At 72.8% G+C, this 55236-nt stretch carries 56 protein-coding genes (1 of these 56 only partly in view); 38 read left to right on the top strand and 18 right to left on the bottom strand.

Annotation, left to right across the window (positions count from 1 at the left end; translation table 11 throughout):
- Together ACZ60J_RS28785 and ACZ60J_RS28780 are read left to right on the top strand one after the other, a co-directional pair.
- A protein-coding gene (locus ACZ60J_RS28785) for an FMN-dependent NADH-azoreductase (RefSeq protein ID WP_469686277.1) crosses the window boundary here: on the top strand, nt 1-16 show its end. The gene continues 638 nt to the left of window position 1, outside the view; only the last 16 of its 654 coding nucleotides appear in the window; its start codon lies beyond the left edge, outside the window; its stop codon occupies nt 14-16.
- A 48-nt stretch (nt 17-64) separates the two neighbouring features.
- Nucleotides 65-1333 carry a DUF418 domain-containing protein gene (locus tag ACZ60J_RS28780; RefSeq protein ID WP_469686275.1) on the top strand — a complete coding sequence of 423 codons (1269 nt, stop codon included), beginning with the start codon at nt 65-67 and terminating at the stop codon, nt 1331-1333.
- A 12-nt stretch (nt 1334-1345) separates the two neighbouring features.
- On the opposite strand, the gene ACZ60J_RS28775 is transcribed toward ACZ60J_RS28780, so the two are convergent.
- Together ACZ60J_RS28775 and ACZ60J_RS28770 are read right to left on the bottom strand one after the other, a co-directional pair.
- Nucleotides 1346-1930 (bottom strand): GNAT family N-acetyltransferase, encoded by a 585-nt coding sequence (locus tag ACZ60J_RS28775; RefSeq protein ID WP_469686273.1) that lies wholly within the window; start codon nt 1928-1930, stop codon nt 1346-1348.
- The gene (locus ACZ60J_RS28770; protein WP_469686271.1) at nt 1930-3156 is read right to left on the bottom strand and encodes a DUF1266 domain-containing protein; all 1227 of its coding nucleotides are present in this window, start codon (nt 3154-3156) and stop codon (nt 1930-1932) included. The genes ACZ60J_RS28775 and ACZ60J_RS28770 overlap by 1 nt, the downstream gene beginning before the upstream one ends.
- A 99-nt stretch (nt 3157-3255) precedes the next feature.
- On the opposite strand from ACZ60J_RS28770, the gene ACZ60J_RS28765 reads away from it, so the two are divergent.
- From ACZ60J_RS28765 to ACZ60J_RS28735, 7 genes are all read left to right on the top strand, one after another.
- Nucleotides 3256-3813 (top strand): GNAT family N-acetyltransferase, encoded by a 558-nt coding sequence (locus ACZ60J_RS28765; RefSeq protein WP_469686269.1) that lies wholly within the window; start codon nt 3256-3258, stop codon nt 3811-3813.
- 223 nt (nt 3814-4036) lie between these two features.
- Nucleotides 4037-5053, top strand: a complete 1017-nt coding sequence (locus ACZ60J_RS28760; RefSeq protein WP_469686268.1) for a hypothetical protein — start codon at nt 4037-4039, stop codon at nt 5051-5053.
- Nucleotides 5054-5182: 129 nt separating this feature from the next.
- Nucleotides 5183-5470 (top strand): HEAT repeat domain-containing protein, encoded by a 288-nt coding sequence (locus ACZ60J_RS28755; RefSeq protein WP_469686266.1) that lies wholly within the window; start codon nt 5183-5185, stop codon nt 5468-5470.
- A gap of 517 nt (nt 5471-5987) precedes the next feature.
- The gene (locus ACZ60J_RS28750) at nt 5988-7907 is read left to right on the top strand and encodes a C1 family peptidase (protein WP_469686264.1); all 1920 of its coding nucleotides are present in this window, start codon (nt 5988-5990) and stop codon (nt 7905-7907) included.
- Nucleotides 7908-7926: 19 nt separating this feature from the next.
- Nucleotides 7927-8229, top strand: coding sequence for a protease inhibitor I42 family protein (locus tag ACZ60J_RS28745; RefSeq protein WP_469686262.1), 303 nt, complete (start codon nt 7927-7929; stop codon nt 8227-8229).
- 61 nt (nt 8230-8290) lie between these two features.
- Nucleotides 8291-8950, top strand: coding sequence for a GntR family transcriptional regulator (locus ACZ60J_RS28740; protein WP_469686260.1), 660 nt, complete (start codon nt 8291-8293; stop codon nt 8948-8950).
- On the top strand, nt 8947-10473 hold the full coding sequence (locus ACZ60J_RS28735; protein WP_469686259.1) for an MFS transporter: 1527 nt from the start codon (nt 8947-8949) through the stop codon (nt 10471-10473). The genes ACZ60J_RS28740 and ACZ60J_RS28735 overlap by 4 nt, the downstream gene beginning before the upstream one ends.
- 214 nt (nt 10474-10687) lie before the next feature.
- On the opposite strand, the gene ACZ60J_RS28730 is transcribed toward ACZ60J_RS28735, so the two are convergent.
- Together ACZ60J_RS28730 and ACZ60J_RS28725 are read right to left on the bottom strand one after the other, a co-directional pair.
- Complete coding sequence (locus ACZ60J_RS28730) at nt 10688-11239, bottom strand: helix-turn-helix domain-containing protein (protein ID WP_469686258.1); 552 nt, start codon at nt 11237-11239, stop codon at nt 10688-10690.
- Nucleotides 11240-11256: 17 nt separating this feature from the next.
- The gene (locus ACZ60J_RS28725) at nt 11257-12087 is read right to left on the bottom strand and encodes a maleylpyruvate isomerase family mycothiol-dependent enzyme (protein ID WP_469686256.1); all 831 of its coding nucleotides are present in this window, start codon (nt 12085-12087) and stop codon (nt 11257-11259) included.
- 172 nt (nt 12088-12259) lie between these two features.
- Between ACZ60J_RS28725 and ACZ60J_RS28720 the strand changes: the two genes are divergently transcribed.
- Entirely contained in the window at nt 12260-13039 is a 780-nt protein-coding gene (locus ACZ60J_RS28720; RefSeq protein ID WP_469686255.1) for a carbon-nitrogen family hydrolase, read from the top strand.
- An 82-nt stretch (nt 13040-13121) separates the two neighbouring features.
- On the top strand, nt 13122-13880 hold the full coding sequence (locus ACZ60J_RS28715) for a hypothetical protein (protein WP_469686253.1): 759 nt from the start codon (nt 13122-13124) through the stop codon (nt 13878-13880).
- 14 nt (nt 13881-13894) lie between these two features.
- Here the strand turns inward: ACZ60J_RS28715 and ACZ60J_RS28710 are convergent, their stop codons facing one another.
- A complete protein-coding gene (locus ACZ60J_RS28710; RefSeq protein ID WP_469686252.1) occupies nt 13895-14398 on the bottom strand; it encodes an LURP-one-related/scramblase family protein in 504 nt (167 codons plus the stop codon).
- A gap of 32 nt (nt 14399-14430) precedes the next feature.
- Here ACZ60J_RS28710 and ACZ60J_RS28705 point away from each other — a divergent pair, with 32 nt between their 5' ends.
- The 3 genes from ACZ60J_RS28705 (at nt 14431) to ACZ60J_RS28695 (ending at nt 16586) form a co-directional block, all read left to right on the top strand.
- Nucleotides 14431-15231 (top strand): hypothetical protein, encoded by an 801-nt coding sequence (locus ACZ60J_RS28705; RefSeq protein WP_469686250.1) that lies wholly within the window; start codon nt 14431-14433, stop codon nt 15229-15231.
- A 69-nt stretch (nt 15232-15300) separates the two neighbouring features.
- On the top strand, nt 15301-16122 hold the full coding sequence (locus ACZ60J_RS28700; protein WP_469686248.1) for a hypothetical protein: 822 nt from the start codon (nt 15301-15303) through the stop codon (nt 16120-16122).
- A complete protein-coding gene (locus ACZ60J_RS28695; RefSeq protein ID WP_469686247.1) occupies nt 16122-16586 on the top strand; it encodes a hypothetical protein in 465 nt (154 codons plus the stop codon). Before ACZ60J_RS28700 ends, ACZ60J_RS28695 begins: the two co-directional genes overlap by 1 nt.
- 28 nt (nt 16587-16614) lie before the next feature.
- Here ACZ60J_RS28695 and ACZ60J_RS28690 read toward each other — a convergent pair whose 3' ends face one another.
- Nucleotides 16615-17061 (bottom strand): SCO4225 family membrane protein, encoded by a 447-nt coding sequence (locus ACZ60J_RS28690; RefSeq protein WP_469686246.1) that lies wholly within the window; start codon nt 17059-17061, stop codon nt 16615-16617.
- Between the two features lie 259 nt (nt 17062-17320).
- Here ACZ60J_RS28690 and ACZ60J_RS28685 point away from each other — a divergent pair, with 259 nt between their 5' ends.
- The 4 genes from ACZ60J_RS28685 to ACZ60J_RS28670 all read left to right on the top strand — a co-directional run bounded on the left by ACZ60J_RS28685 (nt 17321) and on the right by ACZ60J_RS28670 (nt 21813).
- Nucleotides 17321-17842: a SigE family RNA polymerase sigma factor gene (locus ACZ60J_RS28685; protein WP_469686244.1), complete on the top strand. Its 522-nt coding sequence runs from the start codon at nt 17321-17323 to the stop codon at nt 17840-17842.
- Nucleotides 17839-18723, top strand: coding sequence for a hypothetical protein (locus ACZ60J_RS28680; protein ID WP_469686242.1), 885 nt, complete (start codon nt 17839-17841; stop codon nt 18721-18723). Before ACZ60J_RS28685 ends, ACZ60J_RS28680 begins: the two co-directional genes overlap by 4 nt.
- Nucleotides 18724-18989: 266 nt before the next feature.
- The gene (locus ACZ60J_RS28675) at nt 18990-19910 is read left to right on the top strand and encodes a serine hydrolase (protein WP_469686241.1); all 921 of its coding nucleotides are present in this window, start codon (nt 18990-18992) and stop codon (nt 19908-19910) included.
- Nucleotides 19911-19974: 64 nt separating this feature from the next.
- Nucleotides 19975-21813 carry an NHL domain-containing thioredoxin family protein gene (locus ACZ60J_RS28670; RefSeq protein ID WP_469686239.1) on the top strand — a complete coding sequence of 613 codons (1839 nt, stop codon included), beginning with the start codon at nt 19975-19977 and terminating at the stop codon, nt 21811-21813.
- A gap of 51 nt (nt 21814-21864) precedes the next feature.
- Here ACZ60J_RS28670 and ACZ60J_RS28665 read toward each other — a convergent pair whose 3' ends face one another.
- The 4 genes from ACZ60J_RS28665 to ACZ60J_RS28650 form a co-directional block, all read right to left on the bottom strand.
- On the bottom strand, nt 21865-23163 hold the full coding sequence (locus tag ACZ60J_RS28665) for a M18 family aminopeptidase (RefSeq protein ID WP_469686238.1): 1299 nt from the start codon (nt 23161-23163) through the stop codon (nt 21865-21867).
- A 97-nt stretch (nt 23164-23260) separates the two neighbouring features.
- A complete protein-coding gene (locus ACZ60J_RS28660) occupies nt 23261-24001 on the bottom strand; it encodes a hypothetical protein (protein ID WP_469686237.1) in 741 nt (246 codons plus the stop codon).
- A gap of 171 nt (nt 24002-24172) precedes the next feature.
- The gene (locus ACZ60J_RS28655; RefSeq protein WP_469686235.1) at nt 24173-25999 is read right to left on the bottom strand and encodes an acyl-CoA dehydrogenase; all 1827 of its coding nucleotides are present in this window, start codon (nt 25997-25999) and stop codon (nt 24173-24175) included.
- Between the two features lie 198 nt (nt 26000-26197).
- Nucleotides 26198-26848 (bottom strand): NADPH-dependent F420 reductase, encoded by a 651-nt coding sequence (locus ACZ60J_RS28650; protein WP_469686233.1) that lies wholly within the window; start codon nt 26846-26848, stop codon nt 26198-26200.
- A 105-nt stretch (nt 26849-26953) separates the two neighbouring features.
- On the opposite strand from ACZ60J_RS28650, the gene ACZ60J_RS28645 reads away from it, so the two are divergent.
- Nucleotides 26954-27409, top strand: coding sequence for a winged helix-turn-helix transcriptional regulator (locus ACZ60J_RS28645; RefSeq protein WP_469686232.1), 456 nt, complete (start codon nt 26954-26956; stop codon nt 27407-27409).
- Here the strand turns inward: ACZ60J_RS28645 and ACZ60J_RS28640 are convergent.
- Entirely contained in the window at nt 27320-27682 is a 363-nt protein-coding gene (locus ACZ60J_RS28640) for an ATP-binding protein (protein ID WP_469686230.1), read from the bottom strand. The two genes, ACZ60J_RS28645 and ACZ60J_RS28640, sit on opposite strands and share 90 nt — an antisense overlap.
- On the bottom strand, nt 27679-27879 hold the full coding sequence (locus ACZ60J_RS28635) for a hypothetical protein (RefSeq protein WP_469686229.1): 201 nt from the start codon (nt 27877-27879) through the stop codon (nt 27679-27681). The genes ACZ60J_RS28640 and ACZ60J_RS28635 overlap by 4 nt, the downstream gene beginning before the upstream one ends.
- Before the next feature lie 111 nt (nt 27880-27990).
- Here ACZ60J_RS28635 and ACZ60J_RS28630 point away from each other — a divergent pair, with 111 nt between their 5' ends.
- Genes ACZ60J_RS28630 through ACZ60J_RS28615 form a run of 4 tightly spaced genes read left to right on the top strand, consistent with a single transcriptional unit; the run spans nt 27991 to nt 30527 of the window.
- Complete coding sequence (locus tag ACZ60J_RS28630) at nt 27991-28842, top strand: helix-turn-helix domain-containing protein (RefSeq protein WP_469686227.1); 852 nt, start codon at nt 27991-27993, stop codon at nt 28840-28842.
- Nucleotides 28823-29026: a DUF397 domain-containing protein gene (locus ACZ60J_RS28625; protein WP_469686225.1), complete on the top strand. Its 204-nt coding sequence runs from the start codon at nt 28823-28825 to the stop codon at nt 29024-29026. Before ACZ60J_RS28630 ends, ACZ60J_RS28625 begins: the two co-directional genes overlap by 20 nt.
- Nucleotides 29027-29074: 48 nt before the next feature.
- The gene (locus ACZ60J_RS28620) at nt 29075-29533 is read left to right on the top strand and encodes an SseB family protein (RefSeq protein WP_469686223.1); all 459 of its coding nucleotides are present in this window, start codon (nt 29075-29077) and stop codon (nt 29531-29533) included.
- Nucleotides 29534-29567: 34 nt separating this feature from the next.
- Entirely contained in the window at nt 29568-30527 is a 960-nt protein-coding gene (locus tag ACZ60J_RS28615) for an ArsR/SmtB family transcription factor (RefSeq protein WP_469686221.1), read from the top strand.
- 4 nt (nt 30528-30531) lie between these two features.
- Here the strand turns inward: ACZ60J_RS28615 and ACZ60J_RS28610 are convergent, their stop codons facing one another.
- The gene (locus ACZ60J_RS28610) at nt 30532-30975 is read right to left on the bottom strand and encodes a hypothetical protein (RefSeq protein WP_469686219.1); all 444 of its coding nucleotides are present in this window, start codon (nt 30973-30975) and stop codon (nt 30532-30534) included.
- 255 nt (nt 30976-31230) lie between these two features.
- Between ACZ60J_RS28610 and ACZ60J_RS28605 the strand changes: the two genes are divergently transcribed.
- The 7 genes from ACZ60J_RS28605 to ACZ60J_RS28575 all read left to right on the top strand — a co-directional run bounded on the left by ACZ60J_RS28605 (nt 31231) and on the right by ACZ60J_RS28575 (nt 37342).
- Nucleotides 31231-31548 carry a peptidase inhibitor family I36 protein gene (locus ACZ60J_RS28605; protein ID WP_469686217.1) on the top strand — a complete coding sequence of 106 codons (318 nt, stop codon included), beginning with the start codon at nt 31231-31233 and terminating at the stop codon, nt 31546-31548.
- Nucleotides 31549-31603: 55 nt separating this feature from the next.
- Nucleotides 31604-31759 (top strand): hypothetical protein, encoded by a 156-nt coding sequence (locus ACZ60J_RS28600; protein WP_469686216.1) that lies wholly within the window; start codon nt 31604-31606, stop codon nt 31757-31759.
- A 120-nt stretch (nt 31760-31879) separates the two neighbouring features.
- Nucleotides 31880-32878, top strand: a complete 999-nt coding sequence (locus ACZ60J_RS28595) for a pirin family protein (RefSeq protein ID WP_469686214.1) — start codon at nt 31880-31882, stop codon at nt 32876-32878.
- 252 nt (nt 32879-33130) lie between these two features.
- Nucleotides 33131-33688 carry a hypothetical protein gene (locus ACZ60J_RS28590; RefSeq protein ID WP_469686212.1) on the top strand — a complete coding sequence of 186 codons (558 nt, stop codon included), beginning with the start codon at nt 33131-33133 and terminating at the stop codon, nt 33686-33688.
- Between the two features lie 59 nt (nt 33689-33747).
- The gene (locus ACZ60J_RS28585) at nt 33748-35322 is read left to right on the top strand and encodes a peptidoglycan-binding protein (protein ID WP_469686211.1); all 1575 of its coding nucleotides are present in this window, start codon (nt 33748-33750) and stop codon (nt 35320-35322) included.
- Nucleotides 35319-36089: an ABC transporter ATP-binding protein gene (locus tag ACZ60J_RS28580; protein WP_469686209.1), complete on the top strand. Its 771-nt coding sequence runs from the start codon at nt 35319-35321 to the stop codon at nt 36087-36089. Before ACZ60J_RS28585 ends, ACZ60J_RS28580 begins: the two co-directional genes overlap by 4 nt.
- A 5-nt stretch (nt 36090-36094) precedes the next feature.
- Complete coding sequence (locus ACZ60J_RS28575) at nt 36095-37342, top strand: ABC transporter permease (protein ID WP_469686757.1); 1248 nt, start codon at nt 36095-36097, stop codon at nt 37340-37342.
- Nucleotides 37343-37390: 48 nt separating this feature from the next.
- Here the strand turns inward: ACZ60J_RS28575 and ACZ60J_RS28570 are convergent, their stop codons facing one another.
- Nucleotides 37391-38305, bottom strand: a complete 915-nt coding sequence (locus ACZ60J_RS28570) for an NAD(P)-dependent oxidoreductase (RefSeq protein WP_469686207.1) — start codon at nt 38303-38305, stop codon at nt 37391-37393.
- 123 nt (nt 38306-38428) lie between these two features.
- Between ACZ60J_RS28570 and ACZ60J_RS28565 the strand changes: the two genes are divergently transcribed.
- Nucleotides 38429-39058, top strand: coding sequence for a TetR/AcrR family transcriptional regulator (locus ACZ60J_RS28565; protein WP_469686205.1), 630 nt, complete (start codon nt 38429-38431; stop codon nt 39056-39058).
- Between the two features lie 2 nt (nt 39059-39060).
- On the opposite strand, the gene ACZ60J_RS28560 is transcribed toward ACZ60J_RS28565, so the two are convergent.
- Together ACZ60J_RS28560 and ACZ60J_RS28555 are read right to left on the bottom strand one after the other, a co-directional pair.
- Nucleotides 39061-40104: an AI-2E family transporter gene (locus ACZ60J_RS28560; protein ID WP_469686203.1), complete on the bottom strand. Its 1044-nt coding sequence runs from the start codon at nt 40102-40104 to the stop codon at nt 39061-39063.
- A gap of 38 nt (nt 40105-40142) precedes the next feature.
- The gene (locus ACZ60J_RS28555) at nt 40143-42353 is read right to left on the bottom strand and encodes a SpoIIE family protein phosphatase (RefSeq protein WP_469686202.1); all 2211 of its coding nucleotides are present in this window, start codon (nt 42351-42353) and stop codon (nt 40143-40145) included.
- A 148-nt stretch (nt 42354-42501) separates the two neighbouring features.
- Between ACZ60J_RS28555 and aspS the strand changes: the two genes are divergently transcribed.
- The gene (aspS, locus tag ACZ60J_RS28550; RefSeq protein ID WP_469686200.1) at nt 42502-44307 is read left to right on the top strand and encodes an aspartate--tRNA ligase; all 1806 of its coding nucleotides are present in this window, start codon (nt 42502-42504) and stop codon (nt 44305-44307) included.
- 110 nt (nt 44308-44417) lie between these two features.
- Here the strand turns inward: aspS and ACZ60J_RS28545 are convergent, their stop codons facing one another.
- Nucleotides 44418-45407 carry a LuxR C-terminal-related transcriptional regulator gene (locus ACZ60J_RS28545; RefSeq protein ID WP_469686198.1) on the bottom strand — a complete coding sequence of 330 codons (990 nt, stop codon included), beginning with the start codon at nt 45405-45407 and terminating at the stop codon, nt 44418-44420.
- Nucleotides 45408-45701: 294 nt separating this feature from the next.
- On the opposite strand from ACZ60J_RS28545, the gene ACZ60J_RS28540 reads away from it, so the two are divergent.
- The 5 genes from ACZ60J_RS28540 to ACZ60J_RS28520 all read left to right on the top strand — a co-directional run bounded on the left by ACZ60J_RS28540 (nt 45702) and on the right by ACZ60J_RS28520 (nt 51080).
- Nucleotides 45702-45920, top strand: a complete 219-nt coding sequence (locus tag ACZ60J_RS28540; protein ID WP_469686196.1) for a hypothetical protein — start codon at nt 45702-45704, stop codon at nt 45918-45920.
- A 57-nt stretch (nt 45921-45977) separates the two neighbouring features.
- Complete coding sequence (locus tag ACZ60J_RS28535; protein WP_469686195.1) at nt 45978-46196, top strand: hypothetical protein; 219 nt, start codon at nt 45978-45980, stop codon at nt 46194-46196.
- A gap of 329 nt (nt 46197-46525) precedes the next feature.
- Nucleotides 46526-47878, top strand: coding sequence for a C40 family peptidase (locus tag ACZ60J_RS28530; RefSeq protein WP_469686193.1), 1353 nt, complete (start codon nt 46526-46528; stop codon nt 47876-47878).
- A gap of 179 nt (nt 47879-48057) precedes the next feature.
- Complete coding sequence (locus ACZ60J_RS28525) at nt 48058-49215, top strand: transglycosylase family protein (protein WP_469686191.1); 1158 nt, start codon at nt 48058-48060, stop codon at nt 49213-49215.
- Nucleotides 49216-49421: 206 nt separating this feature from the next.
- Nucleotides 49422-51080, top strand: a complete 1659-nt coding sequence (locus tag ACZ60J_RS28520) for an FG-GAP-like repeat-containing protein (protein ID WP_469686190.1) — start codon at nt 49422-49424, stop codon at nt 51078-51080.
- A gap of 49 nt (nt 51081-51129) precedes the next feature.
- Here ACZ60J_RS28520 and ACZ60J_RS28515 read toward each other — a convergent pair whose 3' ends face one another.
- Nucleotides 51130-52677, bottom strand: a complete 1548-nt coding sequence (locus ACZ60J_RS28515) for a VWA domain-containing protein (protein WP_469686189.1) — start codon at nt 52675-52677, stop codon at nt 51130-51132.
- A gap of 292 nt (nt 52678-52969) precedes the next feature.
- On the opposite strand from ACZ60J_RS28515, the gene ACZ60J_RS28510 reads away from it, so the two are divergent.
- A complete protein-coding gene (locus ACZ60J_RS28510; RefSeq protein WP_469686187.1) occupies nt 52970-55072 on the top strand; it encodes a PhoX family protein in 2103 nt (700 codons plus the stop codon).
- Nucleotides 55073-55236: the final 164 nt, after the last annotated feature.

Genomic DNA, 55236 nt, shown 5'->3' with positions numbered 1-55236 from the left:
CGGTTCGGCCGCCTGAGGCCCGCCGGGCTAACGTCGCCCCAGGACGACCACCTGGGGGGAAGCCGTGGACGCGACGGCAGAGCACGCCGAGAATCCGGAACACGCCGCGAGGCCCCGGCACACCGAAGGGCCGGGGCACGCCGAAGGGCCGGGCCGCGTACGAGGCGGCCGGCCCGCCCGGATACCCGAGGTCGACGCCCTGCGCGGCTTCGCCCTCCTCGGCATCCTGCTGGTCAACGCGCTGATGATGGCCGGTCCGTACGGCACCGGGGGCGTCGTCGACCAGGACGCCTCGGCCCTCGACCGGGGCGTCGACGGGGTCGTACAGGCCCTGGCCGTCGGCAAGTTCTACCTGATGTTCTCGTTCCTCTTCGGCTACAGCTTCACCCTCCAGCAGGCCTCCGCCGCCCACGACGGCGCGAACCCCGCCCCGCGGATGCTCCGCAGGTCGCTCGGCCTGCTCGTCCTGGGCCTCCTGCACGCCGTCCTGCTGTACACCGGCGACATCCTCATGACCTACGCACTGCTCGGTCTGATCCTGATCGCCGCCCGGGACTGCGCGCCCGGGACGGCCCTGCGCGCGGCCCGGATCGTCTACGGATGCACGAGCGGCTTCCTGCTGCTCCTCGGGCTCGGTTCCGTGTTCGTGCCGGACACCGAGACGGCCCGGGCGGACGAGGAGCTCGCCGCGGGCTTCGCCGCGATGGTCGCCGACTACCGGGGCGACGCCGCCTCCGTCGTACGGGCCAACCTCGAGCAGCTGCCCGACGCGCTGCTCGCCGTACCGCTCATGGGCGGCTTCGTGCTGGCGGCCTTCCTGACCGGCATGTACTGCGGCAAGCGGCGGCTCCTCGCCGACACCGGACGGCACGTGGCGCGGATGCGCCGCATCTGCGTGCTCGGCACCGCCGTCGGCCTGCCCGGCAGCCTCTTCATGGCCCTGGCCGCCGACGGCGCACTCGGTGCCCGGTGGGAGCTCCTCGGCCAGGTCGTCGGCATGGTCACGGCCCCCGCGCTGACCGCCGCGTACGTCTGCGGCCTGCTCCTCTTCATGAAGACGGCCCGGGGCGAGCGCGCCGCGCTCCTCCTCGCCCCCGCCGGCCGGATGGCCCTGACCAACTACCTGAGCCAGTCCCTCGTCATGGCCCTCGTCTTCACCGCCTACGGCCTCGCCCTGTACGACCGCCTCGGCGCCGCCGCCGTCACGGCCGGCGCGCTCGGCCTGTACGGAGCCCAGCTCGTCCTCAGCAGGCACCTGATGGCACGGCACCGGTACGGCCCGGTGGAATGGCTGCTCCGCGCGGTCACGCTCGCCCGCCTCCCGCGGCGCTGAGCCCCGGCGCCCTCAGCCCCGCAGGTCGAGATGCATCACGTCACGGAGGTACGCGCCCGTGCCCTGGTCCGCGTCCGCGTCGGCGATCGGGGGCCGGGCCTCGCCGATCTTGCGGTATCCCCACGCCCGGTAGGCGGCCGCGGCCGGTCCGGCCTCCTGGTGGACCTTCAACAGCACCCGCTCGGCCGTGATGCCTTCGAGCAGCGCCGCGTGCAGCCGCCGCGCCACACCCCGTCCGCGCCACGGCCCGCGCACGGCGAGCTCGATGAGCCCGAAGGTGCGGCGGCCGTCCTCCCGCCGCACGGCGTCGGGCACGGGCTCGGTGAGCTCGTCCCACCACACCGCGTCGGGCTGGAGCATCCAGCCGTAGGCCATGCCGGCCGGTTCGCCCTCCGGGGTACGGGCCAGGGCCGCGCGGAAGGCGGGCCTGCGCGTCTGTGCGGGGAAGCCGCGGAGGGCGGCGGCGACCTCCTCCGGAGTCTCGTGGTGCGGAGCCTCCGCGAAGGCCTCGGCGTAGACCAGCCCGAACGCGTCCGCGGCCCGGAGCGCGGCCGGGCCCTCCATGAGCTCCGCCGTGAGGCTTCCCCGCTGCGTCATCAGGCTCCTTCGGGATTCCGCCAGGGGATGTTCAGCCAGGGGCTCGCCGGGTCGGTGGTCAGGGTGAGGTGGGTGGCCAGCACGCCCGTGTACCACTCGCCGAACTCCTCCTCGTCGAAGTGCAGGCAGCGCCCCAGGGCGTACCCGGCGGAGAACTCCTCCCACGAGCGGTACGCGCCCCTCGCCGCCTGCCCGGCCTGCCGTACGCCGTGTTCCGCGTCGGCCAGCGTTCCGTAGCGGGTCCCGAGGCCCCAGCGGGCCATCTGCGAGGCCCGGCCCTGGTCCCAGCCCTCCACGGAGCGGACCCAGCCGCCCTCGGGCAGCAGCCCGTCGGCGCGGAAGCGCTGCTCGTAGCGGGCGATCCGGCCGATCAGCCGCTGTATGCCCGCGACCTCGCCCTCCACCTCGGCGGTGGGCCGGGGCGCGGCGACGGTGACCCCCTCGGGGGTGAGCTGCGGTTCGGTGGCCCGTTCGGCGTTGCGGCGCAGGGCGCCGGCGGCGGCGTGGCGCCAGTGCTCCACGTCGACGGGGCCGGCGAAGTCGGAGGCGAGGAGGCGGCGCACACGGAGGGCGAACTCCCAGACGGGACTGACCATGTCGGTGGCGAGCAGGCGGCGCAGCGTGTCGTGCCACTCGGCGGCGGTGGTGATTCCCCAGCCCCTGCGCAGCCGTTCGCGTTCACGGGTGTAGCCGTTGCCGTGGTAGGCCAGTGCGTTCCAGAACTCCCCGTTGGACACGGCGAGATGGGCTCCGACGGCCAGCCCGTGCGCGACGGTCCCGTGCAGCGGTCCGCCGACGTGCAGGGAGTGCACCGCTCCGGGGGCGAGCCCCCAGACCGGGCCGGCGGCGTCCCAGTGGGCGCGCCAGCGGGCGAGGTCGGCGGGGGTGGTGGTGAGGTAGGCCTCCGCGGGGGTGCCGGGGTTCACGGCGAGGTGCGGCGGGTCGCCGGAGTCCCAGGCGTTCGCGAACCAGGCGAGGGACCGGGGCAGGTACACGGTGTGCGGATCGGGGACCGGCAGCATCCCGCGGGTGTGGACGACGATGCAGCGCCGGTCGGGGGTGGGGTGGAAGCGCGCCTGCGTGGGCTCGGCGTCGACCTGCGCCCGGGACTGCGCGAGGAACAGCTCGCTCCGGGCGAGGGCGTCGAGGTACCCGGCCCAGTCCCCGCGCGCCTTGGCCCCGTACAACTCGCGCTCGATGGAACTCGGCGCCGTCCACCCATCCATGCGATCAGCCTAACGGCCCCGGTCCGCTGCCCGGTTTCCGCAGGCGGGCGGGGACGGAAGGGGGCGTGCACCGTCTCGCCCGTGGGCGAGTATGGGTGCGTGAAGTCCAGTGACAGCAGCGACCGGGCCGGTGCGGAGCACGCCGCGGCCACCGACACGATCCGGACCGGGCGGCTGACCCTGCTGCCGCTGGAGGTCGCGCACGCCGAGGAGATGGCGGCCGTGCTGGGCGACCCGGAACTGCACGCCTTCATCGGCGGGAGCCCGCTCACCGAGCCGGAGCTGCGCACCCGCTACGTGCGGCTCGTCGCCGGGTCGCCGGACCCCGCCGTCGCCTGGCGCAACTGGGTGGTCCGGCTCGACGCCGAGGACCGCCTGACCGGCACGGTCCAGGCGACGGTCACCGCTGCCGGCCACGGCCGCGCCGGCCACGCCGAGATCGCCTGGGTCGTCGGCACGCCCTGGCAGCGCCGCGGCATCGCCGTCGAGGCGACCCGCGCGATGGTGGAGTGGCTCGGGAAGGAGGCCGGGGTGCGCACCGTCATCGCGCACGTGCACCCCGACCACACCGCGTCCGCCGCCGTCGCCGCGCGGGTCGGACTCACCGCCACGGACCGGGTCGAGGACGGCGAGATCCGGTGGGAGGGTCCCGCCTGACGGGGCATCGCCCGAGGGTGACGGTGTACGCGCAGGTCACGGGCGTACGTAGGCCGGTTGCGCGGCGTGTCCTCGCGGGCGGTGCGGCGGCTCGGGTTGCGGGGTCCGACGGTGTGTTCGTGAGTGGACCGGGACACGTCCCACGTCCCATGGGACGCCTCACGTCCCGGCACGTCCCGCCCCGGCACGTCCCCCGCCGAGGCTCCCCGACAGGAGAGATCCGTTGCGTCGCATCACGCGCTACACCGTCCCCGCCGCCCTCTGCCTGACCCTGCTGACCGCGTCCCCCGGTCTGGCGTCGGCGTCGGCTTCCGCACAGCCCCGGTCCGCCGCCACCACCGTCTTCGCCGCCGCACCGGCCGGGAAGTCCATCCCGGGCACCGAGGCCCTGCTCGCGCAGGTGCAGTCGCTGGGCGGCGTCGGCGGACTGCTGAAACCCGTCACCGATCTGCTGGCCGCGGTGCTGAAGTCCCCCGACGGCAAGCTCCCGGAGGCGGACCTGGCCGCGTTCAAGGAGAAGATCGACGCGGCGATCGCGGACCTGAAGAAGAGCCTCCCCGCCACCCCGTCCCTCCCCGCCCCCCTCCCGCCGGTAGACGCCCCCGCCCTCCCGGTGGACCCGCCCAAACTCCCGGTAGAGGCCCCGAAGCTCCCGGTGGAAGCCCCCAAGCTCCCGGTCGAGGCTCCTGCCCTGCCGGTGGAGGCCCCCAAGCTCCCGGTCGAGGCTCCGAAGCTCCCGGTCGAGGCCCCTGCCCTGCCGGTGGAGGCCCCGAAGCTCCCGGCGGAGGCTCCTGCCCTGCCCGTGGAGGCCCCCAAGCTCCCGGTGGAAGCCCCGAAGCTCCCGGTGGAAGCCCCCAAGCTCCCGGTCGAGGCTCCGAAGCTCCCGGTCGCGGCTCCTGCTCTGCCGGTCGCGGCCCCGGCGGTCCCCGCCGAGGCTCCGAAGCTGCCGGTGGCTGCTCCGGCGGTGCCCGTGGCGCTCCCCGTCGCCGCCCACAGGGCGGCCATCGGCCCGCTCGACCTGGCCACCGGTGCCATCGACAAGCTCAAGGGCTCCGTCGACGGGCTCACCAAGGCCGCCGGTCCCTGCGGCTGCTCCACCGACGCCAAGGCCAAGGCCACGGACGTGGTGACCGACCTGGTCGCCGCCCTCCTCGCCCTCCTGACCGGCCTCAGCCTCCCGGGCCTCCCCCCGCTCCCGATCCCGGCCCCGCCCCTCCCGGCCCCGCTCCCCGTCCAGTAATCCCGCACCTGCCACATCCCGGCCCCGGCGCTGCCAACTACCGGCGGCAGCGCCGCCGGGCCGGTCGCGGTCGACACGACGGCAGCACCCCCCTCGTGCCTGCTTCGCGGGGCATGAGACCGTCTGGCTGTGAGGGAGACGACGGGTGGGCTGGGGTCGGCTTTGGAGGCGTCGTCGTCTCCTTCGTGGGCGCGACGTGCACGCGCCGGGCGCGACCTCTCAGCGTTCGCGGATGTTCCCGAAGCCGCTGCAGCGCTGGTGAGGCTGCTGCTGGATGCCGAGGACACCGCGGTGACGCGACAGACGGCGGAATCCCTCGCCCGCACGGGGACGACGGCCGCGGTGAGGCTCCTCGCCCTCGCGGTCGTCGAGGCCGACGCCGACCGGGCCGACTGGCTGTGGACCGGGGGTGCGTGACGCACACGCGGGGCCGGACGGGGTGCCGGACACGACCATCGCCGAGGCCTGCCGAAGGCTCGATCAGGACCCGGCGGAACCGGTCCGGCGGGGTGCGGCGGAGATCTCGGCGTGGACAGCGGGGACAGGCCGCTGACCGGCTCTGCCGACCCACCGGCGGCAGCGCCCCCGGCGAACGCCTAGCGCCGCCAGCGCCCCTCAGGCGGGCGGCCCGCCGGCCCGGGCCTGCCCCTCGGCCCGGCCCCATGCCCCGGCCGGCCCCCGCAGCCCGGGTCCAGGCCCAGGCCTGTTCCCTCGGCCCGGGGCCGAGGTGCCCGGGCCGCCGGGCCCCGGGCTCCGGAAGTTGCCGGGCTCCGGAGGCACCGGGCTCCGGGAGTCCCCGGCTTCGTTCGGGAAGCGGCCGGCGCCACCGCGCCCCCGTGTGCCGCCGCGCGACCGTACGGACCCCCTTGACGGGCCCTCCGCGCAGGTGGACGCTCCCGGGGCTCGGATCCGTACGGTGCGTTGGGGGGCCGGAATGCCGGAGCAGTCGGAGGGGCGTGTCCAGACGGCGGGGGAGCTGCGGGCGCTGCTCGCGGTGCGCGGGGCGCGCTGGTCCGTGAGCGAGCACCTCGCCGACGGGGATCCGGTGCCCAGACCCGCCCTGGGCCTCGGCGCGAGCACGGCGGCGGCACTGGACCTGACGCCCGCCGGCTCCGCGCCGCCGGTGGACCTGCGGAGCCTCGTCGGCCGCGTCAGCGGCAATCCGCACCTCACCCGGCGCAGGAGGGCGCACGGCCTGCTCCCGTCCGAGGCCCCGGACACCGGGGGCCACGCCCGGCCGTCCGCCGTGGACTGGCGGAGCCGGTGGGGGCACGCCTGGCTCACCAAGGTGAAGGACCAGAACCCGTGCAGCTCCTGCTGGGCGTTCGGGGCGGCCGGCCTGGTGGAGTCGATGGCCCGCATCGAGCACCACGTGTGGGCCGAGCGCTCCGAGGGGGACGTGCACGACGGGCTGAAGGCCCGCTGCGGGCAGACCGGCAGCCCGGAGGCGGCCCTCGACTGGATCCGGACCAACGGCGGGCTCGCCGACCCGGGCTGCTGGCCGTACTCGCCGCCGCCCCCCGGCACCCCGGTGGACCGCCGCGAGGCCTGGCGGGCGGAGTACACCCCGAGCTGGGACCGCTCCGGCCGGACCGTCCGCATCGCCGGGTACGTCCGGCTCGGCGACGTGGAGCAGCAGAAGGTCTGGCTGGACACGGTGGGCCCGCTGACCGCCTGCTTCGACGTGTACGAGGACTTCTTCGGCCTGGGCTCCGGCGTCTACCACCGCACCAGCGACCGGCTGGCGGGCGGCCACTGCGTCCTGATCACCGGCTACGACGACGCGGCCGGCTGCTGGCTGTTCAAGAACTCCTGGGGCACGGGCTACCACGTGGGCGGCTACGGCCGGATCGCGTACGGGGAGGCCCGCATCGACGACTGGGCGAAGTGCGGGCTCCAGGACACCAACATCGACCCGTGGAGCAAGCGCCGCCTGCACACCGGAAACGTCTACGAGAGCGGCAACGGCCGCGCCCACCGCAACTTCGAGCTGGCGGCCCTGGCCGACTCCGCGGGCGGCCCGCTCCGGCACTGGTGGCGCGAGGGCGACGCCCCGTACGCCTGGAACCGCGCCCAGAGCTTCGCCTCCGACGCCTCGGGCCAGCCCGCGTTCACGGGGACCACGTACAACCGGAACATGGAGTCGCTGCACGTGACCCCCGGCGGCCGGCTGCGCCACTGGTACTACGAGCACTTCGGCGGCGCCTGGCGCGACGGCGGCGCCTTCGGCCCCGGTGACGCGGCGGTCGGGTCGACCCCGGCCTTCATCCAGAGCGACTACGGGGCTCCGGGCAACTTCGAGGTGGTCGTCCGCACCGCCGACGGCCGCCTCAACCACTGGTGGCGGATCAACGGCGCGCCCTGGACCTGGAACGACGGCGGCCGCTTCGCCTCCGGCATCGCCCACTTCGGTCCGGCCCTGGTCCAGACCCGCTCCCGCCACCTCGACCTGGTCGCCACCCGCACGGACGGCCGGATGCAGCTGTGGTGGCGCGACGACCCGAACGGGTTCGTGTGGCGCCCCGGGGAGATCTTCGGCTCCGGCATCACCTCCGCGCCCTGCCTGATCGAGGCGCAGTACGGGGCGGCCGACGAGGACACCGCCGGGAACTACGAGCTGTGCGTGACGGGCGCGGGCGGCCGTGTCGAGCACTGGTGGCGCGGCAACGCGGGCGGGGCCGCCTGGCAGCGCTCCGCCGTCTTCGGCCACGACGTGCTGGCGGTCACCGGGATGCTCCAGGGCAGTTTCGGGTTCAACCTGGAGGTGATCGTCCTGCGCACCGACCGCCTGCTCCAGCACTACTGGCGCGACGGCTCCGGCTGGCACGAAGGGGCGGTGATCGGTCCGGCGTAGGGGGAGAGGAGAGGTCCGCGTGGAGGTGCGCGAGGTGGTGCTCGCGTCCGGTGAGCCGTACGAGCTGCGGCTCACCGGGCGGGGTGCGCGCGGCTACGTCTGGACCTGGCGGGTGACGGGCGACGCGGACGCCGTCGCGGTGGCGGAGCCGCAGGAGCCGCCCGCCGCCGAGCCCCCGCTGCCCGGGGCGGTGGTGGAGCGGGTGTACGTGGTGCGGGGGCTGGTGGCGGGCCGGGCCAGGATCCGCTTCGCGCAGGTCCGGCCGCCGTATCCGGAGGAGGCCGCGTACGACGAGTTCGTGCTGGACGTCATCGTGCGGTGAGCAGCTGTCCACATTCTGGACGGGCTCCGAGTTGCACCTCTGTTGTATCTATGCTGTGCGCATGCCACCCGCCAGTACCGCCGGTACCACCGTGACCGCTGCCGAACGCGTCTACCAGTACGTGAAGCAGGCCGTGCTCGACCGCCGCTACGAGGGCGGGGTGCTGCTGACCGAGGGCGAGCTCGCGGTCGCCGTCGGGGTCTCGCGCACGCCGGTCCGCGAGGCGCTGCTGCGGCTGGAGACCGAGGGGCTGCTGAAGCTGTACCCGAAGAAGGGCGCCCTCGTCCTCGCCGTCTCCGCCCAGGAGATCGCCGACGTGATCGAAACCCGGCTGCTGGTGGAGGAGTTCACCGTCCGCCGGGCCGTGCCCGCCCCGGCCGGGCTGCTGGAACGGCTCGCGGAACTGGTCGAGGAGCAGCGCCGGCTCGGTGACGCCGGCGAACTCGCGGCGATGATGGCCGTCGACCGGGCCTTCCACGCGGAGATCGTGCGCAGCGCCGGCAACCAGATCCTCTGCCGCCTCTACGACCAACTGCGCGACCGCCAGCTGCGCATGGGCGTGGCCCTGCTGCACGCGCACCCCGAGCGGGTGGAGCGGACGCTGGCCGAGCACCGGGAGATCCTCGACGCCCTGCGGGCGGGCGACGCCGACACGGCCGCCGCGGCGGTACGGGCCCACGTGAGCCGGATCGGGGAACTGGTGCGGGGGTCCGCCCGATGAGCCCCGCCTCCGCCGCCCCGGCCGCACCCGAGGCCTCCGTCTTCAAGGACCCGCCGGGCGGCCGCAAGGCGGTGCTCGTCTGGTCGATCGGCGTCGCCGTCTACTTCGTGGCGGTCATCTTCCGCACCAGCCTCGGCGTGGCCGGGCTGGAGGCCGCCGACCGCTTCCACGTGAACGCCTCGGCGCTGTCCACCTTCTCCCTGCTCCAGCTGCTGGTCTACGCGGGCATGCAGATACCCGTCGGCCTGATGGTGGACCGGCTCGGCACCAAGAAGGTGCTCACCCTCGGCGCCGTGCTCTTCACCGCCGGCCAGATCGGCTTCGCGCTCTCCCCCTCCTACGGGATGGCCCTGGCCGCCCGCGCCCTGCTGGGCTGCGGGGACGCCATGACCTTCATCTCCGTCCTGCGGCTCGGCACCCGCTGGTTCCCGGCCCGCCGGGGCCCGCTGATGGCACAGCTGGCCGGCCTGGTCGGGATGGCCGGCAACCTGATCTCCACGCTGGTGCTGGCTCCCGTGCTGCACGGGGTCGGCTGGGTGCCGGCGTTCGCGGGCAGTGCGGTGGCGGGCCTGGTCGTGCTGGTCCCGCTCGTGCTGTTCCTGCGCGACCACCCGGAGGGCCACGAGCCCGCGCCGCGGGCGGCCACCGGGGCGGGGGGCTTCGTACGGCGCCAGATCGCCGACTCCTGGAAGGAGCCCGGCACCAGGCTCGGTCTGTGGGTGCACTTCACGACGCAGTTCCCGGCCATGGTGTTCCTGCTGCTGTGGGGCATGCCCTTCCTCGTCGAGGCCCAGGGGCTCTCGCGGACCACCGCGGGCGGCCTGCTCACGCTGGTGGTCGCCTCGAACATGGCGCTCGGCCTGGTCTACGGCCAGGTCGTCGGCCGCCGGCAGTCCTCCCGGATCCCGCTCGCCCTGGGCACGGTCGGCCTGACCGCGCTGCTGTGGGGTTCGGTCCTGGCCTACCCCGGGGACCACGCGCCGATGTGGCTGCTGATCGCACTCTGCCTGGTGCTGGGCACGTGCGGGCCCGCGTCGATGATCGGCTTCGACTTCGCCCGGCCCGCGAACCCGGCGGAGCGTCAGGGCACCGCCTCCGGGATCACCAACATGGGCGGTTTCATCGCCTCGATGACGACCCTGCTGGTGGTGGGCCTGCTGCTCGACGCCACCGGGGACAACTACCGCATCGCGTTCTCTTCGGTCTTCGTCCTGGAACTCCTGGGCATCGCCCAGATCCTGCGCCTGCGCGGCCGCGCCCTGGCCCGCGAACGCGAGCGGGTGGGCGCGGCCACGGGCCAGGCCACGGCCACGGGCCAGGCCACGGCCACGGGCCAGGGCGCCGGCCAAGGCGCGGGCCAGGGCACGGCCATGGCCGCGGGCGGCGGGACCCCGGTCTCGCCGGTGCCCCTTCCCGCGCAGTCGGTGACTTCGCCGGCCCCGGTTCCGGTCGCCACCGCCGTGGCGGCCGCCGGGGCCGGCACCCCCGTCGGCACCCCTGCCGACCCGCGGGCGGCCCGGTGACGTCCGGTTCCGGCCCGGCCGGCGCGCAGGCCCCCGCACCGAGGAGGACGGGCCGGGGCGGGACAGACCCCCGTCCTTTCCCACCTGTCCGTCCGTCGACTCCGCGGAGTCGGGTTCCGGCCAACGCCTGCCGAGCCTATGAGGGCTCCGCGCGGCCGAGTGTGCACTGAGCGCAGGGACCGTTGACAATCCGCGCAACGGCCCCGGCGGGGGCCTACCGCGTGCTTCCGGTCGCGGAACCCGCCACCGCCGCGCGGCGGAACTCGCTCGGGCCGGCCCCGTACGTCTCGCGGAACAGGCGGCTGAACACGGAGGCGTTGGTGAATCCCCAGCGCAGGGCCACGGTGTGGACGGGGACGGTGAGCTGACCGGGGTCGGCGAGGTCCTCGCGGCAGCCCTCCAGGCGGCGCCGGCGGATCGAGGCCGCCACGCCCTCTCCGCGTTCCCGGAAGAGGAGCTGGAGCCGGCGCAGCGACATGTCGTGCCGGGCGGCGACCACGGCCGGACTCAGCTCGGGATCGCCGAGGTTGTGCCCGATGAACCGGTCGATCCGCACCAGCGCCTCCCGGGTCCGGGCTTCCTCGGACGGCTCCTCCTCGGCGCCGGGCCGCCCGGCGAGGCAGGCGCCGGCCAGGTCGAGGGCGATGGCGCCCAGCTGCTCCAGCTCGGCGGGCGCGCACTCGTCCCCGTGCGCGGCCAGGGAGCGCAGGTACTGCGCGAGGATCGCCCCCATGCCCCGGTCGGCGGGGATCTGCTCGGCGAGCACCTACGGGGTCAGGGGGGTCACGGGGTGACGGAGAAGTTGGCCAGGATGGCCTCGGCCAGCGCCGGGTCACCCTCCACCTTCACCCGGTCGGCCACGGTGTGCGGACGCACCCGGCCGGCCGCGAGGCGTACGTACGTCTCCCAGTCCAGGGTCAGCGTCACCGCGGGCCCCAGCGAGGGGGCCTTGTCGATGGTGCCGCGGCCGTCCGCGTCGACCCGTACGGTCCGCATGAACTCCAGCGCCCCGTGCACGTCGATGACGACGGCCGAGTTCGCGGGCGCGCCCGCCTTCTTGGCCACCACCTTCGGCAGCCCGGCGAGCAGGAGGTCCCTGGCCACGTAGGCCCCCGGCGAGTCCCAGTTCCCCGGTTGCCCCAGTGCCGCCCGCAGGTCCTGCTCGTGGATCCACACGTCGAACGCGCGCAGCCGCAGCGAGTGCTCCAGGGTGGCCGGCTCGCCCAGCGGGCCGCGGATCATCGTGTCCGGTTCCCGCTTCTCGTTCCGCAGCTGGCGGGAGCGGCGGATGATCGTGTACTCCAGCTCGGAGGTCATCTCGGGCGCGGTGTGGTGCCGCCGTACGTCGACCTGCACTTCCATGTACCGGGAGAACTCGTCGACCACGTGCAGCAGGTCCCGCGGCAGGGTGTGGATCGGGCGCGGGTCGCCCAACTGCTCGCACTCGATCCCGATGACGTGGGACACGATGTCGCGCACGGACCAGTTCGGGCAGGGCGTCGCCCGGCTCCACTCGCCTTCCGTCAACGGGAGGACCAGCTCGGATATCGCCTCGATGGAGTGGGTCCACGCGTCGGCATAGGGCTGAAGGCTGGGATGCGGATGGACGGTCAACGGGACCCCTCGCGTGCGGTTCATCGGCCTGTTGGCGCGTTAGGTGCAGTGGCGCGTTCTGGAAGCTTGTGCAATGGCTTCAAAACTACGCTGCCGGTGAGCACCCCGGCAGTGCTTTCGTGTGACGATCGTAGGCCCGAGTTGACGGCTTGAAAGCCAGGACGGTGGTACTGTGCGCGCTTCCCTGATCCAAATCGCGGTGAACGAGGGCGAGTCGGTGGTTTCCCGCCGCTCGCGAGTCGCCGACCTCGTACGCGAGCAGTCCGGGTCGGACCTCGTCGTCCTGCCCGAGCTGTGGACCGTGGGCGCCTTCGCCTACGAGCAGTTCGAGACAGAGGCCGAGCCGCTGGACGGCCCGACCTACGGGGCCATGGCCGCGGCCGCCCGCGATGCCGGTGTCTGGCTGCACGCCGGCTCCTTCGTGGAGCGCGCGGGCGACGGCTCGCTCTACAACACCGCGCTCGTGCTCTCCCCGACGGGCGAGCTTGCCGCCACGTACCGCAAGATCCACCGCTTCGGCTTCGACCAGGGCGAGGCCGTCATGATGTCCGCGGGCGAGTCCCTGACCACGGTCGACCTGCCGGAGCAGACCCTGGGCCTGGCCACCTGCTACGACCTGCGCTTCCCGGAGCTGTTCCGCGGCCTGGTCGACGCCGGGGCGACGACGCTGGTCGTCTCCGCGGGCTGGCCGGCCCGCCGCCGGGAGCACTGGACGCTGCTGAACCGGGCCCGTGCCGTCGAGGACCAGTCGTACGTCCTCGCCTGCGGGTCGGCGGGCAGCAACGGGGGCGTGGAACAGGCCGGCCACAGCCTGGTCGTGGACCCGTGGGGCGAGGTCCTCGCGGAGGCGGGCCCGGGGGAGGAGGTCCTGACGGTGGACCTCGACCCCAAGAAGGTCGCCGAGACCCGCGAGCAGTTCCCGGCCCTGAAGGACCGCCGCCTGGGCCTCTGAGCCCGCCGCCCGTGGGTCCCGGGGGCGGTGCTTTACTCGACGGGAGCCCTCGCGGGACGAGGACACGGACGGGGCACGGGGCATGACGGACGGGACGACGGACCTGGTGGCGGGACCGGCGGCGGGACCGGCGGCGGGACCGGCACCGTCGGAACCCGCTCCTGCCCCCGCTCCCGATCCCGCCCACGCTCCGGCCCCCGCTCCGGCCGAGCGGGCCCACTGGGTCCAGCGCTCCATGGCCGGCGTCGCCGCCCTCCTCACCGGCCTCGTCACGGCCTGGGCGACCGCGTCCCCGTTCGGCGTGGTCATGCTCCTGCCCCTCATCGCCTTCGTCTGGGTCCTCTTCGTCCGGGACCGCGAGGACTTCCGGCTCCTGTGCCTCGCGGTCGGTCTGGGCGGGATCGGGCTCGGCACCCTGCTCGGCATCTTCGGCTTCTTCCCGGTCATCCCGTCGGCGGTCGTCCTGCTGCTGGCCCGCTCGGCCGACCCGCGCCGCCGCCCGGTCCTGGCCCGCGTGTACGCGGGCATCGCCGCGCTGGTCACCGCGGCGGCCCTGACCGCCGTGGCCGTCCTGGCGTACGACGTCTGGCTGCGGCCCTCGTACGCCTACTCCGTGGAGATCCCCGGCGCGCTGTACGGCGAGGACGGCCTCGGCGGAGGGGACCTCTGGCAGTACGGCGTGACCGGCATCCGGGAGACGGGCCTCGAATCCGGGACCCGGGTGGAGGTCACGTACGACGAGACCCTCACCGGCCCCCAGCGCGCCGCCCTGCGCGAGGCCCTGGGCTCCCTGCCCGGCGCCGGCCCGGTCGAGGAGTGCGGCCGCGGCGGCTGCGGCTGACCCGTCAGACGCCCCTACGCGTCGTCCGGACCCTCCCGCTCCTTCTCCGCCATCCGGATCACGCACACCGCGACGGCGATCAGCAGCGAGGCGTCGGCGTCCTCGCGGACCACGTCGACGGCGTACGTCTCGCGGATCCGGTACCACTGGCGGGAGATCAGCGCGAGCAGCTCCCCGTCGTACTCGACCTTGAACTCCCGGTCCAGGATCCGCCCGCTGACATCGAGCTCGGTGCCCTCGTTGAGCGTCACCAGGTAGTGGTTGCGCAGCAGCGAGAACCGCTTCTTCCGGATCACCGCGAGCCGCCGCTCGTCGCGCTCCAGCGTCATCGCGTCGCGCAGGGCGAAGAGCTTCTCCCGCAGCGTGATGTGGAGCCGCCCGTCGGGGTCCTTCAGCTCCAGGGTGTCCCGGAACCGCAGGGCCTTCCCGTCCACGAGGAAGGCGTGCCGGCCGTCCTCGTCCTCGATCCAGTAGTCGTCCCCGATGGCCAGCATTTTGTCCCGTACCAGGTATTTCACGCCCTCATCGCTGCCCGCGATAGGTTCCGGTCATGCCACTCCTCTACGTGACCGACCTGGCCTACCCGGCGCGCGGACGCCGCTACGGCGACGAGGACGTCTTCCTCACCGCACGCCTGCGCGAGCACGTCCCCCTCGCCCTGTGCCACCCCCTGGACGCGGAGGCGCTCCTCCCGGCCTTCGACACCGTGGTCGTCCGCAACAGCGGCCCGGTCCTCCACTACCAGGAGGCCTACGACTCCTTCCGCGCGGCCGCCCTCGCCGCCGGCACCCGCGTCTACAACCCCCTCACGGGCCGCGGCGACATGGCGGGCAAGCAGTACCTGGTGGACCTGACCGCCTCCGGCCACCCGGTCATCCCCACGATCGACGACCCGGCGCACCTGTCGCTCCTGCCCGCGTCCCCGAGCTACGCGGTGAAGCCGAAACAGGGAGCGGACTCCATAGGCCTGGCCTTCACCCCGCACCCGGACTGCGCCCCGGGGGAGTTCCTGATCCAGCCGCGCATCGACTTCGCGTACGAGGTGTCCTTCTACTTCGTGGACGATGCCTTCCAGTACGCCCTCTACGCCCCCGACCCGGCCCGCCGCTGGGAGCTGGTCCCCTACGAGCCGACCCCCGCGGACCTGGCCTTCGCCCGCACCTTCGTCGACTGGAACACCCTCAGCCACGGCATCCAGCGCGTGGACGCCTGCCGCGCCCCCTCGGGCGACCTCCTCCTGGTGGAGCTGGAGGACCTCAACCCGTACCTCTCCCTGGACCTCCTCCCGCCCGAGGTCCAGAACGCCTTCGTCGCCGCCCTGGTCGCCTCCCTCCGGGACTTTCGGGCCTGATCCCGGGACGTACCGGGCGCATCTCACTACGATCGGGCCGGCGGGGTGGCTGCTTCGGGGGAGGCGTGGTTGGGCACGGACCAGACGAAGGACAAGATCAAGCGGATCCTGCTGTTCCTGCTGTCCGGGCTGCTGGCGGGCGCGGTGTTCTACCTCTCGATCAAGGCGGACGACGCCGACACCGAACCGACCAAGACGCGGCTCACGTACGCCGGCACGATCGTCGCCTTCTGCGTCGTCGCCGTGGCGGCGTACGAGAACCGCCGCGCGGAGTCCGGCCGGCGCAAGACCTACGACCAGGCGGTCCGGACGGCCACGGACCTCGCGTTCGCCTACACCATGGCCCTGGTCCCCGCGACCCGGAACCTGCGCGACCTGGCCGCCGGCTACGCCGCAGACAACCCCGTCGCGCCCGGGACGGTCTCCTCCCCGCAGGACCAGCTGCGGACGCAGATCCTGGACTCCGTGCTGCAGAGCGCCGTCGTCCTCACCGCGGACCCCACCCCGACCAACGCCCCCCGGGCGCGCAGCGCCTACTTCGAGTGGGACGGCTCCTCGGGCGGTGAGTTCAAGCTGAAGCAGGCCTTCGGCAGGGCCCCGCAGCCCGACGGCGTCATCCTCACCCCGGTGACCCAGGGCGGCGCCAAGATGGCCGTGGTCCTGCAGTCCGGCACCCCGTTCTGGGCGCAGGACGCGAACTCCGGCGCGGACGTCCAGCTCGGCGGCGTCTACCAGGGCGTCATCGTCGTCCCGGTCCGCGTCCCCGGCCGCCCCTTCGGCGTGCTGACCGTCGACGCCCCCGCGTACGAGGACTTCATCCCCGCCCACGTGGACCTGATGGTCACCCTCGGCAACCTCCTGGCGGCCTCCCTCGCCCTGGCAGCCGTCTGATGCGGCCCCTCCTGCCCTGGCGGCGGCGGGCGGCGGCGCGCCGCGAGGAGGCGGTGCGCCGCGACGAGCGGGCGGCCATGCCCGCCTCGGAGCGGGAGGCGGCCGACTTCGCGCACGAGGTGTCCGCGATGCACCGGCGGAACAGGGACCGGCTGGCGGAGGAGGCCTCCGACCTCCTGGACCAGCGGCTGGACCTGCCCCGCGACGCCGCGTTCTGGAACGCCGCCACCTACGGCACCCTCACCGCCGGTTCGGCGGCCATCGGCACCACGATCGCCGTGACGGGACCCGCCCCCTGGTGGCTCGACCTCGGCCCGTGGGCGGCGGCGGGCACGTTCCTCGGCCTGACGCTGGCCGCGGTCCGCCGCCGGCTGGCCGACGGCCCGCCGAGCCCCGCCCGCCGGGCCCCCCGGCCGCCCCCGGAATCCCGCGAGATGCCCCTGGACCCCGACCGCACGGGCTGACCGGCTGCGGAGCCCCGTCAGCCCGCTGTCAGCCCCGTGCGGGGGCGGCGACGGCCCGACGGGCCACGTAGCGGAGCAGGGCCCAGACCGCCCCGGCGTTGACGAGGGCGCCGACCAGGATCGCGCCGACGAAGCCGATGTCGGACCACAGGCCGAGCGTGTCCTCGTAGGAGGTGTCCGGTGCGACCCAGTCCGAGGAGAGCGGGGCGGAGTCCGGCACGGGCGGCGCGGGCGGCGGCTGCGAGCCCTCGTACAGGGGCACCTCGACCGGGGTCTCGTCGAAGCCGTCCGGCGCGGGGGTGAAGAGGCCCATCAGGAGGAGGCTGACCGGCGCCGTGGCCATGATCGGCAGCACCCCGAACATCCCGATGTCCCCGATCCGGCTGCCGATCTCCATGTAGACCAGCATCGAGAGCACCACCGCCAGGTATCCACCGGGCACCCACATCTCGGGCTTCGACCAGCGCCGTCCCATCACGTTCCCCGATTCCCGTTCTGCGTTCCGCCGCGTTGTGCTGCGTTGTGCAGTCAGTGTCGAAGCTGCCGCGGTCCGCCACCTGAGTACGCCTACTCATCCTGTGGCGTCCTGCGTACCAGGCTCCGGAGGTAACGCCTTGGTAACGGTCGCCAAGGGCGTGCAGCAGATGGGGAGTTGGCTCCGTCGGGTACATCGGGGGAGCCAACGAGGCTTCGGGGAGGGGTGAAGATGTGCACGAGGTACGGGCCGGGTGGCCATGCGAACCGCTGACGTTCCCGCCTTCACGGCCTTCGTGCAGGCACGGTCCTCGGCACTGTTCAGGACCGCCTTGCTGATCACCGGCGAGCGGCACGTGGCCGACGACCTGGTGCAGTCCACGCTGGAGCAGGTGTGCCGGCACTGGCGCAAGGTCCGCTCGGCCGACGCACCCGAGGCCTACGCGCGTCGGATACTGGTGAACCTCGCGAACGACCGCTGGCGCAGGCTGCGCGGGCGTCCGGAGGTCCCGCTGGACGACGGTATCGGGGGCGGGGGCGTCGATCCGTACAAAGGCCTCGTGGTCCGCGACGAGTTGATGCGCGAACTGCAGTCCCTGCCGGTCGGCATGCGCACCGTACTGGTGCTGCGGTACTTCGAGGACCTCGACGATGCGGAGATCGCCCGCTTGATGAACATTTCGGCCGGCTCGGTCCGGTCCCAGATGGCCCGGGGCCTGTCGAAGCTCCGGTCGACCGTCGGTACACATGCACTGCGTGCGGGCTCGGAAGGGGCGACATGAAGGACTTCGACCTGGAGGAGGAGCTGGCCGCGGCCATGCTCGACCGGGCACAGCAGGAACCGCCGCGCAGCTACGACGCGGACGGCCTCATCGGGCGCGTACGGCAGCGCAGGCGCCGGCTGCAGACGGGTGTGGCGGTGGTCGCGGCGATCGTGGCCCTGGGCACCGGCTTCGCCGTCCAGGAGGGCCGGGACCGCACCTCGACGCCCGCACCGGCGGCGAGCGCGCCGAGTCCCGTCCTGCCTCCCGCACCCTCCCAGTCCCCCAAACGGCCCCCGGTCGACCCGGCCCGGTCGACGCACACCCTGTTCCTCTCCGCACTGCGCTACCAGAACCCGGCCACCCGTTCCCAGGTGGATCCGGCCGAGGTGGCGGCGCTGTTCGCCAACGAGCCCACCTACCAGCGGATCTGGGGCGCCGACTCGCTCGGTGTGACCTGCGGCGCCGAGGTCGACGGCGTGCTGGTGCCGGGTCAGGTCCTGCTGTACCAGGGGACCGAGCCGCTCGACCGGGCCCCCTCCCTCACCTTCGACGGGACCACGGGTCTGATCGCCGACCTGACCTGCCCGACGGGCTCCGGCGGCGGCAAGGGCGGCGACGCGACCGTGTCCGGTTTCTACGGCGGACTGGTGAAGGCCGCCAAGTCCGGTGACTCCGCGGCAGTGGAGACGCTCGGGAAGCAGTTCGTGAGCGCGCAGCTCCGATCCGCCCAGGGCACGCACGGCGGCACCTGTTCCTTCACCACGCCCCCCTTCTGGCTCGCCGACAACCCCGCGTCCGGAACCCTCACCCACGGATGGACCGTGGACCTCGGCGGTGACTTCGCCTTCCCCATCGAGATCGGCGAGAACGAGAAGATCACCGGATCCTGCGGCAAATGACCCGCACCGCCGGCACCGGCCGCCGCTGAGGAAGCCCGGCAGCAGCCGAGGACACCGGAGCGCGCCCGCACGGCGGCGCCACCGGAGCCCCTGACCCGGCCCGCTCCGCCTCGGCACGCCCCGTCGCACCCCGACGGGCCCTGCCGCACTTCGACCACGCCCTGACCCGACACACGCCACGGCTCGCTTCGGCATGCCCTGACGCGCCCTGACGCGCGCCGCGGGGCCATGTCCGCGTGCCCGGACATCCGAAAGCGAGTGCGCGCATGAAGCGCCGGACCGCCCTGCTCCTGCCCCTCCTCATGGGCGCCGCCCTGGGGGCCCACCTCCTGCTCCCCACACGGGGTCTCGCCGAAGACACGCTCCCCCGCCCCCTGCCGACGGCGGCAGCCCCGACGACGACGGCCCCGCCCGCCCCCGCCCCCGTACCCGCCCCCGCTCCCGCCGCGGACACGGCGACCCCGGAGCAGGCCGTGCGCCGCGCGCTCGACGGGCTCGGGGCGCACCAGGGCCGGTACGCGCTCTCCGCCCTGGACCTCACCTCGGGCCGCGCAGCCACGTACGGCCCGGCCACCGAGACCTTCACCTCCGCGAGCATCATCAAGGTCGACGTCCTGGCCGCCCTGCTGCTGCAGAGCCAGGACCGCGGAACCGGGCTCACCCCTGCCCAGCGACGGCTGGCCTCCGACATGATCCGCTTCAGCGACAACGACGCGACGCAGGAACTCTGGACCGTCATCGGCCGCCGCCAAGGCCTGGACGCGGCCAACGCACGCCTCGGCCTCACCCGTGCCCACGCCGGCCAGCAGGGCCCCTGGGGACTCACCCGCACCACGGTCGGCGACCAGATCACCCTCCTGAAGGCCGTGTTCACGGAGAACTCACCCCTGACCGCCGCATCCCGGTCGTACGTCCGCACCCTCATGGGCGACATCAGCGCCGGCCAGGACTGGGGCGTCGGCGCAGCGGGCACCCCCGGAGCCCGGCCCGTGCTCAAGAACGGCTGGCTCCCGGTCGGAACACCCGGGCGGTGGGCGGTCAACAGCATCGGCCTGGTCGAGCGCGACGGGCACACGCTCCTGCTCGCCGTCCTCACCGACGCCCAGCCCACCCGCGAAGCCGGCACCGCCCTCATAGAACGCGCCGCGACCACCGCGACCGAGGCCCTCCTGGCCCCCACGGCCTGACCGGGGCGGGGGGCCTTCGTACGGGCGTGATCCCGGGTTCACAGGCGGATGGCAAGCTTGAAGGATGAACGATGCTGCCCCGGCGCCCACCCCTGCGCCCGCGCCCCGCCGACGTGCCCGAGTCCGTGCCCCCGAGCTGATCGGCAAGGGCGGCTGGCTCAACACCGGCGGCAAGGAGCTGACCCTCGCCGACCTGCGAGGTAAGTGCGTTGTCGTCGATTTTTGGACCTTCTGCTGTGTGAACTGCCTGCACGTGCTCGACGAGTTGCGGGAGCTGGAGGAGAAGCACCGGGACACCGTCGTGATCGTCGGGGTGCACTCGCCGAAGTTCGTGCACGAGGCCGAGCACGCGGCCGTCGTCGACGCCGTCGAGCGGTACGGGGTGCACCACCCCGTGCTCGACGACCCCGAGCTCGCGACCTGGAAGCAGTACGCCGTCCGCGCCTGGCCGACGCTCGTGGTGATCGACCCCGAGGGGTACGTCGTCGCGCAGCACGCCGGGGAGGGGCACGCGCACGCCATCGCCAGGCTAGTGGAGGAGCTGGAGGCCGAGCACGAGGCCAAGGGGACGCTGCGGCGCGGGGACGGGCCGTACGTGGCGCCCGAGCCGGTGGCGGGTGACCTGCGGTTCCCCGGGAAGGCGCTCGTGCTGCCGTCGGGGAACCTGCTCGTCTCCGACACGACCCGGCACCAGCTGGTGGAGCTGGCCCCCGACGGGGAGAGCGTCGTACGGCGCATCGGCGGCGGGGAGCGCGGCTTCGGGCCGGACTCCTTCAGCGAGCCCCAGGGTCTGGCGCTGCTGCCCGACGGGTCGGTGGTCGTCGCCGACACCGTCAATCACGCGCTGCGCCGCTTCGACCCCGCGACCGGGGCCGTGGAGACCGTCGCCGGGACGGGGCGGCAGTGGTGGCAGGGCTCCCCGACCTCGGGGCCGGCCCTCGACGTCGACCTGTCCTCGCCGTGGGACGTGGCCTGGTGGCAGGGCCGCGTGTGGATCGCCATGGCGGGCGTCCACCAGCTGTGGACCTGGGACCCGGAGACGGGGACGGTGGCCGTCGCGGCCGGTACGACCAACGAGGGGCTGCACGACGGGCCGGCCGCCGAGGCCTGGTTCGCGCAGCCGTCCGGGCTCGCGGCGACGGAGGACCGGCTGTGGATCGCCGACTCCGAGACGAGCGCCCTGCGGTACGTCGAGGCGGAGGAGGGCGGCTACGCCGTCCGTACCGCCGTCGGGTCCGGGCTGTTCGACTTCGGGCACCGGGACGGCGACGCCGCGCAGGCGCTGCTCCAGCACCCGCTCGGGGTCACCGCGCTGCCCGACGGCTCGGTCGCGGTGTGCGACACGTACAACCACGCCCTGCGGCGCTTCGAGCCGTCCACCGGGCAGGTCACCACCCTCGCGACCGACCTGCGCGAGCCCAGCGACGCCGTGCTCGTCGGCGAGGACATCGTGGTCGTGGAGTCGGCCCGGCACCGGCTGACCCGGCTGCGCCTGCCGGAGGAGGCCGTACGGGTCGACGCGGTCGCCCACCGCACGCAGCGGGCCGCCACCGAGGTGGCCCCCGGCACGCTCCGCCTGGACATCGTCTTCCAGGCCCCGAGCGGCCAGAAGCTCGACACCCGCTACGGTCCCTCGACCCGCCTGCTGGTCTCCTCGACCCCGCCCGAGCTGCTGACGGCGGGCGACGGAGCGGGCACGGACCTGTTCCGGGAGCTCGCGCTGAACCCGGACCTGACCGGGGGCGTCCTGCACGTCTCCGCGATGGCCGCGTCCTGCGACGACGACCCGGAGAACGAGTACCCGGCCTGCCACGTCCACCAGCAGGACTGGGGAGTGCCGGTGAGCATCACCGAGGGCGGCGCGACCCGGCTGCCCCTGGTGCTGGCCGGGATGGACGACTGAGGCACCTGCGGGCACCGTCACCGCCCGGTGACGGTGCCCGCCGGCCGGGCGTCAGCCCTCCAGGAACGCCAGGATGACGTTGGCCAGGAGGTACGGGTCGTCCGCGCCGCACAGTTCGCGGGCGCTGTGCATCGAGAGGATGGCGACGCCGATGTCGACCGTCTGGATGCCGTGGCGGGCCGCGGTGATCGGGCCGATCGTGGTGCCGCAGGGCATCGAGTTGTTGGAGACGAAGGTCTGCCACGGGACGCCGGCGCGCTCGCAGGCGCTCACGAACACCGCGCGGCCGCTGCCGTCGGTCGCGTAGCGCTGGTTGACGTTGACCTTCAGGATCGGGCCGCCGTTGGCGCGCGGGTGGTGCGTGGGGTCGTGGCGCTCCGCGTAGTTGGGGTGCACGGCGTGGCCGGTGTCCGAGGAGAGGCAGATCGCGCCGGCGAAGGCCCGCGCGCGGTCCTCGTAGCTGCCGCCGCGGGAGAAGACTGAACGTTCCAGCACGTTGCCCAGGAGCGGGCCGTCCGCGCCGGTGTCCGACTGCGAGCCGTTCTCCTCGTGGTCGAAGGCGGCCAGGACGGGGATGTGGGTGAGCTTCTCGGCCGTGGAGGCGGCCACCAGCGCCGCGACGCCCGCGTGGACGGAGATGAGGTTGTCCATGCGTGGGCCCGCGAGGAGTTCGCGGTCGCGGCCGAGGTAGGCCGGGGGCTCGATCGAATGGACCATCAGGTCCCATCCGGCGACGGAGCCGCGCTCCAGGCCCTCCTCGTCCTCCAGGAAGGCGATGAGGTCGCCTTCGTGGACGTCGCCGAGGCCCCAGATCGGCTGCATGTGCCGCTGCTTGTCCAGCTTGAGCCCGTCGGTGTTCACCGACCGGTCCAGGTGCACGGCGAGTTGGGGTACGCGCATCAGCGCACGGTCGATGTTGACGAGCCGTTCGGTGCCGTCGAGGAGGGTGAGGCGTCCGGCCAGGCCCAGGTCGCGGTCGAGCCAGGTGTTGAGCAGGGTGCCGCCGTAGATCTCCACGGCGATCTGCCGCCAGCCCTGGGTGCCGGTGTCGGGCAGCGGCTTGACCCGGAGGTTGGGGGAGTCGGTGTGCGCGCCGATGATCCGGAACGGGGTGTGTGCGGCCGCGCCTTCGGGCACGTACCAGGCGATGATCGCGCCCCCGCGGAGGACGAACTTGCCTCCCGTGCCCGCGTCCCACGCGTCGGTCTCGGCCAACTGCCTGAATCCGGCCTTCTCCAGCCGCTCGGCCGCGTTGGCCACGGCGTGGTACTGCGACGGACTCGCCGCCAGGAAGGTCATCAGGTCGTCGGTGTGGCCGCGGTCGAATCGGGCGGCGGCGGGAGAGCTCATGTGGGTCACCTTAACGACGGTCGTGTTCGTCATGGCCGGACTGCGGCGGATAGCCGGAGGAAGGGCCGCGGGGGTGTGGTCCGGGCCCCGGACCGTGTCAGCCCGGCGGACGGTCGAAGCGGCGCTGCAGCTGCCTGCGCTCGCCCCGGCGGATGCGCGGGAGCATTTCCGGGGTCTGCGCGGAGCGCTGCGCGCGCCTCTTGCGTCCGGCGCAGAAGATACAGGCCTCACCGGGAGGGGCGTCGGGGTCGATGGGCGCGCCGGGGTGTTCGGAGCAGCCGGAGGCGTTGCGGGGCCGGGACAGCTCGCGGGCCACGATGAAGGCCCGGTGCAGGTCGTCGGCCATCGCGACGAAGTCCTCGGGGGGCGAGGACAGGCTCAGGTGGAAGCGTCGCTCCTCGACCGTGCGCAGGCAGGCGTGGAGTGCCTGGAGGGTGTACGGGGGCTCGGGCACGGGGTATCCGAGCCGGCGCTGCTCGCCCGCCGGCGGGGCGGCGGAAGCGGCCCGGGCGCCCTGGGCGCGCAGTCCGAGGCGGCGCCGGTCGTTGCAGATCAGGCAGCGTCCCCAGCCGTCGGGCGCCTCGGGGTCGAGGGCGCCGTTGGGGTGCTCCGGGCAGCCGGTGTAGCTCTTGGCGGGGGCGAGCCCGGCGGCGGTCTGGAAGGCGGTGTAGAGGGCGTCGGCCACCGATTCGTACTCGGTGGGGTGGGCGCCCTCGTAGAGCTCCTTGAGGTGGTCTCCGAGGCTGCCCACGGCGGACTGCAGCTCCTTGAGGGCATAGGGGCGCCCGGTCGGGACCGAGTACCCCCTGCTGCCGCGCTGCTGCTCCTGTGGACTCATACCCACGAGCGTCCCACGAACCACCGACATCCCGGGAAACCCGCAGCCCACGGGCGGTACGGGGCCCTGGAGGGGCCGTGCGCGCACGCCGACGGCCGGGCCCCCGTGCGGAGGACCCGGCCGACTGCGCGTACGTACACCGCGTACAGCTGTGGGGGAGTGGACGGGGGCCTAGAAGGCGGCCTCGTCGAGCTCCATCAGGGTGTTGTCGACGGCCTCGGCGAGCGCGCGGGCCACCGCGACGCCCGGCAGGACCTCGGCGGCGAAGAACTTCGCCGCGGCGACCTTGCCGGTGTAGAACGGCACGTCCTTGGCGGAGGCGGACGGCAGCTTCTCGGCGGCCACGGCCGCGCCCTTGAGGAGCAGGTAGCCGACGACCACGTCGCCGGAGGCCATCAGCAGGCGGGTGGTGTTCTGGCCGACCTTGTAGATGTTCTTGACGTCCTCGCCGGTGGCGGTGAGGTCGACGACCATCTGGCCGACGATGGCCTCCAGGTCGACGGCCGCCTTGGCGAGCGCGTCGCGGGCCGGGGCCAGCTCCTCGCCGCCCTCGCCCTCGGCCAGGAACTTCTTGATCGTCTCGGTGAGGACGTTCAGCGCGGCACCCTGGTCGCGGACGATCTTCCGGAAGAAGAAGTCCTGGCCCTGGATGGCCGTGGTGCCCTCGTAGAGGGTGTCGATCTTGGCGTCGCGGATGTACTGCTCGATCGGGTATTCCTGCAGGTAGCCCGAGCCGCCGAAGGTCTGGAGCGACTGCGCGAGCTGCTCGTAGGACTTCTCGGAGCCGTAGCCCTTCACGATCGGCAGGAGCAGGTCGTTGAGGCCCACGAGGGACGCGGTGTCCTCGCCGGCGGCCTGCTTGACCTGGATCTCGTCCTGGACGGAGGCGGTGTACAGGACCAGGGCGCGCATGCCCTCGGCGTACGCCTTCTGCGTCATGAGCGAGCGGCGCACGTCGGGGTGGTGCGTGATGGTGACCTTGGGGGCCGTCTTGTCCATGAAGTTGGCCAGGTCCGGACCCTGCACGCGCTCCTTGGCGTACTCCAGGGCGTTCAGGTAGCCGGTGGAGAGCGTCGCGATGGCCTTCGTGCCGACCATCATGCGGGCGAACTCGATGATCATGAACATCTGGCGGATGCCGTCGTGCTTGTCGCCGATCAGCCAGCCCTTGGCGGGGTGCTGGTCGCCGAAGGTCATCTCGCACGTGTTGGAGGCCTTGAGGCCCATCTTGTGCTCGACGTTGGTCGCGTAGACGCCGTTGCGCTCGCCCAGCTCGCCGGTCTCCCAGTCGAAGTGGAACTTCGGGACCAGGAAGAGGGACAGGCCCTTGGTGCCCGCGCCGTGGCCCTCGGGGCGCGCGAGGACGTAGTGGAGGATGTTCTCCTCCATGTCGTGCTCGCCCGAGGTGATGAAGCGCTTCACGCCCTCGATGTGCCAGGAGCCGTCGTCCTGCTGGACCGCCTTGGTGCGGCCGGCGCCGACGTCCGAGCCGGCGTCCGGCTCGGTGAGGACCATGGTGGAGCCCCAGCGCTTCTCGACCGCGAGCGCGGCGATCTTCTTCTGTACCTCGTTGCCCTCTTCGAAGAGGACGCCGGCGAACGCCGGGCCGGAGGAGTACATCCACACGGCCGGGTTCGCGCCCAGGATCGTCTCGGCGAAGGCCCAGATCAGGGAGCGGGGCGAGGTGGTGCCGCCGATCTCCTCGGGCAGGCCCAGACGCCAGTACTCGGAGTCCATGAAGGCCTTGTAGCTCTTCTTGAAGGACGCCGGGACGGGCGCGGTGTTGGTGGCCGGGTCGAAGACCGGCGGGGTGCGGTCGGCGTCCTCGAAGGAGGCGGCCAGCTCGTTCTCGGAGAGCTTGGCTATCTCGGAGAGGATCGTGCGCGCGGTCTCGCTGTCCATCTCACCGAACGGGCCGGTGCCGTACACGTTGTCGCGCCCGAGCACCTCGAAGAGGTTGAACTCGATGTCGCGGAGATTCGACTTGTAGTGCCCCATGGCGACGGCTCCGTTAAGGCTCGGTGAGAGTGGTTCCTCGTGCATACCAATCGGTAACGTAATGATGCTACCGGTCGGTAATAAGGGCAACCCCTCCGTGTCGACTGTGACCAGGGTCAAGTCCGGGACCGCACCGGACGGCCCGGTCCCGGACCCGCCCCGGATGCCCCCATTGCAGCGCCGACGCGTCGCGCGGGGCTAGACCCCGCCCGGATCCGCCACCGGCTCGGGGAAGGCCAGCCGCGGGGAGCCGCCCGCCCACCACACGCCGATCACGAAGGCGGCCGTGGCCTCCACGTACCCCGCCCGGTCCAGCCCGCCCGCCGGCATCGGGCTCCAGCCCATCCCCGCGATCAGCGCCTCGACCCGCTCGGCCGCCCCCGCGTCGTCGGTGCAGAACGGCACCGCGGGCGGGGTCGCCCCGAAGGCTCCGACCGGCAGGTCCCACGTGCTGACGTGGACCAGGTTGAAGGCCTTCACCACGTGCGCCCCGGGCGCCGCCGCCTGGATGTCGGCCGCCATGCTCCGCCCGGCGCCGGTCGTCAGCATCACCCCGCCCGGCCCCGGGGCCAGCGGGTTCGTGCAGTCCACGACCGTCCGCCCGGCCAGCGCCGCCGCGTGCTCCGCCGCCAGGGGTGCCGCCGCCCCGGCCGGTACGGCGAGCAGCGCGAGCTCCCCGTACTCCGCCGCCCGCGCCGGGCTCCCGTACCCGGCCGCCCCGATCCGCCGGGCCAGGTCCCGGGCCGCCGCTCCGTCCCGCCCGCCGACGAACACCTCGTGCCCGGCCCGCACCCAGGCCCCGCCCAGGGCCTGCGCCATCGCTCCCGTTCCCATCACGCCGATCCGCATCGCCGCCACCTCTCCCTGATTCCGCTGCCGTCGTTTCCGGTGGCCGAAGCTACGGAGGCCGACGCACACCGAACGGTGTCCATCGGCGGCGGCAGGATGGGGCGCATGGAGAAGCTGCCGGACCTCACGTACACGGCGGACTGCCGGGCGCGCGTCGCCTTCGAGGTGCTCGCGAACCGCTGGGACAGCGTCGTGGTCTTCACGCTCGGCGCGGCGGGTCGGCCGATGCGGCCGCGGGCGCTGGTCGCGCGGATCGGCGGGATCAGCCCGAAGGCGCTGAACGAGGCGCTGCGGCGGCTGGAACGCAACGGCCTCGTGGAACGGCAGGCGTACGCCGAGGCCCCGCCGCGGGTGGACTACGCCCTGACCGAGGCCGGTACGGCCCTGCTCACGCCGATGCGGGCGATGGGGACCTGGGCCGCGGAGCACGCGGACGCCGTGCTCGACGCGCAGGACCGCTACGAAGCCCGCCTACGGCTGCGCGAGCTCGACCCACACGGTCTTGCTCCCGGGTCCCTGGACGACGCCCCATCGCAGCGCGAGCGCGGCGAGCAGGGCTAGCCCCCGCCCGGATTCCCGGTCCGCGCCCGCTTCCTGCGGTACGGGGCATGCGTGCGGGGCGGGGTCGGTGAGCTCGACCCGCGTACGGGCTGCCCTTCCGGTGACCCGCAGCGTGACGGGCGTGCCTTCGCCGAGGTGGGTGAGGGCGTTGGTGAGCAGCTCGCTCACGCAGAGCTCGGCATCGCGGCTCCGGGTGTGCTCCCGCACTGCGTGGCGGGCCAGGGGGACGGCCCCCGGGGTGGCCAGCAGCCGGAGCGTGAGCTCGCCGTTCACTGCGCGGCCAGGGCGTCGGCGAGGCGCTGCGCGGTGGCGGGGTTGCAGTTGCCGAGGGAGATGAGCGGCGGACTCATGTACCGCCCTGTGTAGGCGAGGGGGTGCAGGTCGAGGGAGGGGAGCGTGATCCCGTGCGCGGCGAGCGCGGAGCGGAGGTTCTCCAGGGCCTGGGTCGCCTCGTGGTTGTGGGGGTGCATTGCCGATTCCTTCGCAGCAGGGAGTGACGAACTGCTCACAGGCTGGCGTGGTGCGGCGTAGCGTGGGAAGGGATTCCGATCCACAGCGCGAAGTGTGGAAAGCAGGGGCTCGTGGCCGCACGTAAAGACATCGACGGGTCGGCGAGTGTGCCGGCTTTCTACGGCAAAGAGTTGCGCTGGAAGCGGGAGGCGGCGGGGCACACGCTCCAGCAGGTGGTCGAAGGGTCCTTTTACGGAGTCAGCTACCTGAGCGAGATCGAGCGGGGGCAGCGGCGCATGCCGGAGGACCTTGCGCGACACGTGGACCAGTTCCTGAAGACCGACGGCTTCTTCTCCCGGAGTTGCGAGGACGTCCGCAAGGCCCGCCTGGGTGGGCATGCCGAGTACTTCGCACCGGTCGCTGAGGCCGAGAAACGGGCCCGGTCCATTGAGGAGTGGGCCAACGCGCTCATCCCCGGCCTGTTGCACACAGGGCCCTACACCCGCGCGATCGCGAACGCCACGCATCCACTGGACCTGCCGGAAGAGGTGGATACGAAGGTCCGGAACAGGTTGCGCCGAGGTCGGCTCTTCGAGGATCCGCAGCGGCCTGAGTACTGGGTGATCCTGCACGAGGCACTCCTGCGCAGCCCGTTGCTGCCGCCCCGTGAGATGGCGGAACAGTTGGAGCACGTAGCGGCACTGGCCCGGCGTCGTAGGGTCGTTCCACAGATCCTTCCGTGGAACGCACCGGTGAGCCCGTTCATGGCGCAGTCGATCAAGCTCATGGAGTTCGATGACGAGCCGCCCCTCATGTACACCGAAGGCCCGTATTCCGGGCAAGTCATTGACGATCCGGCCATCGTGAAGCGATATCGCAAGGCATACGATCGGCTCAGGGCCGCCGCACTGCCGTCTGAGGCGTCCCTCGACCTGATCGAATCGACAGCCGAGGAACTCCGAAATGGCGCACAGCGGGATTGACTTGAGCAACGCCGTCTGGAGGACGAGCACCTACACCAACGGCGACGAGGGTGACTGCGTCGAGGTCGCGGACGGCGTGGTCGGGCTGGTCCCCGTTCGGGACACCAAATGGCGCTCCGGGCCCATGCTGATGGTCGGGGCCGCCGCCTGGGTCGGCTTCGTCGAGGGGATCAAGTCCCACTGACCGGAACTCGACGTCCCGGGGGTCGGTCGTCTCGGTAGGCTTCGGCCTATGTACGGCTACGACCAGAACCCGGGTGCCCAGCAGGGCTACGCGCAGCAGCCCCCCCAGGGCTACGCGCAGCAAGCGCCGCCGCTGTACCCCGAGCCGTCTCCGCCCTCCCTCGCGGACGCGGTCCGCGCGTTCACGACGGGCTCGCTGTCCGCCGAGGACTTCCAGCAGATCTTCGCGAGCTCCAAGGTCTACTGCCCGCGCGGCGACACCCCGGGTTTCCTCGCGCTGCACAACACGCAGCAGCCGGTCATCCCCATGTTCACCACGCTCAAGGAGCTGCGCCGGTACGCCGGCAAGGAGTCCAAGTACTTCGTGATCACCGGCGCCGAGGTGATCGACCTGCTGCCCACCGGGTACGGCTTCGTCCTCGACATGGAGGGCGACCACCGGATGGTCTTCGACGCGAAGGCGGTCGAGCAGATGGTCGACTTCGCCATGCGCCGCATGTACGGCTAGTCACGACCCACACCAGCAGAGCCGGGGGGCGGACATGCTGCGCGTGCACTTCGAGGCCGAGGACCTCCTCAACGTCACCTTCGCGAGCGAGCCCCTGCCCCTGGTGGAGCTGGCCCTCGCGCTGGTCGCAGCTCAGCGCACCGACGAGCAGGCGGTTTTCGGCCGCTGGCGCAGCCTCGCCGCGCGGGAGCTGCCGGGGCGGGTGCGGCCGCTCTTCGACCTGCTGCGGCCCGACGGGGACAATCCCCACTTCGTGGAGCCGTACGCGCGGAGTCTGGAGGAGGGGCTGGCCGTCATCCGGGACCGGGTCCCCTTCCTCACCCCCGAGGGGCTGGCCCGCGCCGCGACCCGCGCGCCCGGCTCCCCGGCCTGGCTGCGCGCGCTGTGGGGGCAGGACCGGGAGGCCTGGGGGCAGCTCGACTCCGCGATCCGGTCCGCGTACGACGTGCTGATCGCCCCGCAGTGGCCGCGGATCCGGCAGTCCTTCCAGGCGGACGTGGCCTGGCGGACCCGGCTGCTGGCCGCGCACGGGATCAAGGCCTGCCTGGCCAGCACGCACGCGGCGGCCGACTGGTCGGGGCTGGTCTTCGAGGTGGACCGGCCGCCGGACTACGAGGTCCGGCTCGGCGGGCGCGGGCTGGTGCTCATGCCGTCGCCGTTCTGGACGGGGCGTCCACTCCTCGACGACCACCCGGACGGGACGTACGTACTCCTCTACCCGGCGCTGACCCCCCTGCCGCTGGTCTCCCCGGACCGGGCGGAAGGCGCGCTGGACGCGTTGCTCGGGCGGACCCGGGCGGCAGTCCTCCAGCTCCTGGTCCAGCAGCGGACCACCTCCGAGCTGGCCCGCGACCTCGACATCAGCCTCCCGTCGGTCTCGGAGCACACCCGCACCCTGCGCGCGGCGGGCCTGATCACCACGGCCCGGGACGGCAAGGCGGTCCTGCACTCCGCGACGGCGCTGGGCGTGGACCTGCTGCACAGCGGCGGCTGAGCCTTCAGCCGGTGCGGTGGCGGCGCCGCCAGAGGACCGCCGCTGCCGCGGCCAGTGCGACGGCCAGCGCTCCGTAAGTCCACAGGAGGGCGAGGTCGGGGCGGTGGGCCAGGGAGACGCGGACGCCCCCGAAGGACAGTGCGCCGACCGCCTGGGCGTCGCCCTCCACGCCCGTGAACCCCGTGGACCAGCGCAGCAGCAGGCACCAGGCGAGGCAGAGGGCGCCCCAGGTGGCGAGGTAGGGCCATGGCGAGCCGGGCAGCGGCTCCAGCGGGAGGCCGGTGGCAGCCCACCGGTAGGAGGCGTACCCGGCGGCCACGACGGCGCCCGTGACGGCGGCGGACCAGCCCAGTGCGGGGAGGACGGCTCGCGGGGCCCCGTGCCCGGCGCCCGCTTCCGGCTCCGTACCGGGCTGCGCGTCGTCGGCCTCGTGCGTCGGGGTGGTCACTGAGCGGGCTCCTGCCGTGCGGCGTGTGCGTCGGTCTTCGCGCATCGATCGTGAGGACGTCCGTCCGGGACACCAGGTTGTGCGGGACGGAACGGTTGGCCGGTTGGCGGCGGGCGTGGCCAGGTTTCGGCGGTACCCGAAAGGATCGCGGCGCCGGCCGCGACTCCCGAATATCAGTGCAGCGGGGGCGATCCCGCACCGACTGACAGGGGGAACGTGATGTCACGTACGTCCTTACGCACGAAGCTCGCGGCAATGGCGGCCACGGGGGTGATGGCGCTGGGTACGGGGGTCCTGGCGGCATCGCCGGCCGAGGCGGCCGTGGCCTGCCCGTACGAGTACTTCTGCGCCTATCCGCAGGCCAACTTCGGCGGTACGCCGATCATGACCTGGCAGTGCAACGACGTCCGGGCCATGCCGTGGTACGGGACCGGTTCGTGGATCAACAACCAGACCCCGGGCACACGTGCGCGGTTCGGCATGGTCGGCGGGGGCTCCCTGTACACGGCGGGCGCCTACTCCCAGAACTCCGCCGTCGACTGGGGCCCGGTCGCCTCGATCGACCCCTGCTAGCCGCCGGGCCCGCTCCCGCACCACGCACGACACGACACGACACGAGGAGACAGCGATGACTCGATCCACTCGCAGGACGCTCCGCACGAAGGCGGCCGCCGTCCTGGCGACCGTGGCCCTGGCCGTGGGCGTGGGCGCCCTGGCCGCGGCTCCGGCCCAGGCGGCCACCGCGCACCTGTGCCGGGACGCCAACCCGGCCTGCAACACCTGAGAGACAGGCGCACACTGAGCAACGGGCCCCGGGGGAATTCCCCCGGGGCTCCTTCTGTTCTGTCGGGTGGCAGAAAGTTCGGGTTTCAACTAAACTCGACGCCAGAAGGAGGTTCCGACCATGCCTGCAGTGACTGTGGAGAACCCGTTGACGCTTCCGCGCGTCGGGGAGCCGGCCCAGGAGACGACCGCCCGCAAGGTGCTGGCCGTCACGACCGCCCCGGGTGGCTTCGAGGGCGAGGGATTCCCGGTGCGCCGTGCGTTCGCCGGGATCAACTACCAGTACCTCGACCCGTTCATCATGATGGACCAGATGGGCGAGGTGGAGTACGCCCCGGGCGAGCCCAAGGGCACCCCGTGGCACCCCCACCGCGGCTTCGAGACCGTCACCTACCTGATCGACGGAACCTTCGTCCACCAGGACAGCAACGGCGGCGGCGGCGTCATCAACGGCGGCGACACCCAGTGGATGACGGCCGGCAGCGGCCTGCTGCACATCGAGGCCCCGCCGGAGTCGCTCGTGGTGTCCGGCGGGCTCTTCCACGGCCTCCAGCTGTGGGTGAACCTCCCCGCCTCCGACAAGATGATGCCCCCGCGCTACCAGGACATCGGCGGCGGCCAGGTCCAGCTGCTCTCCACCCCGGACGGCGGCGCCCTGCTCCGCGTCATCGCCGGTGAGCTGGACGGCCACCAGGGCCCCGGCATCACCCACACCCCGATCACGATGATCCACGCGACGGTCGCACCCGGCGCGCAGATCACCCTCCCCTGGCGCGAGGACTTCAACGCGCTGGCGTACGTCCTGGCCGGTCGCGGCTCGGTCGGCGAGGACCGCCGGCCCATCCACACCGGGCAGACCGCGGTCTTCGGCGAGGGCGGCTCGCTGACCCTGCGGGCGGACGAGGGCCAGGACTCCAACGCGCCCGCGCTGGAGATCGTCCTGCTCGGCGGGCAGCCGATCCGGGAGCCGATGGCGCACTACGGGCCGTTCGTGATGAACAGCAAGCACGAACTCCAGCAGGCGTTCGACGACTTCCAGGCGGGCCGCCTGGGCCGCATCCCCACCACGGCCCGCACCGGCCTCGGTCACCGCGGCACGGGCGAGGCGTCGGAGGACTGACCCCCGGCCCGGCTGTCCGGGCCCCGTACGGCGAAGCCCCAGGCCATCCACCGGCCCGGGGCTTCGCCGTGCCGCGTTCGGGGGCAAGGGACTGGATCATGGCCGGAACTTGATCGTCTCCTGCCGATGGGACGGTGGACGCACCCGCAACCACCCCATATTCTTTGGGCGCTCGGCCCGGAAGGCGCCGGCAGACTCATGCCCCGATCCGCCCCTCCGGTGGAGCCGCCGGGCGAGGCCGGAGCGACATCCGTGACAGCCCGTCCCGCTCGCGCACAGCTCACGTACGTGCTCACGCTCATCGGAGTCTCCATGCTCGTCGTCCGTCCGGCCGCGTCCGGATTCGCGGCGGTGGCGCTGCTCGCCTCCGTCCTCGTTTCCGGCTGTTCGATAGCCTCCGCCGAGCCGAAGGAATCGAAGTCGCCCCCGCCGGACGCCGCGGAGCTGGCCTACTACCGGTGCCTCGAAAGCAACGGCGTCCTTCTGGAGAAGCGCGACGACGACCAGCTCCGCGTGGACAAGGACAAGTTCGACGCCGCCGTGAACACCGCGGCCGAGGCGGCGTGCAAGCACGTGCAGCCCAGCGGCCGGCAGTCGGTCCCGCCGCCCTCTCCCGAACAGCTGGCGAAGGTCGCGAAGTTCAGTGCCTGCGTCCGCGGCAAGGGCTTCCCCGACTACCCGGACCCGAATCCGGCCACGGGCGATGTCGAGCTGACCCAGGACCAGCAGGCGACGTACGGGACGACGACGTTCAGGGCCGCCGCGCAGGACTGCTCCCCGGATACGAGCGGCGGCATCGTCGGCGGCTGATTTCGGCAGCTGGGTCCGGCGGTTGATCCGCGCGGACCCGTGAAGCGAGAAGGACACGGATGGCGCAGGACATGGGCACGACGGTCGACGTGGCCCAGCCGGGCCCACCGGAGTCCGACATACCCGGAACGGCACTGGAAGTGGCAACCGGGACAACGCTCGAAGCCGTACCCGAAGCGGCACCGGAACCCGCACCCGAACCCGAGCCGAACGGCGGTGCCTCCGGCCGCCGGCGGCGCCGGTGGGTGGCGGTCGTGGCCGTGGGGGCCGTGGTCGCCACGCTCGGGGGGCTGGGTGCGGCGCTGCTGGTGAAGTCGCCGGCGCAGGTCGCCGCGGACGCCGCCGCGCCCCGGCCCGACGTGCTGACGGCGACGGTCGAGCACCGGGTGCTCACCTCGTCCGTCATCACCCGCGGCCGGGTCGTCGCGGGTCAGACGGTCGAGGTGGTTCCCCAGGTGGGCGCGGGGACGGGCGCCGCGCGTCCGGTGATCACCAAGATTCCGGTGCGGCCCGGGGACACGGTGAAGCCGGGACAGGTCCTGATGGAGGTCTCCGGGCGGCCGGTGTTCGTCCTGGAGGGCAGCCTGCCCGTCTACCGCGACCTGAGCCCGGGGGCCACGGGCGACGACGTGGCCCAGGTACAGAAGGCGCTGAAGGCGCTCGGCCACTCCTCGGCGCCCGACGCCGCGGGCCGCTTCGGGGCCGGTACGAAGGCCGCGCTCCACTCCTTCTACAAGGCGGCGGGCTACGACCCGGTCCCGGCGACCGGCGCCGAGGGCGACCCGGTCGCGGAGGCCCGGAGCCAGGTCACCGCCGCCGAACGCGCCCTGGAGGACGCCCGGGTGGCGCAGGCGCAGGGCCCCAAGCCCGGCGGGGAGGCGGGGGCGGCTGCCGGCGCCGCCGCCGGTGATGCCCGTAGGGCCGTACGCAGGGCGCAGGAGGACCTGGCCGAGGCGAAGAAGAAGCTCGCGGCCGCGGAAGCGGCCTCCGGGCCGAAACTGCCCGCGGCCGAGGTGGTGTTCCTGCAGAGCTTCCCCGCCCGGGTGGACTCGGTGGCGGCGAAGGTCGGCGCCGAGGCGACCGGTACCGCGATGACGCTGTCCGCGGGCAAGCTGGTGGTGCAGGCCTACCTCCCCGAGTACCAGAAGGACCTCGTACAGCCCGGACGGGCCGCCGAGATCTACTCCGAGGTGACCGGCCTGTCCGCGAAGGGCCAGGTCACGCTCGTCTCCGACAAGCGTTCCGAAGCCGGCTCCCCGTCCTCGTCCGGGCAGGCGAAGCCCGGCGCCGACGCGCCCGCACCGCCCGGCCAGGGCCCGGCCGGATGGCTCGTGGAGATCACCCCGGGTGAGCCGCTGAAGGCGGAACTGACCGGCCAGGACGTACGGGTCACCGTCACCGCGGCGTCGACGGACGGCAAGGCGCTCGTCGTGCCGATCACCGCCATCAGCTCCGGAGCCGACGGCCTGACCACCGTGACCGTGCTCGGCGCGGGCGGGGAGCGGCGCCGGGTGGAGATACGGGCGGGCACGGCGGGGGACGGCTTCGTGGCCGTCACACCGGTGGCGGACGGTGCGCTGGCGGGGGGCGACCGGGTGATCACCGGAGTCGCGCGCGCGAAGGCTTCGCCGTGACCGGCATCGTGGAGACGGCGCCCGGGACGACCTCCGGGACGGCGTCCGAGCCGGTCATAGAGTTCCGCGGGATCGGGCTGACCTACCCCGGGCCGCCCCCCGTGGCCGCCCTCAGGGCCTGCGACCTGACCGTCGGGCGGGGCGAGTTCGTCGCCGTCGTCGGTCCGTCCGGTTCGGGGAAGTCCACGTTCCTCAACATCGTCGGCCTGCTCGACGCACCCACCGGCGGAACGTACCTCCTCGACGGCATCGACACCGGCACGCTCCGCGACGCCGACCGCACCGCCCTGCGCGGGCTGCGCATCGGCTTCGTGTTCCAGTCCTTCCACCTGCTGCCCCAGCGCAGTGCGCTGGAGAACGTCACCCTCGCCCTGGTCTACGACGGCACCCCGCGCCGGGAGCGGCGCGCCCGGGCCCGCCGGGCGCTGGAGCAGGTCGGCCTCGGCCATCGCGTCGACGCGCTGCCCACGCGGCTGTCCGGAGGGGAACGCCAGCGGGTGGCCATCGCCCGGGCGCTGGTGACCCGGCCCTCCCTGCTGCTGTGCGACGAACCGACCGGCAACCTCGACACGGCGAACGCCGATTCCGTACTGGCCCTGCTGGAGCGGCTGCACGCCGACGGCATGACGGTCCTGGTGATCACCCACGATCCGCTCGTCGCCGCCCGGGCCAGGCGCACGGTGACGATCCGGGACGGGGTGCTGAGCGTCGCGGACCCGGCCGCGCCCGAGGCGGCTTCCGCGGCGGCTTCCGAGGTGGCCGGGTGAGGGTGGTGTGGCGCGCGCGGCACAAGAACGGGATCCGGATCCGGCGCTCCGTGTTCGGCTGGCGCGACGTGCTCTCCGAGTCCCTCGCCGGCATGCTCCAGCGGCCCGGCCGCTCGGCGCTGACCGCCCTCGGAACGGTGCTCGGCGTGGGCACGTTCGTGGCGATCCTCGGGCTGACCGCCACCACCTCGTCGCAGATCGACACCCGGTTCAACGCACTGAGCGCGACCGAGGTGACCGTCGAGGACGTCGCGCAGGAACAGAACGAGTTCGCCGGACCTGGCTTCCCGAAGGACGCCGACGCCCGGATCGAGCGGCTGGGCGGCGTCGAGCACGCCGGGGTGTACTGGCCCGTGAGGCTGTCCTCGGAGGAAGCGGTCAGCGCCTCCGCCGTGGTCGGTGACCGCCGTTCCCAGGGCACCTCCGACGTCGTGGCCGCCTCGCCCGGGGTGCTCGCCGCGGCGGGCGCCCGCCTGGCCGAAGGCAGGCTCTACGACGCCTACGCCTCGGACCGGGAGGCGTCGGTGGCCGTCATCGGCACGGGAGTCGCCGACCGGCTCGGCATCACCACGCTGGAGACCCACCCGGCGGTCTTCATCGGCGGCCGGCCCTTCACCGTCGTCGGCATCATCGCCGACACGGAACGCAAGGCCGACCTGCTCATGTCGGTCGTCGTACCCCGCACCACGGCGGAACGCATCTGGGGCGCACCCGAAGGCAGCGGGGCGAAGATGCTGGTCACGACCAGGCTCGGGGCGGCCGCGCAGATCGGGCACGAGGCCCCGACGGCACTGCGGCCCGACCACCCCGAGTACTTCAAGGTCGTTCCGCCGCCCGAGCCCAAGATGCTCCGGGGCCAGGTCGGCGACGACCTGAACCGGCTGTTCCTGCTGCTGGCGGCCATCTGCCTGGTGATCGGCGCCGTCGGCATCGCCAACACCACCCTGGTCGCCGTCCTGGAGCGCACCGGAGAGATCGGCCTGCGCCGGGCCCTGGGCGCCCGCGGCCGCCACATCACCGTGCAGTTCCTCGCGGAGTGCGGGGCGCTCGGCGCGCTGGGCGGCCTCGTCGGGACCTCCCTGGGCGTCCTGACCGTGGTGGCGGTCGCCGTGTTCCGCGACTGGACCCCGGTGGTGCACCCGGTGACCGCGGCGGCGGCGCCGGGCATCGGACTGGCGACGGGCCTCGTCGCCGGCCTCTACCCGGCCTGGCGCGCGTCCCGCATCCAGCCGGCGGAGGCCCTCCGCCGCTGACGGCCCCGCCCTGGCGCCCCCTCGCGGACCGGGAGGTTCCCGCCGCGTTCAGGCTGCCGGCGCCACCGCCCGCAGCAGGCCGACCAGCCGCGAGCTGCTGTCGGCGCCGAAGCCGGCGGCGACCCCGCGCCGGTACAGATCGGCGTGTGCGGTCAGGATCCCGGTGTCCACGCCGGAGTCGGCGGCGGTGTGCAGGACGTGCTCCAGGCTCGCCGCGCACATCGCGAGGCGTTCGTACGTGCCCTCGTGCGCGCCCGCGTCGATCAGCGGCGCGGAGCTCTCGTAGAAGCCGCGCATGGTGTCGCCCGTGTAGCCCGCGTACGGCACGATGTCCGCGGCCGTCAGGCCGTTGGCCTGCGCCACGGCGAGGGCCTGGTACCAGCCGGTGTACGCGGTCCAGAACATGATCATGTTGAGCTGGTAGTAGAGCTGCGCGTACCCGGCGTCGGCGCCCCGGTAGTCGGTGTCGGCGAGCAGGTCGAGCGCCGCGCGGTGGGCGGCGTAGACGTGCTCGGGGCCGCTGATGAAGACGGACGAGCCCTTCTGGCCGATGCCGGTCGGCGGGACGTTGACCCCGCCCGTGAGGTACGAGGCTCCGCGCTCCTGTGCCCAGCGGGCTGCCGCCCGGGCCTTGTCGGGTACGTCGGAGGACAGGTTGGCCAGGACCCGGCCGCCCAGGTCGGCATCGGCGAGGGCCGTGTACATGGCGTCCACGTCGATGAGGCTGAGCACGGTCAGCTCGCTCGCGGCGACCGCGTCGGCGGCGTCGGCGGCCCGCCGGGCACCGCGCGCCACGAGCTCGGTGTCCTTGCCGGGGCTGCGGTTCCAGACGGTGACCTCGTACCCGGCGTCCAGGTAGGCGGCGGCCATGGCCCGGCCCATGGGGCCGAGCCCGATGACGGTGACCCGCTGCGCGGAGGGGGTCGTGTCCTGGTGCGTGCTGCGGTGCGTGACCTGGTTCATGGCAGAGCTCTCCTCGGGTCGATGCCTACGGTTCTAGAACGAACGCTCTATCCAGCGCTCGGGATGAACGTAACACGGACTAGAACGAGCGCTCTATCCAGTTCTCGGGATAGGGTGACCGTCATGGCAGCAGCAACAGAGGCGAAGACGGCGAAGACGGCGGCGGACGGCCTCGGGACGCGGGAGCGCCTGGTCCGCACCGCCTCGCGCCTCCTCCAGCACGGCGGGTACGAGAACACGCCGGTCAAGCAGCTCGTCCGCGAGGCGGAGGCGACCCTCGGCTCGCTGTACCACTTCTTCCCCGGAGGCAAGCAGGAGCTCGCGGTCGCCGCGATCAGCTTCGGCGACGAGGAGTTCGCCGAGGTCCTGCGCTCCGGTCTGTCCGCCCACACGGACCCGGCGCGCGCCCTGGAGGCCGTCGCGGAACTGCTCGCCGAGATGCTCGAAGCGTCCGACTGGCGCGACGGCTGCCCCGTGACGCCCACGGCGCTGGAATCGGTCGGCCGCCTGCCGGAGCTCCAGGCGGCCTGCGCCCGGGCCTTCGCGAACTGGCAGCAGCTCGTCGCCGCGAAGCTCCTGGCCTGCGGCCACCCGGAGGCGGAGGCCCGCGACCTGGCGGTCACCGTGATCAACACCCTGGAGGGCGCCGAGATGACCTCCCAGGTCACCCGCAGCCGTACCCCGCTCCTCCTGGCGGGCCGTCACCTGTCCCGCCTGGTCTCCTCCTACGCGAGCTCGTACGCGGCCTCGTAGGCTCAGGCCTCCGTCGCGTACCGGGAGCGCAGTTCCGAGACCACGCCGAAGAAGGCTGCGGTCAGGGGGACGGCGAGCAGCATGCCGAGGATGCCGGCGACGCTCGCGCCGGCCGTGATCGAGAGCATCACCACCGCCGGGTGCATCTGCACGGTGCGGCTCTGCACCATGGGCTGCAGGACGTAGCCCTCGATCATCTGGACCGCGAGCACCACACCCAGCGCCCACAGGCCGATCACCCAGCCGCGGTCGGCGAGGGCGACGAGGACGGCCACGGCGCCGGAGAGGAAGGCGCCGAGGTAGGGGATGTAGGCGGTCACGAAGACCAGCGCGGCCAGTCCCACGGCGCCCGGGACCCGCAGGATCAGCAGGCCCGCGCCGATGAGCACGGCGTCGACCAGGGCCACGAAGGTGGTCCCGCGCATGAAGCCCTCGACGGCCTCGTACGCGCGCCGCCCCATCGCCTCCATCAGGTCGCCCGAGCGGGTCGGCACCATCGAGCGCAGGGTGCCCACGGCCCGGTCGGAGTCGCGGAGGAAGAAGAAGATCAGCACCATCGCCAGCAGGGCCGTCGCGAGCATCGTCGCGACCACGCTGAGCCCGGTGACCACGCCCGAGGCGGCCGTTCCGCCGAACTTGGCGAGCAGGTCCTTGGAGTTCTCGGCCACGTCCTCCAGGGAGGTGCCGAGCGCCCCGAAATGCTCTGCGAGGTCCTGGCCGGCCTTGCGCAGGGAGTCGACGATCTGGTCGCCGGTCTCGATGAGCGCGAGAACCACGATGTAGCCGGCCCCGCCGACCACGGCGGCCACGGTGAGGCAGGTCAGGGCGGCGGCGAGCGAGCGGTTGACCTTCATGGCGACCAGCCGCCGGTGCATCGGGCCGAGCAGGGCCGTGCCGAGCACGGCGAGCAGCACGGGCGTGACCACCGTGCGGAAGACGGCGCACAGCCACACGACGAGGGCGAGGACGGCGGTGGCGAGGAGCACGACGACGCACCAGGCGGCGAGTCGGCGTACGGGCTCGGGCAGAAGGGGAGGTGTCGGCACGTTTCATACAAACACGGGCAGGGCCCGCCGCCCGGCGCTCAGTCCAGCGGGTCGGGCTCCGGTTTGGAACGCTCGTTCAGTTCGAACCACGTGGACTTGCCCTCGCCGCGCGGGTCGACGCCCCAGTCGTCCGCGAGCATCTCCAGCAGCAGGACGCCCCGCCCGCTCGACGCCATCTCTCCCGGGTGCCGCTTGTGGGGCAGCTCGTCGGAGCCGTCCGCCACCTCCACCCGCAGCCGGCGCGAGCCGAGCTCGCCCACCGCCTCGGCCATCAGCAGCGCGTCCCCGTCCGTGTGGACCAGTACGTTCGTCACCATCTCGGAGACCATCAGCACCGCCGCGTCGACCTGCTCCGGGTCCGCCCAGTCGTGCAGCAGCTCGCGGACCTGGTGGCGGACCCCCGCGACCCGCTCCGGCTCCGCCTGGGCGACGGTCGTCATCGTGCGCCGGGCCGGCCGCTCCGGGTGCAGCAGCGGGGTCGCGCAGCCGCAGCCGTGGCCCTCGCGGCAGAGCAGGACGACGGCGATGTCGTCCTCGCGCCGGTCGGCCAGCGGACCGGTGGTGTGGTGGGAGGACGGGCCGTGCACCGCCTGGACCAGCAGGTCGGCCAGCCGTTCCAGGTGGCGCGGCTCCGGTGCGGCGGCGCTCTGGTCGTCGTACGGGGCGTCGTACGGGGTCGGCGACTCCAGGATGGCCCGCAGCCGGGCCCAGCCCGTGTCGAGGTCGTGTCCGCCCGTCTCGATCAGCCCGTCGGTGCAGAGCATCATCGTCTCGCCGGGTTCCAGGGTGAACCGCGTCGTCGGGTAGTCGGTGTCCGGCACGATGCCGAGCGGCAGCCCGCCCGCCGTGGGCCGCATCAGGACCGTGCCGTCGGCCATCCGCACCGCCGGGTCGGGGTGCCCGGCGCGGGCCACCTCCATCAGGCCGGTCTGCGGATCGCACTCCACGTACAGGCAGGTCGCGAAGCGCGGGCTGAGGACGTCGCCGTCCTCGTCGTCCCCGCCGGATCCCCGGCCCGTGTCCTGCTCCGAGCACAGGCCCGCCAGGAACCGGGAGGCGCGCGAGAGCACCGCGTCGGGCCGGTGGCCCTCGGAGGCGTACGCGCGCACCGCGATCCGGAGCTGGCCCATGAGCCCGGCCGCCCGGACGTCGTGGCCCTGGACATCGCCGATGACCAGCGCGAACCGTCCCGACGGCAGCGGGATCATGTCGTACCAGTCGCCGCCGACCTGGAGCCCGCCGCCGGTCGGCACGTAGCGTGCGGCGAGGGTCATCCCGGGGATCTCGGGCCCGAGCTGCGGCATCATCGACCGCTGCAGGCCCGTGGTGAGCTCCCGCTCGGATTCGGCCACGCCGGCCCGCTGGAGCGCCTGCGCGAGCATCCGGGCCACCGTCGTCAGCACGGAGCGCTCGTCGGGGGAGAAGGACACCGGGTGCTTGAACGCGGCCATCCAGGCGCCCATGGTGCGCCCCGCCACGATCAGCGGCAGGAAGGCCCAGGAGATGCGGCCGAAGCGCTGGGCGAGCGGCCAGGTGGCCGGAAAGCGCCGCTTGTAGTCCTCGGGGCTCGGGAGGTAGATCGCCCGCCCGGTGCGGACGACCTCCGCGGCCGGGTAGTCGGTCTGCACCGGCATGTCCGCGAAGGGGCCGTCGTCCCCGGGATCGTGCCCGTGGTGCCCGATGATCGACAGCCGGTCGCCGGACACCCCGAAGACGGCCAGCCCGTCGGGGATGAACCCGGGCATGGACAGGGAGGCCGCCACCCGCAGCACCTCGGCGGTGGAGCGGGCCTCGGCGAGCGCCCGCCCGGCGTCCAGCAGGAACGCCTCGCGCGAGCGGCGCCAGTCGCCGGTGATGGGGGTGTGCACGGCCGTGGTGCCGGGCTGGGCCTCGGCTATCTCCTGGATGGTGCCGATCAGCTCGTAGTCGATGCGGCCGTCCGCGGTGCGGTTCTCCAGCGGCTTCGAGCGGCTCCGCACGGTGCGCAGCACGCGCCCGTCCTCGTCCATGATCCGCAGCCGGGCCTCGGCGAGGGTGCCCTCGGCGACCGCGAGGTTCACGATGCCGTTGATCTCGTTCCAGTCCACCGGGTGGAAGAGCGAGCGCACGGCGACCTCGGTCAGCGTGACGGGTTCCGCGGGCAGCCCGAGGAGCCGGGCGGCCTCGCCGTCGAACCAGACCGTCCCGGAGGCGTTGTCCCATCGCCACAAACCGGTCGCGACGGCGGCCAGGACGTCTTCTGTGCGCACCCGGTCATCTTTACAGGTCATGCCCCCGACGTGCCTGTTCACCACCCCGGGCGCGACCCCGGCGGGCGGCCCCGCACGGGCTCGCGCCCCGGACGGTAACCTTGGGACGGTTGAATCCACCCTGGTATCACGTAGAACTGGATGACTGATGCATCGGTACAGGTCCCACACGTGCGGCGAGCTTCGTGCCTCCGACGTCGCCTCCGACGTCCGGCTGAGCGGCTGGCTGCACAATCGTCGAGACCTGGGCGGCATCCTCTTCATCGATCTGCGTGACCACTACGGCATCACGCAGCTCGTCGCCCGTCCCGGCACGGCCGCGAACGAGGCGCTCAGCAGCGTCACCAAGGAGACCGTCGTCCGTATCGACGGCAAGGTCGTCTCCCGCGGCGCGGACAACGTCAACCCCGAGCTCGCCACCGGCGACATCGAGGTCGAGGTCGCCTCGGTCGAGGTGCTCGGCGCCGCCGCCCCGCTGCCCTTCACGATCAACACCGACGACGGGGTGAACGAGGAGCGCCGTCTGGAGTACCGCTTCCTCGACCTGCGCCGCGAGCGCATGCACCGCAACATCATGCTGCGCTCGGCCGTCATCGCCTCCATCCGCTCCAAGATGGTGGCCCTCGGCTTCAACGAGATGGCGACCCCGATCCTCACCGCGACCTCCCCCGAGGGCGCCCGTGACTTCGTCGTGCCGTCCCGCCTGAACCCGGGCAAGTTCTACGCGCTCCCGCAGGCGCCGCAGCAGTTCAAGCAGCTGCTGATGATCTCCGGCTTCGACCGGTACTTCCAGATCGCGCCCTGCTTCCGCGACGAGGACGCCCGCGCCGACCGTTCGCCGGGCGAGTTCTACCAGCTCGACGTCGAGATGTCCTTCGTCGAGCAGGAGGACGTCTTCCAGCCGATCGAGCGGCTGATGACGGAGATCTTCACCGAGTTCGGCAAGGGCCGCCCGGTCACCTCGCCGTTCCCGCGGATCCCCTTCCGCGAGTCGATGATGAAGTACGGCAACGACAAGCCCGACCTGCGGTCCAAGCTGGAGCTCGTCGACATCACCGACGTGTTCGAGGGCTCGGAGTTCAAGGCGTTCGCCGGCAAGCACGTGCGCGCCCTGGCCGTCCCGGACACCGCCGCCCAGCCGCGCAAGTTCTTCGACGGCCTCGGCGAGTACGCGATCTCGCTGGGCGCCAAGGGCCTGGCCTGGGTCCGCGTGGGCGAGGACGGCGGCCTGACCGGCCCGATCGCCAAGTTCCTCACCGAGGAGAACGTCAAGGTCCTCACCGAGCGCCTGGGCCTGGCCGCCGGTCACGCCGTGTTCTTCGGCGCGGGCGAGTTCGACGAGGTCTCCAAGATCATGGCGGGCGTCCGCGTCGAGGCCTCCAAGCGCGCCGGGCAGTTCGAGGAGGACGTCTTCCGCTTCTGCTGGATCGTCGACTTCCCGATGTTCGAGGCGGACGAGGAGACCGGCAAGATCGACTTCTCCCACAACCCGTTCTCCATGCCGCAGGGCGGCATGAAGGACCTGGAGGAGAAGGACCCGCTCGACATCCTGGCCTGGCAGTACGACATCGTCTGCAACGGCATCGAGCTGTCCTCCGGCGCCATCCGCAACCACGAGCCCGAGGTCATGCTGAAGGCCTTCGAGATCGCCGGTTACGAGGCCGAGACCGTCGAGCGCGAGTTCGCGGGCATGCTGCGCGCCTTCCGCCTCGGCGCCCCGCCGCACGGTGGCATCGCCCCGGGCGTGGACCGCATCGTGATGCTGCTCGCCGACGAGCCGAACATCCGCGAGACCATCGCCTTCCCGCTCAACGGCAACGCGCAGGACCTGATGATGGGCGCGCCCACCATCCTGGAGGAGTCCCGCCTGCGCGAGCTGAACATCGCCCTGCGCAAGCCGGTGGAGACGAAGACCACCGAGCCGGTCGACAAGGCCGTCAAGCCGCACCAGTAAGCCGCTGAACGCGAAGGGCCCGGGATCCGTACGGATCCCGGGCCCTTCGCGCGTAACAGGCCTGCCGGGCCTTCCCGGTCTGCCGGACCTGCCGGGCCTTCCCGGCCGGGTCAGAGCCAGCCGCGCCGGCCCGCCTCCAGCCCGGCCTCGAAACGGCTGCTCGCCCCCAGCCGTTCCATCAGCCCGGACATCTGCCGGCGGACGGTACGCAGGGAGAGCCCCAGCCGCTTTCCGGCCGCCTCGTCGGTCAGTCCGCCGGCGAGCAGCTTGAGCAGTTCCCGCTCGGTCGCGTTGAGTTCCTCGCCGTCGGCGCGGCTGCGGGTGTCCGCTCCCAGCGGCACGGCGGCCTGCCAGGCCCGCTCGAACAAGGAGACCAGCGAGCTCACCATGCCCGGCGAGGTGGTGCACAGAGCGCCCGCACGGCTGTTCTCGGGGTCCACGGGGACCAGGGCGGTGGTCCGGTCGACGACGAGCAGCCGGGGCGGCACGATCGGGCTGGTGCGCACCTCGCCGCCCAGATCCGTCATCCAGCGCGCGTAGGCGTGCGTGGCGGGATCGTTGCGCGCGCTGTCCTGGTAGAGCGTCCTCATCACCACGCCCCGGGCCAGCAGGACCTCGTCCAGCGGGCGTGACGCGTCGAGGGCCCCCTGCGACTGCGCGCCGCCGGGCATGATGGACAGGCATTCCTCGCGGAGGTCGCGGGTCAGCTCGCGCAGCCGGTCCTGGATGGCGTCCAGTCCGACGAGCCGCTCGAAGGCGTCCACCTCCGGCTCCGGCCGGGCCGCTGCGAGCCCGGCCACCATCCGGGCCACGGCCTCCTTGCTGCGCGCCAGTTCCTCCTGCCGGCGCAGCACCTCTGCTTCCTGTCGGCGCAGGATCATCTCCAGGCCGACGTCCGGGCTGACCGCACGCAGCGCTCCCGGTACGTCCCGGGAGGGCTGGAGCAGTTCCAGGTCGATCAGCTGGTCCAGGCCGGCGCGTACTTCCGCCTCCGGGAGCTCCGTCAGGAGGCACAACTCGGCTATTCCTGCGGTCGGTTGCTCCAGCAGTCCTCGGTAGACCGCTTCCACGGAACTGCCGAGACCCAGTGTTTCCAGCATGTTGTTCTTTTCCCCCCGTGCGAGCCACCCCGGGACACGATCCTTCGAAGTCGCGCGGTGGCATTCATCCCCGCATCGATTCTGCTGGGCAGGGCATGCGATCGGCAAGATCAAAACGGTGGGGTGGCACCAAGGTGCACGCACCTTGGTGCCACCCGAAAGCCCTTCCGGGGCTGTTCGGGGGCGGACAGGATGGTGTTCACCGGAAGGGAGCGGGGCCGCGGAAAAGGCCCCGGACCTCCTCCCGGGACATGCGTCAGAGTCCAGTCCACCCGAACTTTCAGGGAGTCCTCGATGTCCAGCTCCGCCCGCCTCGTCGCCGCCGTCCTCGCCCCCGCCGCCCTCACGGTCCTCTTCGCCGTCACGGGGTCCGGCTTCGGCGGCGGGATGGGCTGGGACGCCCCGGCGCCCACCACGGTCGCCGCCCCGGCCGCCGGTACCAACGGGATGGGCTGGGACTCCCACACGGCAGCCGCCCCGGCCGCCGGCACGAACGGGATGGGCTGGGACTAGCGGATGCACATGATCGTCATCCCTTTAAGCGGCGACGGTTCCGAGAGATCGGAGCACATGGCCCTGGTGGAGGACCTCCTGTGGGCGCACGCCGATCCGGACCTGGACCTCGAACACATCCGGGTACGCCGAGCCCGCACCGGCTTGGAGATCGTCGCCCTGATGGGCGGTACATCCGAAGCCCGCGCCCTGCACGGCGCACGGTCCCTCCTGGACCGGGCCCACGAGGCCCTGGCGGCCCGGGGCTACACGGTGGCCACGCCCTCGCCCGCCTGACGGCGACCGTCCGACTCGACTGATCTTCCTCTTCCGTGCCCGACCGGCCTCTGACGCACCCGACCGGCACCTGACGCACCTGATGCACCTGATGCACCCGAACGTTCCCTGTCCCACCTGAACGTTCCCCGCTCCACCTGAACGTTCCCCCGCCCGGCCCGTCACGAGGGCGCCCGTCTCGGCGCCCGCGGCCTCCGCGGTGTCCTTCCCGCTGTCGCATCCACGTGCCGCCCGGCCTTCTCCGGCCGTCGTGACCCGGCCGCACGCCTCCAAGTCTTCGCAGTAACCCACGTCGCTCGTCCACGTATTCACACACAGGAGTTTCTGTCATGGGCATGTCCAAGAACACCGTTCGCAACGCCACCCGCACCGCCCTGGTGGCCACCGCTCTCGGCGCCGTGGCGCTCGGCGGCTCGCTCCCCTCCCAGGCCGCCGAGGCCCCGACGGGCAAGGCCTCCACGATGGCCGCGGCCGCCACCTCGACACTGGGCGGGCAGATCAGCCAGACGGAGATGCTCCAGCGGGCCCAGACCTGGGTCGACGCAGGGGTCCCGTACAACCAGGGGGCCACCTACAAGGACCCGCAGGGCAAGTCCTACCGCACCGACTGCTCCGGCCTGGTCTCCATGGCCTGGCACCTCAACGCCGGTATCGGCGCCACCACCTGGACGCTGCCCAACTACTCCACCAAGATCTCCAGCCTGGACGCACTGGAGCCCGGCGACGCCCTCAACAACATCGACGCCCACGTCGTGCTGTTCGACAAGTGGACCGACTCCTCGAAGACCGAGATGTGGGTCTACGAGCACGCCCGGCCGGGCACCAACGCCCGCCACATCAAGTACACCAAGAGCTACATCGCCGGTCAGGGCATGAAGGGCTACCGCTACAACAAGGTGATCGACGCCCCCGTCACGGTTCCCGACAAGGGCATGACCGATGTGACCTCGGTCGGGGACATCACGGGTGACGGCATCGGCGACGTGATCGCCGTGGACTCCACGACCGGCGAGCTCTTCCGCTACTCCGGCCCCAACTTCACCGGCGGCAGCGCCCGCGTCAAGATCGGCACCAACTGGGACTCCATGGGCGACATCGTGGGAGTGGGCGACCAGACCGGCGACGGGGTGGGCGACATCATCGCCACCGACGCCGCCAACGGCGACCTCTACCGCTACAGCGGCCCGAACTACGCCGGCGGCACCCGGGTCAAGATCGGGACGAACTGGGACTCCATGCACGGCATCGCCTCGGTCGGCGACCTCACGGGTGACGGCAAGGGCGACATCATCGCCGTCGAGTCGGCCACCGGCGACCTGTACCGCTACTCCGGCCCGAACTTCGCGGGCGGCTCCGCCGTCAAGATCGGCACCGGCTGGAACGTCTACGACACCCTCGTCGGCACCGGCGACCTCACGGGTGACGGCAAGGGCGACATCGTGGCGGTCGAGACCGCGACCGGCGACCTGTACCGCTACTCCGGCCCCTCGTTCAACGGCGGCAGCCGGGTCAAGATCGGCACCAACTGGAACTCGATGACCAACCTGACCGGCCCCGGTGACCTGAACAAGGACGGCGTGCCGGACCTCCTCGCGGTCAACTCGTCCACCGGGTTCCTCTTCCGCTACTCCGGCCCCAACTTCACCGGCGGCTCCGCGGTCCAGATCGGCACCAAGTGGTAGTCCGCCCGGTCTGATCCCCCCCCCGGGATTCCCCTCCGGGAGATCCCCCCCCCGCACGGCGGGGCCGCCCCGGCCACCTCGGCCCCCGGCCCCGCCGTGCCGCCGGCCGGCGGCCGTACGCCGACCCGCCGCCGCCCGCCCGCCTTCGCCGCCCTCCCGCGAGAACCCCGAGGTTTGTCATGCGTCCGCTCTTCGCCCGCAAGAAGTCCGTCCTGATGGCCCTGGTGGCCGCCCCCGTCGCCGCCCTCACCCTCCCCCTGCTGGCCGCCGCCCCGGCCTCGGCCGCCTCCGTCGCCACCTGGGACAAGGTCGCCCAGTGCGAGAGCACCGGGAACTGGGCCATCAACACCGGCAACGGCTACTACGGCGGACTCCAGTTCTCGAAGTCCACCTGGGAGTCCTTCGGCGGCACCAAGTACGCCGCGTACGCCCACCAGGCGACCAAGGAACAGCAGATCCGCATAGCCGAGAAGGTCCTCGCCACCCAGGGCGAGGGAGCCTGGCCGCACTGCGGTCCGGCCGCCAACCTCGGCGCCGACCACGCCAACCCCTACCCGGACGAGCCCGAGGCCCCGCAGGGCCAGATGACCAACCTGACCGGCGTCGGCGACCTGACCGGCGACGGCAAGGGCGACATGGTCGCCGTCGAGGTGGCCAGCGGAGACCTCTACCGGTACTCGGGCCCGAACTTCAGCGGTGCCTCCGGCGCCCGGGTCAAGCTGGGCTTCGGCTGGAACAGCATGAGCCAGATCGTCGGCGTCGGCGACGTGACCGGCGACGGCAAGGGCGACCTCCTCGCGGTGGAGAAGACCACCGGCGACCTGTACCGCTACGCGGGCCCCACCTTCAGCGGCTCCTCCCGGGTCAAGGTCGGCACCAACTGGGACACGATGAAGAACATCGCCTCGGTCGGCGACATCACCGGTGACGGCACGGGCGACATCGTCGCGGTCGAGAAGAGCACCGGCGACCTGTACCGCTACTCGGGCCCCTCCTACACGGGCGGCTCCGCGGTCAAGATCGGCACCGGCTGGAACATCTACTCCTCGATCACCGGAATCGGCGACGTGACGGGTGACGGCAAGGCGGACATCGTGGCGGTCAACGCCACGACCGGCGACCTGAACCGGTACTCCGGCCCCTCGTACGCCGGCTCGACCATGGTCAAGGTCGGCACCAACTGGGACTCGATGCGCTCGCTGGCCGGTGTCGGCGACGTGACCGGCGACGGCAAGGGCGACCTGGTGGCCGTCGAGAAGGCCTCCGGCGACCTCCTCCGGTACACCGGTCCGAGCTTCGCGGGCGGCTCCGCGGTCAAGATCGGCACCAACTGGTAGCAGCGCGGCGGCGCGTGGGACACCCGCGCACACGGCGGGCCGGTGCGGGCCGAGTCCCGCCGGCCCGCCGCGTACGCCGTACCGGCCCCACCGCACGGGCCTAGCCCCTCGGGCCGAGCCCGCCACCCAGCCGAGCCCGCCACCCAGCCGCCCCGCCCCGCCGCCCGCCGGCCCGCGCCTCCCCGACCTCTTCCTGGAGCCCCCGCATGTCCCGTCGCCCCACCGCCCTCTGGGCCGCCGCCGGTTCGGCGGTCCTCGCTCTCGCCGCCCTCACGGTCGGCGCCGTCCCGGCCCAGGCCGACACGGTCAGCGCCACCACCGCCCCGCCCCTGCGCTTCGTCAGCTACAACATCTGCGGCAACATCTGCTCCGGAGCCTCGTACGACCAGCAGAAGCGGATCGACAGCATCGTCGCCCAGGCGGCCGTCACCACCTGGAACGCGGACCAGATCTTCCTCCAGGAAGTGTGCCGCCCGCAGTACGACGAGGTCCTCAGGCGCCTGGCGCCCCAGGGGTTCCGCGGCTCGTACAGCGCGACACTGACCGGCAACCCGTCGGTCTGCGGCGGCCAGGACTACGGCAACGCGGTACTCGTCAGGGGGCCGGTCGCCGAGTCCGTGGAACTGGACCTGACGGTCGGCGGAGAGACCGAGCCGATCAAGGTGCCGTGCGTGAAGAACTACGTACAGAACCGGCTCAACTGGGCCTGCTCGGTGCACCTCTACTGGGACAACGGAACGCTCGCCGCACCGGAGGCCGAGCGGCTGGCGGCCCAGGCCAAGACCTGGCAGGACCAGGGCATACCGGTGGTGCTGGGCGGCGACTTCAACCACTCGCCCCGCACCTCCTCGCTCACCCCGTTCTACGACACGGGCATCAACGACAACGCCCGCGGCACCTTCATCGAGGCGGACGAGACCGACGGCGACTTCTTCGACCCGGCTGCCTGCACGGTGGGCCAGGAGGAACGCTGCCGCTCCGGCGAGCCGACCCGGGAAGGCAAGAAGCTCGACTACGTCTTCTTCAGCTCGAAGCACTTCAAGTCCCCGAAGGGCGACGCGCTTCCGCTCGACCCCGCCGTCTCGGACCACCAGATGGTCCGGGGTGCGGCCACCTGGGCCGACTGCGGTCCCTTCACCCCGGCCGCGGGTGCGCTCTTCAGCCGGGACGAGTCCGGCGCGCTCTTCCGCTACTCCGGCCGCGGCGGCAGCAGCCTTGCCGCCCCCTGCAAGACGGGCAGCGGATGGCAGGGCATGGCACGGGTGGTCCGCCTGAACGGCACGTCGACCCTCGCGGCCGTCGACTCCGCGGGTGCGCTGTGGCACTACCCGGCCGATGCGACCGGTGCGTACTCGGGAGCGACGCGGGTCTCCGCGGGGACCGGCTGGGGAGCCTGGGACAAGCTGGTCTCGCCCGGCGACTTCTCCGGCGACGGCAGGGCCGACCTGATCACCCGTGGCACGGACGGGGGCCTGTGGCTCCACAAGGGCACGGCGACCGCCGCCTACGCGGCGCCGGTGAAGATCGGTTCGAACTGGAGCATCTACGCCGACCTGTTCTCGCCCGGCGACTTCACCGGTGACGGCAAGGCCGACCTGATCGGGCGCGAGCCCGCCGGTGACCTGTACCTGTACAAGGGCGACGGCGCGGGCGGGTACGCGCCCCGGCTGAAGATCGGATCGAGCTCGGCCGGATACGACGCGGTGCTCTCGCCGGGCGACGTCACCGCTGACGGCAAGGCCGACCTGCTGGCCCGGGACACCGCCGGTGGACTCTTCCTGCTGAAGGGCAACAGCGCCGGCGACGGCTTCGGGGCCCCGGCCAAGGTGGGCAGCGGGTACCCGGCCGGCGGCATGCTCTTCTGATCACGCCGCTGCCCCCGACCGGAAACCCGGTCGGGGGCAGCGGGTTTTCTCAGAATCCCTGGACCAGGCCCTTGAGCAGGGCGGCCGAGGTGAGCTCGACGGGGGCCGGGCCGGCGTGGAAGAAGCCGGCGTTGTCGGCATCCAGCTTGCGCAGGAAGTCGAAGGCCTTCGCGTCGTGGTCGCCGAAGGCGACGAACTGCCAGTGGATGCCGGGGGCCACGGCGGCGGCGTCGGCGATCGCCTGGCGGGCGGGGCGGACGTTGTCGGGCGCGCCGTCCGTCTGGAAGACGACCAGGGCCGGGCCCTCGCCGCCGTCCTTCTGGTAGCGCTCCACGACGGCCTCGACGGCGGCGTGGTAGCTGGTGCGGCCCATCCGGCCGAGCTCCGCGTGGCGGGCCTCGACCCACCCCTCGTCGTACGCGTCGAGGGACAGGTCCGCCGCGCCGTCCAGCTCGGTGGAGAAGAACACCGTACGGACGGTGGCCTCCTCGTCGAGGTGTGCGGCGAGGGCGAGGGCGTGGTCGGCGAGGTGCTGGGCGCTGCCGTCCTTGTAGAACGGGCGCATCGAGCCCGACCGGTCGAGCACGAGGAACACGGTGGCGCGGGCGCCGGCCTTCCCCTTGGTGCGCAGCGCCTGTCCGGCGGCCTTGTACGCGGCTGCGAGCGGGGGCGCTTGGCGCTTGACCGCGGCGAGGGCGTGCGCGGGGCCGCCTGCGGCGGCATCGGCGGCGACCGGCTCGGGCTCGGCTTCGGCAGCGACGGGCTCGGCCTCGGCTGCCACGGCCTCGGCTGCCACGGGCTCGGGCTCGGTGACGACCTCGGCCTCGGGCGCGGCGGGCTCCGCCTCGGGCTGCGGCTCGGCCTCGGCGGCCACGGGCTCCGCCTCGGGCTCGGTGACCGCTTCCGGGGCGGCTACGTCGGCCTGCGGCTCGGGCTCGGCCTCGACCTCGGCGGCGACGGGCTCTGCCTCGATCACGGCGGCCTCAGGCTCCGCCTCGACCTCGGCGGCGACGGGCTCTGCCTCGATCACGGCGGCCTCAGGCTCCGCCTCGACCACGGCGGCCTCAGGCTCCGCCTCGACCACGGCGGCCTCGGGCTCCGCCTCGACCACGGCCTCAGGCTCCGCCTCGGCGGCGGTGGCCGGCTCGGGCTCTGCCTCGGGGGTGGCTGCGGGGGCTTCCGTCACCTCGGCCGCGAGCGGCTCCGGGGCGGTGTCGGGCTCCGGCGCAGCTTCGGCCACGGCCACGGGCTCGGCGACCGGTTCCGCTTCGGCGGCGGCCGGGGCCGTCGGGGTGGACGGCGTCGCCGGGGTGGCCGACGAGCCCCCGGGGGAGGAGCGGCGGGCCTCCGGGACCGTGGGGTCCGGGGTGGCGGCCGGAGCCGGGGCGGTGAGCACCGTGCCCGGTTCGAGGTCCCGGGGGGTGGACTGCGGGGGAACGGTGGGGTTGTCGAAGGAGGCGGCGACCAGCTCGGCCGCAGCGTCCAGGGGGGTGCGTTCGGTCTGGCTCGGGAGGGCCGCCGAAGTGGTGCCGGTCGTCTCCGGAACCGATTCCGAGGGCCGTCCGAACACCTTGCGCAACAAGCTCCGAATACCCATGGGCCAGGCCTTTCGCATGAGTGCGTGCGTCATTTGTCCGTGAGGCGCGGTAGATCCCTGCCCAGAGTGGACACGTAAGGTTATCGGCCCCTTGGCTGGAACTTCGGGAGGGGCGCCTTTCGTGGCGCCCAGGGCCCAAACACACCCGATCCGCCCCCGAACTGCCGCCCCGACGTGCCGGATTCACCGGGCGTTCATCCATCGGCCGCCGCTTCGGCGCAACCCGCCCATAGCGTCGCCGACGGATTGTTCCGACACGTTGTCGGGGACCGTGCATCAACGGAGGACACTCGTGCGCAAGCTCCTGCCGCTCATCGGCTCTTCTCACGGGGGCGGCCGTTCCGCTCTCACCTGCCGCTACCGCTGCGGCGACGCCTGCTTCCACGAGGTGCCGAACACCAGCGACAACGAGTACGCCGGCGACGTCATAGCCCGCGCCTACTCGCGCCGCGCGATGCTCCGCTCCGCCGCGGTCGTCACCGTCGCCTCGGCCGCCGGTACCGCCCTCACGCTGAGCGGCAACGGCTCCTCCGCCTCCGCCGACCCCGCCTTCGACGCGCAGCGCGCCGGCGGCGCCGGGAGCAACGGCGAGGGTGCCCGCGGCCTGCGCTTCAAGCCGGTCGCGCCGAACACCGCCGACCAGGTCACGATCCCCGAGGGCCACGAGCAGAACGTGGTCATCCGCTGGGGCGACCCGATCGTCAAGGGCGCGCCGGGCTTCAACCCCGACAAGCAGACCGCCGCCGCACAGGCCGGTCAGTTCGGCTACAACAACGACTTCCTGAGCCTGCTCCCGCTCGGCGGCGACTACGAGCGCCAGCAGCTGCTCGTGGCCAACCACGAGTACACGGACGAGAACCTCATGTTCAAGGCGTACGACCCGGCCAACCCGACCCGCGAGCAGGTCGAGATCGCCTGGGCCGCGCACGGCCTGTCCGTGGTCGCGGTCCAGGAGGACCACCGCAGCGGCAAGCTGACGGCCATCAGCCGCCACCGCCTCAACCGCCGTCTGACCGCCACCAGCGAGTTCCGGCTGACCGGTCCGGCCGCCGGCACCGACCTGGTGAAGACCTCGGTCGACGCCACCGGCACCAAGGCGCTCGGCACCCTCAACAACTGCGCCGGCGGCACCACCCCGTGGGGCACCACCCTCCACGGCGAGGAGAACTTCAACCAGTACTTCGCCAACGCCGGCCTGGTCACCGACCCCACCCAGGCGGCCCGTCTGAAGCGCTACGGCGTGACCGCCGGCGCCACCGAGCGCAAGTGGGAGCGGTTCGACAAGCGCTTCGACGTCGCGCAGGAGCCCAACGAGTCGCACCGCTTCGGCTGGGTGGTCGAGCTGGACCCGTACGACGTGAACTCCGTCCCGCGCAAGCGCACCGCGCTCGGCCGCTTCAAGCACGAGGCCGCGCAGCCCCGCCTGACCGAGGACGGCCGTCCCGTCGTCTACATGGGCGACGACGAGCGCTTCGACTACTTCTACAAGTTCGTCTCCTCGAAGCAGATGAAGAAGGGCGACTCGCGCGCGGCGAAGGAGCACAACCTCACGCTGCTCGACGAGGGCACCCTCTACGTCGCCAAGCTCACCGGCGACACCCCGGCCGCCGAGATCGACGGCACCGGCAAGCGCCCCACCGACGGCGAGTTCGACGGCTCCGGGGTCTGGATCAAGCTCCTCACCTCCTCCCCGTCCGGGAACGTCTCGCACGTCGAGGGCATGACCGCCGAAGAGGTGTCCGTCTTCACGCGCCTCGCCGGTGACAAGGTCGGCGCGACCAAGATGGACCGTCCCGAGGACGTGGAGCCCTCCCCGCGCACCGGCCGCGTCTACATCGCGCTGACGAACAACACGGACCGCGGCAAGCCCGGCAAGGAAGGCGCCACCGAGGCCAACCCGCGCAACCTGAACAAGCACGGCCAGATCCTGGAGCTCGCCGAGAACTTCGACGACCCGGCCGGCGACGGGTTCGCCTGGCGCCTCTTCCTGGTCGCGGGCGACCCGAACGACCCGGCGACCTACTTCGCGGGCTTCCCGAAGGACAAGGTCAGCCCGATCTCCTGCCCGGACAACGTGGCGTTCGACCCGCACGGCAACCTGTGGATCTCCACGGACGGCAACCAGCTCGGCTCGCACGACGGCCTGTTCGGCGTCGCGACCGCCGGTGACCGCCGCGGTGAGCTGAAGCAGTTCCTGACCGTTCCGCGCGGTGCCGAGACCTGCGGCCCGATCATCCAGGACAAGCGCGTCCTGGTCGCCGTGCAGCACCCGGGCGAGATCGACGGCGCGTCCGTCGAGAAGCCGCAGTCGGTGTGGCCCGACGGTCCCGGCAAGATCGTCCGCCCGTCGGTCGTCTCGGTCTGGCGCAAGGACGGCAAGAACATCGGAGTCTGATCCGAGGTGAGTTGACCCGGGCGGGGGGGGGGGGGGGGTTTTCCCTGAAAAACCCCCCCCCCCCCCCCCCCCCCCCCCTTCCCCCCAACCCCCAGAAGAGAAGAAGAACGGGGGCCCCACCCCCCCCCGGGGGGGGGGGGAAAAGCAAAACCGCGCGGGGAGGA

This window comes from Streptomyces sp. NPDC104226 (assembly GCF_055584085.1).
Note: the sequence above shows the minus strand (reverse complement) of the source record. Positions and strands in the feature narration are given on the sequence as shown.

Coding starts and splice junctions, on each gene's coding strand:
- ACZ60J_RS28670 (WP_469686239.1), top strand. CDS start 19,975: ATGAACGATGCTGCCCCGGCGCCCACCCCTGCGCCCGCGCCCCGCCGA.
- ACZ60J_RS28735 (WP_469686259.1), top strand. CDS start 8,947: ATGAGCCCCGCCTCCGCCGCCCCGGCCGCACCCGAGGCCTCCGTCTTC.
- ACZ60J_RS28680 (WP_469686242.1), top strand. CDS start 17,839: ATGAAGGACTTCGACCTGGAGGAGGAGCTGGCCGCGGCCATGCTCGAC.
- ACZ60J_RS28525 (WP_469686191.1), top strand. CDS start 48,058: ATGCGTCCGCTCTTCGCCCGCAAGAAGTCCGTCCTGATGGCCCTGGTG.
- ACZ60J_RS28585 (WP_469686211.1), top strand. CDS start 33,748: ATGGCGCAGGACATGGGCACGACGGTCGACGTGGCCCAGCCGGGCCCA.
- ACZ60J_RS28655 (WP_469686235.1), bottom strand. CDS start 25,999: ATGGGGCACTACAAGTCGAATCTCCGCGACATCGAGTTCAACCTCTTC.
- ACZ60J_RS28600 (WP_469686216.1), top strand. CDS start 31,604: ATGACTCGATCCACTCGCAGGACGCTCCGCACGAAGGCGGCCGCCGTC.
- ACZ60J_RS28645 (WP_469686232.1), top strand. CDS start 26,954: ATGGAGAAGCTGCCGGACCTCACGTACACGGCGGACTGCCGGGCGCGC.
- ACZ60J_RS28615 (WP_469686221.1), top strand. CDS start 29,568: ATGCTGCGCGTGCACTTCGAGGCCGAGGACCTCCTCAACGTCACCTTC.
- aspS (WP_469686200.1), top strand. CDS start 42,502: ATGCATCGGTACAGGTCCCACACGTGCGGCGAGCTTCGTGCCTCCGAC.
- ACZ60J_RS28740 (WP_469686260.1), top strand. CDS start 8,291: ATGCCACCCGCCAGTACCGCCGGTACCACCGTGACCGCTGCCGAACGC.
- ACZ60J_RS28635 (WP_469686229.1), bottom strand. CDS start 27,879: ATGCACCCCCACAACCACGAGGCGACCCAGGCCCTGGAGAACCTCCGC.
- ACZ60J_RS28570 (WP_469686207.1), bottom strand. CDS start 38,305: ATGAACCAGGTCACGCACCGCAGCACGCACCAGGACACGACCCCCTCC.
- ACZ60J_RS28545 (WP_469686198.1), bottom strand. CDS start 45,407: ATGCTGGAAACACTGGGTCTCGGCAGTTCCGTGGAAGCGGTCTACCGA.
- ACZ60J_RS28770 (WP_469686271.1), bottom strand. CDS start 3,156: ATGGATGGGTGGACGGCGCCGAGTTCCATCGAGCGCGAGTTGTACGGG.
- ACZ60J_RS28660 (WP_469686237.1), bottom strand. CDS start 24,001: ATGAGTCCACAGGAGCAGCAGCGCGGCAGCAGGGGGTACTCGGTCCCG.
- ACZ60J_RS28705 (WP_469686250.1), top strand. CDS start 14,431: ATGCCACTCCTCTACGTGACCGACCTGGCCTACCCGGCGCGCGGACGC.
- ACZ60J_RS28685 (WP_469686244.1), top strand. CDS start 17,321: ATGCGAACCGCTGACGTTCCCGCCTTCACGGCCTTCGTGCAGGCACGG.
- ACZ60J_RS28520 (WP_469686190.1), top strand. CDS start 49,422: ATGTCCCGTCGCCCCACCGCCCTCTGGGCCGCCGCCGGTTCGGCGGTC.
- ACZ60J_RS28620 (WP_469686223.1), top strand. CDS start 29,075: ATGTACGGCTACGACCAGAACCCGGGTGCCCAGCAGGGCTACGCGCAG.
- ACZ60J_RS28530 (WP_469686193.1), top strand. CDS start 46,526: ATGGGCATGTCCAAGAACACCGTTCGCAACGCCACCCGCACCGCCCTG.
- ACZ60J_RS28625 (WP_469686225.1), top strand. CDS start 28,823: ATGGCGCACAGCGGGATTGACTTGAGCAACGCCGTCTGGAGGACGAGC.
- ACZ60J_RS28675 (WP_469686241.1), top strand. CDS start 18,990: ATGAAGCGCCGGACCGCCCTGCTCCTGCCCCTCCTCATGGGCGCCGCC.
- ACZ60J_RS28665 (WP_469686238.1), bottom strand. CDS start 23,163: ATGAGCTCTCCCGCCGCCGCCCGATTCGACCGCGGCCACACCGACGAC.
- ACZ60J_RS28535 (WP_469686195.1), top strand. CDS start 45,978: ATGGCCCTGGTGGAGGACCTCCTGTGGGCGCACGCCGATCCGGACCTG.
- ACZ60J_RS28750 (WP_469686264.1), top strand. CDS start 5,988: ATGCCGGAGCAGTCGGAGGGGCGTGTCCAGACGGCGGGGGAGCTGCGG.
- ACZ60J_RS28775 (WP_469686273.1), bottom strand. CDS start 1,930: ATGACGCAGCGGGGAAGCCTCACGGCGGAGCTCATGGAGGGCCCGGCC.
- ACZ60J_RS28715 (WP_469686253.1), top strand. CDS start 13,122: ATGACGGACGGGACGACGGACCTGGTGGCGGGACCGGCGGCGGGACCG.
- ACZ60J_RS28690 (WP_469686246.1), bottom strand. CDS start 17,061: ATGGGACGGCGCTGGTCGAAGCCCGAGATGTGGGTGCCCGGTGGATAC.
- ACZ60J_RS28650 (WP_469686233.1), bottom strand. CDS start 26,848: ATGCGGATCGGCGTGATGGGAACGGGAGCGATGGCGCAGGCCCTGGGC.
- ACZ60J_RS28605 (WP_469686217.1), top strand. CDS start 31,231: ATGGCGGCCACGGGGGTGATGGCGCTGGGTACGGGGGTCCTGGCGGCA.
- ACZ60J_RS28515 (WP_469686189.1), bottom strand. CDS start 52,677: ATGGGTATTCGGAGCTTGTTGCGCAAGGTGTTCGGACGGCCCTCGGAA.
- ACZ60J_RS28565 (WP_469686205.1), top strand. CDS start 38,429: ATGGCAGCAGCAACAGAGGCGAAGACGGCGAAGACGGCGGCGGACGGC.
- ACZ60J_RS28595 (WP_469686214.1), top strand. CDS start 31,880: ATGCCTGCAGTGACTGTGGAGAACCCGTTGACGCTTCCGCGCGTCGGG.
- ACZ60J_RS28540 (WP_469686196.1), top strand. CDS start 45,702: ATGTCCAGCTCCGCCCGCCTCGTCGCCGCCGTCCTCGCCCCCGCCGCC.
- ACZ60J_RS28695 (WP_469686247.1), top strand. CDS start 16,122: ATGCGGCCCCTCCTGCCCTGGCGGCGGCGGGCGGCGGCGCGCCGCGAG.